At 69.4% G+C, this 43,260-nt stretch carries 38 protein-coding genes and 2 pseudogenes (1 of these 40 cut by a window edge); 12 read left to right on the plus strand and 28 right to left on the minus strand.

Features of this window, described 5'->3' with window-relative positions; genetic code table 11:
• Positions 1-1,730 carry the 5' portion of a SpoIIE family protein phosphatase gene (locus ACF088_RS33680; RefSeq protein ID WP_392379677.1) on the minus strand. It extends 454 nt beyond the left edge of the window, so only the first 1,730 of its 2,184 coding nucleotides appear in the window; the start codon lies at positions 1,728-1,730; its stop codon lies beyond the left edge, outside the window.
• 427 nt (positions 1,731-2,157) lie between these two features.
• On the opposite strand from ACF088_RS33680, the gene ACF088_RS33685 reads away from it, so the two are divergent.
• Together ACF088_RS33685 and ACF088_RS33690 are read left to right on the plus strand one after the other, a co-directional pair.
• Entirely contained in the window at positions 2,158-2,934 is a 777-nt protein-coding gene (locus ACF088_RS33685) for a GNAT family N-acetyltransferase (protein ID WP_392379678.1), read from the plus strand.
• A gap of 158 nt (positions 2,935-3,092) precedes the next feature.
• The gene (locus ACF088_RS33690) at positions 3,093-5,057 is read left to right on the plus strand and encodes an amino acid transporter (RefSeq protein ID WP_392379679.1); all 1,965 of its coding nucleotides are present in this window, start codon (positions 3,093-3,095) and stop codon (positions 5,055-5,057) included.
• Positions 5,058-5,100: 43 nt separating this feature from the next.
• Here the strand turns inward: ACF088_RS33690 and ACF088_RS33695 are convergent, their stop codons facing one another.
• The 3 genes from ACF088_RS33695 to ACF088_RS33705 are packed head-to-tail and all read right to left on the minus strand — an operon-like array spanning position 5,101 to position 8,533.
• A complete protein-coding gene (locus tag ACF088_RS33695; protein ID WP_392379680.1) occupies positions 5,101-5,976 on the minus strand; it encodes a geranyl diphosphate 2-C-methyltransferase in 876 nt (291 codons plus the stop codon).
• A gap of 37 nt (positions 5,977-6,013) precedes the next feature.
• Positions 6,014-7,072: a family 2 encapsulin nanocompartment cargo protein terpene cyclase gene (locus ACF088_RS33700; RefSeq protein ID WP_392379681.1), complete on the minus strand. Its 1,059-nt coding sequence runs from the start codon at positions 7,070-7,072 to the stop codon at positions 6,014-6,016.
• An 18-nt stretch (positions 7,073-7,090) separates the two neighbouring features.
• Positions 7,091-8,533, minus strand: a complete 1,443-nt coding sequence (locus ACF088_RS33705) for a family 2B encapsulin nanocompartment shell protein (RefSeq protein WP_392379682.1) — start codon at positions 8,531-8,533, stop codon at positions 7,091-7,093.
• Positions 8,534-8,976: 443 nt separating this feature from the next.
• Here ACF088_RS33705 and ACF088_RS33710 point away from each other — a divergent pair, with 443 nt between their 5' ends.
• Positions 8,977-9,846: an SDR family oxidoreductase gene (locus ACF088_RS33710; protein WP_392379683.1), complete on the plus strand. Its 870-nt coding sequence runs from the start codon at positions 8,977-8,979 to the stop codon at positions 9,844-9,846.
• On the opposite strand, the gene ACF088_RS33715 is transcribed toward ACF088_RS33710, so the two are convergent.
• Together ACF088_RS33715 and ACF088_RS33720 are read right to left on the minus strand one after the other, a co-directional pair.
• A complete protein-coding gene (locus tag ACF088_RS33715; protein WP_392379684.1) occupies positions 9,843-10,652 on the minus strand; it encodes a (2Fe-2S)-binding protein in 810 nt (269 codons plus the stop codon). The genes ACF088_RS33710 and ACF088_RS33715 overlap by 4 nt on opposite strands.
• 150 nt (positions 10,653-10,802) lie before the next feature.
• Positions 10,803-11,654, minus strand: a complete 852-nt coding sequence (locus ACF088_RS33720; protein WP_392379685.1) for a LysR family transcriptional regulator — start codon at positions 11,652-11,654, stop codon at positions 10,803-10,805.
• Positions 11,655-11,823: 169 nt separating this feature from the next.
• Here ACF088_RS33720 and ACF088_RS33725 point away from each other — a divergent pair.
• Positions 11,824-12,615 (plus strand): annotated as a pseudogene (locus ACF088_RS33725) (DMT family transporter); the annotation flags it as partial.
• Positions 12,616-13,111: 496 nt separating this feature from the next.
• Here ACF088_RS33725 and ACF088_RS33730 read toward each other — a convergent pair.
• The 3 genes from ACF088_RS33730 to ACF088_RS33740 form a co-directional block, all read right to left on the minus strand.
• Positions 13,112-15,394, minus strand: coding sequence for a hypothetical protein (locus ACF088_RS33730; RefSeq protein ID WP_392379686.1), 2,283 nt, complete (start codon positions 15,392-15,394; stop codon positions 13,112-13,114).
• A 119-nt stretch (positions 15,395-15,513) separates the two neighbouring features.
• Complete coding sequence (locus ACF088_RS33735; protein WP_392379687.1) at positions 15,514-16,293, minus strand: DUF3800 domain-containing protein; 780 nt, start codon at positions 16,291-16,293, stop codon at positions 15,514-15,516.
• A 182-nt stretch (positions 16,294-16,475) separates the two neighbouring features.
• Complete coding sequence (locus tag ACF088_RS33740) at positions 16,476-16,814, minus strand: hypothetical protein (protein WP_392379688.1); 339 nt, start codon at positions 16,812-16,814, stop codon at positions 16,476-16,478.
• Between the two features lie 338 nt (positions 16,815-17,152).
• Here ACF088_RS33740 and ACF088_RS33745 point away from each other — a divergent pair, with 338 nt between their 5' ends.
• Together ACF088_RS33745 and ACF088_RS33750 are read left to right on the plus strand one after the other, a co-directional pair.
• Positions 17,153-17,722, plus strand: coding sequence for a hypothetical protein (locus tag ACF088_RS33745; RefSeq protein WP_392379689.1), 570 nt, complete (start codon positions 17,153-17,155; stop codon positions 17,720-17,722).
• A gap of 511 nt (positions 17,723-18,233) precedes the next feature.
• Positions 18,234-19,385, plus strand: a complete 1,152-nt coding sequence (locus ACF088_RS33750) for a CapA family protein (RefSeq protein WP_392379690.1) — start codon at positions 18,234-18,236, stop codon at positions 19,383-19,385.
• 105 nt (positions 19,386-19,490) lie between these two features.
• Here ACF088_RS33750 and ACF088_RS33755 read toward each other — a convergent pair whose 3' ends face one another.
• The 16 genes from ACF088_RS33755 to ACF088_RS33830 all read right to left on the minus strand — a co-directional run bounded on the left by ACF088_RS33755 (position 19,491) and on the right by ACF088_RS33830 (position 34,542).
• The gene (locus ACF088_RS33755; RefSeq protein WP_392379691.1) at positions 19,491-21,194 is read right to left on the minus strand and encodes a cholesterol oxidase substrate-binding domain-containing protein; all 1,704 of its coding nucleotides are present in this window, start codon (positions 21,192-21,194) and stop codon (positions 19,491-19,493) included.
• A gap of 249 nt (positions 21,195-21,443) precedes the next feature.
• A complete protein-coding gene (locus ACF088_RS33760; protein WP_392379692.1) occupies positions 21,444-21,614 on the minus strand; it encodes a hydrophobic protein in 171 nt (56 codons plus the stop codon).
• Between the two features lie 250 nt (positions 21,615-21,864).
• Positions 21,865-22,281 (minus strand): gas vesicle protein K, encoded by a 417-nt coding sequence (locus ACF088_RS33765; protein WP_392379693.1) that lies wholly within the window; start codon positions 22,279-22,281, stop codon positions 21,865-21,867.
• A gap of 101 nt (positions 22,282-22,382) precedes the next feature.
• Positions 22,383-22,577: a gas vesicle protein gene (locus tag ACF088_RS33770; protein WP_392379719.1), complete on the minus strand. Its 195-nt coding sequence runs from the start codon at positions 22,575-22,577 to the stop codon at positions 22,383-22,385.
• A gap of 134 nt (positions 22,578-22,711) precedes the next feature.
• On the minus strand, positions 22,712-23,635 hold the full coding sequence (locus ACF088_RS33775; protein WP_392379694.1) for a GvpL/GvpF family gas vesicle protein: 924 nt from the start codon (positions 23,633-23,635) through the stop codon (positions 22,712-22,714).
• Positions 23,632-24,057 carry a gas vesicle protein gene (locus tag ACF088_RS33780; RefSeq protein WP_392379695.1) on the minus strand — a complete coding sequence of 142 codons (426 nt, stop codon included), beginning with the start codon at positions 24,055-24,057 and terminating at the stop codon, positions 23,632-23,634. The genes ACF088_RS33775 and ACF088_RS33780 overlap by 4 nt, the downstream gene beginning before the upstream one ends.
• A 30-nt stretch (positions 24,058-24,087) precedes the next feature.
• Complete coding sequence (locus tag ACF088_RS33785) at positions 24,088-25,254, minus strand: SRPBCC family protein (protein ID WP_392379696.1); 1,167 nt, start codon at positions 25,252-25,254, stop codon at positions 24,088-24,090.
• Positions 25,247-25,960 carry a hypothetical protein gene (locus tag ACF088_RS33790; protein WP_392379697.1) on the minus strand — a complete coding sequence of 238 codons (714 nt, stop codon included), beginning with the start codon at positions 25,958-25,960 and terminating at the stop codon, positions 25,247-25,249. Before ACF088_RS33790 ends, ACF088_RS33785 begins: the two co-directional genes overlap by 8 nt.
• Positions 25,961-25,990: 30 nt before the next feature.
• Positions 25,991-26,248, minus strand: coding sequence for a gas vesicle protein GvpG (locus tag ACF088_RS33795; RefSeq protein WP_392379698.1), 258 nt, complete (start codon positions 26,246-26,248; stop codon positions 25,991-25,993).
• A 20-nt stretch (positions 26,249-26,268) separates the two neighbouring features.
• Positions 26,269-26,982, minus strand: coding sequence for a GvpL/GvpF family gas vesicle protein (locus ACF088_RS33800; protein WP_392379699.1), 714 nt, complete (start codon positions 26,980-26,982; stop codon positions 26,269-26,271).
• A 2-nt stretch (positions 26,983-26,984) separates the two neighbouring features.
• Entirely contained in the window at positions 26,985-27,434 is a 450-nt protein-coding gene (locus tag ACF088_RS33805; protein ID WP_392379700.1) for a gas vesicle structural protein GvpA, read from the minus strand.
• A 76-nt stretch (positions 27,435-27,510) separates the two neighbouring features.
• Positions 27,511-27,822, minus strand: coding sequence for a gas vesicle protein (locus ACF088_RS33810; RefSeq protein ID WP_392379701.1), 312 nt, complete (start codon positions 27,820-27,822; stop codon positions 27,511-27,513).
• A gap of 617 nt (positions 27,823-28,439) precedes the next feature.
• A complete protein-coding gene (gene grpE, locus ACF088_RS33815) occupies positions 28,440-29,198 on the minus strand; it encodes a nucleotide exchange factor GrpE (RefSeq protein ID WP_392379702.1) in 759 nt (252 codons plus the stop codon).
• Positions 29,195-31,108, minus strand: a complete 1,914-nt coding sequence (gene dnaK / locus ACF088_RS33820) for a molecular chaperone DnaK (RefSeq protein ID WP_392379703.1) — start codon at positions 31,106-31,108, stop codon at positions 29,195-29,197. The genes grpE and dnaK overlap by 4 nt, the downstream gene beginning before the upstream one ends.
• A gap of 876 nt (positions 31,109-31,984) precedes the next feature.
• Positions 31,985-33,049, minus strand: coding sequence for a type III polyketide synthase (locus ACF088_RS33825; RefSeq protein WP_392379704.1), 1,065 nt, complete (start codon positions 33,047-33,049; stop codon positions 31,985-31,987).
• A 284-nt stretch (positions 33,050-33,333) separates the two neighbouring features.
• Positions 33,334-34,542 (minus strand): cytochrome P450, encoded by a 1,209-nt coding sequence (locus tag ACF088_RS33830; protein WP_392379705.1) that lies wholly within the window; start codon positions 34,540-34,542, stop codon positions 33,334-33,336.
• A 392-nt stretch (positions 34,543-34,934) separates the two neighbouring features.
• On the opposite strand from ACF088_RS33830, the gene ACF088_RS33835 reads away from it, so the two are divergent.
• The 5 genes from ACF088_RS33835 (at position 34,935) to ACF088_RS33855 (ending at position 41,074) form a co-directional block, all read left to right on the plus strand.
• Entirely contained in the window at positions 34,935-35,540 is a 606-nt protein-coding gene (locus tag ACF088_RS33835; protein ID WP_392379706.1) for a helix-turn-helix domain-containing protein, read from the plus strand.
• A gap of 346 nt (positions 35,541-35,886) precedes the next feature.
• A complete protein-coding gene (locus tag ACF088_RS33840; RefSeq protein WP_392379707.1) occupies positions 35,887-37,044 on the plus strand; it encodes an EfeM/EfeO family lipoprotein in 1,158 nt (385 codons plus the stop codon).
• A gap of 25 nt (positions 37,045-37,069) precedes the next feature.
• Complete coding sequence (gene efeB / locus ACF088_RS33845) at positions 37,070-38,323, plus strand: iron uptake transporter deferrochelatase/peroxidase subunit (protein WP_392379720.1); 1,254 nt, start codon at positions 37,070-37,072, stop codon at positions 38,321-38,323.
• A 169-nt stretch (positions 38,324-38,492) separates the two neighbouring features.
• Positions 38,493-40,337, plus strand: coding sequence for a phospholipase C (locus ACF088_RS33850; protein WP_392379708.1), 1,845 nt, complete (start codon positions 38,493-38,495; stop codon positions 40,335-40,337).
• Positions 40,338-40,711: 374 nt separating this feature from the next.
• On the plus strand, positions 40,712-41,074 hold the full coding sequence (locus ACF088_RS33855; protein ID WP_392379709.1) for a hypothetical protein: 363 nt from the start codon (positions 40,712-40,714) through the stop codon (positions 41,072-41,074).
• Positions 41,075-41,182: 108 nt separating this feature from the next.
• Here ACF088_RS33855 and ACF088_RS33860 read toward each other — a convergent pair whose 3' ends face one another.
• The gene (locus ACF088_RS33860) at positions 41,183-41,587 is read right to left on the minus strand and encodes a VOC family protein (RefSeq protein WP_392379710.1); all 405 of its coding nucleotides are present in this window, start codon (positions 41,585-41,587) and stop codon (positions 41,183-41,185) included.
• 292 nt (positions 41,588-41,879) lie between these two features.
• On the opposite strand from ACF088_RS33860, the gene ACF088_RS33865 reads away from it, so the two are divergent.
• Entirely contained in the window at positions 41,880-42,257 is a 378-nt protein-coding gene (locus ACF088_RS33865; protein ID WP_392379711.1) for a hypothetical protein, read from the plus strand.
• A 260-nt stretch (positions 42,258-42,517) separates the two neighbouring features.
• Here the strand turns inward: ACF088_RS33865 and ACF088_RS33870 are convergent, their stop codons facing one another.
• Together ACF088_RS33870 and ACF088_RS33875 are read right to left on the minus strand one after the other, a co-directional pair.
• Positions 42,518-42,838 carry an SCO5918 family protein gene (locus tag ACF088_RS33870; protein WP_392379712.1) on the minus strand — a complete coding sequence of 107 codons (321 nt, stop codon included), beginning with the start codon at positions 42,836-42,838 and terminating at the stop codon, positions 42,518-42,520.
• 54 nt (positions 42,839-42,892) lie between these two features.
• Positions 42,893-43,260 (minus strand): annotated as a pseudogene (locus ACF088_RS33875) (ATP-dependent helicase); the annotation flags it as partial.

Below are 43,260 nucleotides of genomic sequence, written 5' to 3' on the forward strand. Positions count from 1 at the left end.
GCGGCGACCACGTCCGCCGGATCGTGCAGCAGACGCGCTGCGGCGCGTGCGGTGTGACGGACCATGCCGGTGGTGGTGGCGGCCGACGCGCCGCGCCCGCAGACATCGCCGATCATGAACGCCCAGCGGTCGTCGGGGAGCGGAAAGACGTCGTAGAAGTCACCACCGACCTCCAGTCCTTCGCCGGCGGGGTGGTAGTACGCCGCCAGATCGGCGCCGGGAATCGCGGGCAGTTGGGGAGGCAACAACCCGGCCTGCAGATCGCGGGCGAGCTGGACGCGGTCGCTGAACTGGTGGGCGTTGTCGGCACTGGAAGCGGCCCGGCGGGCCAGCTCCTCGGCAAGGGCGATGGCGTGGCCGTCCAGGGGCCGTCCGGTGGCCAGGAGGGTCAGTACGCCGAAGGTGCGGCCGAGGGTGGCCAGCGGGACGCTGACGTAACCGGTGACGCCGGGCAGCACGGGGCGGTCGCCGGGCGAGGCCGCCGGGTGGTGTGCCTCCGTGGCGCCGGAGGCCAGGACACGGGCCACCGCCCGGTCGACCTGCTCGCCGAGCGCCGGGGAGGCGAGGAGGTCTTCGTCGGCCCGGGTGGCGGCGGCCACGGCGATCCGCCGGGTCCGGCCGTCCTCCAGCACGTGGACGCTGCACAGCGGGGCCAGGGTCGGTACGGTCAGCCGTGCCAAGCACTGCAGGCAGTCCGCGTAGTGCGGCTCGCGGGTGATGGCTGTGCTGGCGTCCAGGACGAAGGCAAGGTCCTCGCGGGCCTCTTTCTCCCGCTCCTGGGCGGCGCGGCTTGCTTCCTTGGCCTGGTGGCGTTCGATGGCCAGCGCGGCGATACGAGCGAACGCGGCGCTGAGGGACACGTCCTTCTCCTCGGGGGCCTTGGGAGCCCGGTGGTACATCGCAAAGGTGCCCAGCAGCCGGTCGTCCGTCCCCAGGATCGGGGTGGACCAGCACGCCGCGACCCCGGCCCGCGCCGCCACCTCCTGATAGCCCTCCCACCGGTGATCGGTGGTGATATCGGTGACGGTCACCGGCACCCGCAGATACGCGGCCGTGCCGCACGAGCCCACGTTCGGACCGATGGCGATCCCGTCGATCGCCTCGTTGTAGAAGGCGGGCAGGCTGGGGCCGGTGCCGTGCCGCAGATGCCGGGCGTCGGGATCGGCCAGCAGCACCGAGACGATCAATTCCGGCGACAGCTCCTCGATCGCCCGGGCCATGCCGGTCAGAATGCTGCCGAGCGGGGCGTCGCGTGCGATCTGCTCCAGCAGGATGTGCTGTTCGGCCGCGAGGAGCTGGGCGTGGTGGTAGACGGTGGTCTCCACCGCGATCACGATCACCCCGTCGATCTCGCCCACCGCGTCCCGGCGGGGCTCGTAGGTGAAGTCGAAGAACCCCTCCCGCTCCTTCCCCGGCGCACCGAGCACCAGCCGCGCGCCGCGGGCCCGGAACGCGGTGCCGGTGCGGTACACCGCATCGAGCCGGTCGAGCACGCCCTGCGGCGCCAGCTCCGGAATCAGCTCGCCGAGCGGCGCGCCGGTATGCGTACGGTCGCCGCCGAAAGCCTCGAAGAACGCCGGATTCGCCGCCTCCAGCAGATGGGAGGGGCCGCCCAGCGCAACGAAGATCACCGGAGCCTGATCGAACAGGTCCTCATACTCCTCGGTCCGCCGGGACGGGGACCTGGAATGAGTGGTGACCGCGCCGAGGCGATCCGGCTGTAGGGACATGACAGGCCGCCCTCTCTCGCACGCATCGACCGCGGCGCCCGTCCACCTCCACTCTGGCACACCACTGCGAGGAATCCAGGCCGCAGCCGGAAGGGTCACCGAGCGGATCCTCCCGGCGACACGCTGCACTCCGCTTTCTTCCTGTCGTCCTTCCTGCCGTTGCCGTACGCCTCGGGATCCCGACGGGGCCGTTCGGCGTACCCGGCGCCCTTCCCGAGAGAGGCTGCGCCCTCTTCGCCCCCTCCTCTCCTATGGTCCTGGTGGCCGGTCCCGCCTCCGCCGAGGCCATCGGAGCGCCCGGCCGCTCGCCGAGCCCGGCGCCCTCGTACGCCGGCGCCACCACCCCGCCACCGGCCGCCGCCGGCCGCCCCGGCGCAACGCCGCCGGCCGCGCCCCCGAGCCCCCCCCGAGGCCCCCGAGGTACCCAGTGATCGAACTCGCCCCGGACCAACTTCCCCCGCTCACCGACTGGTTCCCGGCCGGCGCCCCCGGGGCGGCCGCGTTGCCCGAACACGTACGGGCCTTCGGAACCGGCCGCTGGTGGGCCGACCGGGCCACCGCTCCGCGCGCCCTGGCCGTGGCCTGCGCGGGCCACGTCCTGCTCCGTGGCGACCCGGGCGCCCTGGCCCCCGATGCCCTCGCCGTCTTCGGCGCGCACTATGTGCAGGCCCCCGCACGCTTCCTGCCCGCTCTGGGCAACGCCTTCGACCTGGTCGTGCCGTGGGAGCGGATGCTGTATCTGCACCAGGTGCCCGTACCCGTGCCGCGCATCCCGGACGGGGTGACGGTGCGTCGGCTGGCCCCCGAGGATGCCCCGGCGCTGGCCGCCCTCACCCCGGACGCGGCGTGGCTCCACGCCGGCTGGGGTGGCCCGGCCCCGCTCGCCGCCGCCGGGCTCGGCTGGGCCGCCTTCCGGAAGGAGGACATCCTCGCCGTTGCCTGTACGTACTTCCACGGCACCCGGTACGAGGACCTCGCCTGTTTCACCGTTCCCGGACACCGCCGTCAGCGCCTGGCCCTGGCCTGTGTGACCGCCCTGTGCCGGGACGTCGCCGCCCGCGGCCACATCCCGAGCTGGACCTGCTCCCGCGACCACCGTCCCAGCCGGCTCCTCGCCTGGACCGCGGGATTCCGCCTGGCGCGTGAATATCTGCATCACCTCACCGGAAAACCGGCGCACCGAGGAGCCGGGCTTCCCGCCTGAACGGCCGGCTGCCGTCCCCGGGCCCCGGGGACACGCACGCGCCACAACACGAACGCGCCACACCGCTGAACACCACGGCGACGACGTCCCCTCTACGTACGCTGACGTGGCCGCCCCGTCGATGGCCGGCCCCCTTCGCGGTACGACAGGAGCACACGATGGCCGCCTCCGCCGGTTCTCCTCCCCGGGCCGCAGCACGGCACCGCCTGCGCGCATGGATGCTGGAGGGCCTGGCCGACATGGCCAAGCACCACCCCGGGCCGCACGCGGGCCCCCAGAGCGCCCATCGCGGGCAGCGCTGGTGGCGGGTGATGTGCCTGACGGGAGTGGACTACTTCTCGACACTCGGCTATCAGCCGGGCATCGCCGCCCTGGCCGCGGGCGTGCTGTCCCCGGTCGCCACCCTCGTCCTCGTCCTGGTGACGCTGGCCGGCGCGCTGCCGGTGTACCGGCGGGTGGCCAGGGAGAGCCCGCACGGCCAGGGCTCGATCGCGATGCTGGAGCGGCTGCTGTCCTTCTGGCAGGGCAAGCTGTTCGTGCTGACCCTGCTGGGTTTCGCCGCCACCGACTTCCTGATCACCATCACCCTGTCGGCGGCCGACGCCGCCACCCATCTGGTGGAGAACCCGCACCTCACCAGCGCCCTGCAGAACGGCCGGCTGGTCATCACGCTGATCCTGGTCGCGCTGCTGGGCGCGGTGTTCCTCAAGGGCTTTCTGGAGGCCATCGGGGTGGCGATCGTCCTCGTGGGCCTCTACCTGGGGCTCAACGTGGTCGTGGTCGTCGCCGGAGTGTGGCATGTGGCCACCGCGGCGCATGTCGTCACCGACTGGTCCCATGCACTGACCACCGAGCACGGCAGCGTCCTGGCGATGGTCGGCGTGGCCCTGCTGGTCTTCCCGAAGCTGGCGCTGGGCCTGTCCGGGTTCGAGACCGGCGTGGCCGTCATGCCTCATATCGAGGGCGACCCCGACGACACCGAGGAGCGCCCCACGGGGCGCATCCGGGGCGCGAAGAAGCTGCTCACCACCGCCGCCGTGATCATGAGCGTCTTCCTCATCATCACCAGCTTCATCACGACCCTGCTCATCCCCGCGGACGCATTCCGGCCCGGCGGGCCGGCCAACGGACGCGCCCTGGCCTATCTGGCCCACGAATATCTGGGCTCCGTCTTCGGCACGGTCTACGACATCTCCACCATCGCCATCCTCTGGTTCGCCGGTGCCTCGGCGATGGCCGGCCTGTTGAACCTCATGCCGCAGTACCTGCCGCGCTACGGCATGGCGCCCCACTGGGCGCGGGCGGTCCGCCCGATGGTGCTGGTCTTCACCCTGGTCGCCTTCCTGGTGACCTGGCTCTTCGACGCCGATGTGGACGCCCAGGGCGGCGCCTATGCCACCGGCGTCCTGGTCCTGATCAGCTCCGCCGCGATCGCGGTGACCATCACCGCACGGCGCGCCCGCGAGCGGGGCTGGACGATCGGCTTCGCCGTGATCTCCGTGGTGTTCCTGTACACCACCGTGGCGAATGTCGTCGAGCGCCCCGACGGGGTGAAGATCGGTGCCTGCTTCATCGCCGGGATCATCCTGCTGTCGTTCCTCTCCCGCCTCGCCCGCGCCTTCGAGCTGCGGGTGACCAGCGTCGTGCTCGACGAGAAGGCCGAACGGTTCGTCCGTGACGCCGCCCACCGCAAGATCCGCTTCATCGCCAACGAGCCCGACGCGCGCGATCTGTCCGAGTACCGCGACAAGCTCCAGCAGATCCGCACCGACAACGACCTGCCGGTCGACGACGACTTCATCTTCGTCGAGGTCACCGTCGGCGACCCGTCCGAGTTCGAGAGCGAACTACGGGTACGCGGCGAGGTCATGCACGGCCGCTTCCGGGTGCTCGCCCTCGACAGCTCCACCATCTCCAACGCGCTGGCCGCGCTGCTGCTGCACGTACGCGACGCCACCGGAGCGCGGCCGCACATCTACTTCGAGTGGACCGAGGGCAACCCCTTCGCCCAGTTCCTTCGCTTCTTCCTCTTCGGTCAGGGCGAAGTAGCCCCCGTCACCCGTGAAGTCCTGCGCGAGGCCGAACCCGACCGCGACCGGCGCCCCCGCGTCCACGTCGGCTGAACGAGTCCGGCCGCAGCGTACGCAGGGGCACGGCCCCGCAATCTCACACCCGGTCGGCGGCGATCAGCAGGTACTGGAAGCTGCCGTTGCGGTAGGCGTTGAGGAAGGTCTCCTCGATGCCCGTGACCAAGTGGTCGGCCTTTCGGCGCAGTTCCCAGTACGGAAGCGCGGCCTGCGTCAGGTCCTGGACGTGCACGGGGACGAGCCTGTTGCGGGCCATGGCGCGGAAGTACGCCGACCGGGGGTGGATGTCACAGATGTAGTGGGCGTTGATGAGGGACACCTCGCGGGAGGCGCGCCCATAGGCGTCGTTGTAGCAGCCGGTGATCGTGACATACCGTCCCCCGCGCCGCAGCAGCCGTGCGTGCTCCGCGAACAGCAGGTCCAGCTCGACGTACATGGTCGACTCGTTGTTCCAGGACGCCGCGTATGCGCCGCCGGTGAAGCCGGTGTCGAGCATGTTGCGGTGGTGGTACCGCACCTTGTCGTCGACGCCCCGCTTGCGGGCCTGTGCATTGGCGAAGTCGGCCTGTTTGGCGGAGATCGTGGCCCCGTCGGCGTGGCAGCCGTAGCGCAGATGCGCCACCACGCTGCCGCCGCCGCGCCCGCACCCGGCGTCGAAGACACGGTCGGTGGGGGAGAGATCGCCGAGGTGGGAGGCGAGGAGTTCGGCCTGGGCGTGTTCCAGCCGGTGCAGTTCGCCGGTGACCCGCTCGCGGCGGCAGTCCGGGTCCTGCTCGTCCAGTACCGACCAGTCGGCGTCCCCGATGCCGTAGTGGTGGTGGTACAGGTCGTCGATCTTACCGAGTTCGAGGTTGACCGGGTTCTCCTCGGCGTTCCAGTAGTCCGCGACGCGGGACTGGTACGTGGACTGGGTCGGCACCGGTGTACGGGCGGTGTCGGCATGAGCGATGGTCAACGGTGACTCCTTGCGAGGATGCGCGGGATCGGTCGGTCTACCAGTAGTGGGGCAGCTGATAGCGGTCGGTGTTGGTGGCGTGCCACTCGTGGTTGCCGGAGACCCAGGCGGCCAGGCCCCGGACGTACTTGTCGAGGAGGGGCGAGAGAGCGGCCAGCGGGGCCGACTCCGTCTCGAACGCCTCCATGATCTGGTTGTGGATCTCGACGCTCTTCAGGTAGGCGGCCTTCAGACCGCGTTTGTCGTTGGCGGCCACCACCTGTGGCAGGTTCAGGTGCGTCGGGTCACTCGCCAGTTCCTTGGTGAAGGAGTACAGGTCGTTGACGATGGTCGTGGCGTTGCAGGCCAGAGCCGTGACCCGCTGGACCTCGGGGCGGGCATAGAGGGCTTCGGGCAGTTCGTAGCCGTCCACGGCGTCGACGATGGACAGGCAGGGGCGGAAGTTGTTGAACTGCCGCATGACCAGGTACTCCCAGACCTGCGGTACGTGCCGTGTCTCCGCCCAGGAGGCCTCGGCCAGATAGCCGAGGTGCAGCCGGGCGATGTCATGGACGAACCGGTCCGTCTGGCTGGGAGTGGCGAGCGCCGAGTAGTCCTTCAGGGCCCAGTGGTACGAGCGCAGGGGCCCGTCCGCCTGCACGCCGCGGCGCCACTCCTCCTCCAGTCCGGGGGTGCCGTGGAAGGGGTCGAGGGCCGACTGGGCGACGATCAGCCGGCCGCCCAGACCGCGGCGCGCGGCTCCGCGGCCTTCATCCTCCTCGCAGTAGCAGCTGTCGACGATGTTCTCCGCCAGCAGCAGCTCACCCGCGACGGTGAGACGGTCGAGATCGGCCGCGCCGGGATGCTGCAGGACGACGGCCCGGCCGACCTGGAACTGTGCGAAGTCCCCGGTCCACTGCGCGGGGAAGAGATCCAGCCGGCGGGCCCAGGCCTCCAGCCTGCGGTCGATCTCCTTGGCCTTGTCCGGGTCGGCGGGGGCGGCGGGCCGGTACCTCAGCCCGGGTACGGCCCCGCCGCGTCGGGCCCGCACGGTGCGGGCGAGGTTCGGCGGGCCGGGCAGCGAAAACCCGGCGGCGGTGTCGGGGGGCGTGCTCATGGTGCGTACTCCACCTGGTCAGTCGGTGCTCCGGCCGATCTGGACGTTCTCCAGGACGCCGGCTGCGTCGGGCACGAGGATGGCCATCGAGTAGTAGGCGGTGACCAGGTATTTGATGATGGCGGCGTCGTCGACGCCCATGAAGCGGACGTTCAGACCGGGCTGGAACTCCTCGGGGATGCCGGTCTGGTGCAGGCCGACGACCCCCTGGTCCGCCTCGCCGGTACGCAGCGCAATGATGCTGCTGGTGTGTGCGTCGCTGATCGGGATCTTGCCGCACGGGAAAATCGGAACGCCGCGCCAGGCGGGGACCTCGTGCCCGTCGACGTTCGCCGTGCCCGGCACCAGACCGCGTTTGTTGCACTGCCGGAAGAAGGCGGCAATCGCCTTCGGGTGGGCCAGGAACAGTCGCGTCTTGCGGCGCATGGACAGCAGCTCGTCCATGTCGTCGGGGGTGGGCGGGCCGGTGTAGGTGCTGATGCGCTGGCCGTAGTCGGCGTTGTGCAGCAGTCCGAACTCCCGGTTGTTGACCATCTCCCATTCCTGGCGCTCGCGGATCTCCTCTACGGTGAGCCGGAGTTGCTGCTGTGTCTGGTCCATGGGCTCGTTGTAGAGATCGGCGACCCGGCTGTGCACCCGGAGCACGGTCTGGGTCAGGGAGAGTTCGTGTTCGCGCGGGGCGAGGTCGTAGTCGACGAAGCCGCCGGACAGCGTGGGCTCACCGACGTGCCCCGCCGCTACCGGCACCTCCGCCTCACCCCTGCGGTTCGCGGGACGCTGCTGCCGCTCCGCGTACGCCGTCAGGTGTGCGGCCAGCGACGGCACCCGGTCGGTCAGCTCCCGGATCACGTCCCAGGGCAGCACCATCAGCACGCCGGCTGTTTCGGCCCGCACCGAGCTCAGCCACAGCGGGTCGGGCCGGCCGATCGCCTCGTCCCCCAGCTGGTCGCCGTCCGTGACGACGCCGATGACCTCCTCCTCGCCGTACTTGCCGGCCGTGTAGCGGGCGAACCGGCCGTGGACGACGAGATACGCCTCGGTGGCGGGCTGCCCTGCCTCGAAGAGGACCTGGCCGGCCCGGACTTCACGGACGCGGAAGCGGCCGGCGAGCTCGTTGAGCACTTCGACATCGTCATAACCGCGCAGGGCGGGCAGCTCCGTGAGCGTCCGGGGGATCACCTTGATGTCGTCCGCGCCGTTCTGCTCGAACTGGACACGGCCCCGGCCGACACGGAGCTGCAGACGCCGGTTGACCCGGTAGGTGCCGCCCTTGACGTCCACCCACGGCAGCATCTTCAGGAGCCATCGCGAGGTGATGGCCTGCATCTGGGGCTCGGACTTGGTGGTGGTCGCCAGTTGGCGCGCGGCCCGGGTACTGAGGCTGGTGAGCGCGCTGTCTGCGGGTGGTTCGAGAGCGGGCTCTTCGGCAGCGGAACCGGTGACGCTGTCCGGTACGGACACATTCCCTCCCGGGACGTGAACAGAAGTGAGCAAAGCGGCCGGTGGTGAACAAAGTGGCCGTGCGTCACCAAGCCAAACAGACCGGAGATCATCTCGGTACAGCGTGAAAGGGGGCGGCCTCGCACTCAGGAGGCGCAAACCCCGGAACGAAGCGAACAGCGCCCGGCCGTGCCTCCGCACGCCCTCCGGCCACTGCATGATCCAGGAATGCGGTCGCCGGGACCGTTACCCGCATCGCTCGTCCGCAGGGTTTTCGTGTGGCGATCCGAGCCGAACGGCGCACCTGGGCGGTTGCGTTCGGGTCGCTGATGGGCTGGAGGAAGATGCCTGCGAGATGGCGTCGGGCAAGCCAATGGGGAGGGGCTTCGGGGACCTGACTGTGCGGTGCTGCGCCCGGACAACCGGTGCCCGAGTGGAGTTGGGCTGCCCTACCGTAGGGGGCCATGAAGGTATTGATCATCGGCGGCAGCGGGTTCCTGGGGACGGAACTTGTGCGCCAGGCCACGGCTGCGGGCTGGGAGACGGCCGCAACGTACTGCTCCCGCCCCGGAACCATCCCCGGAGCCTCGTGGCACCGGCTCGACCTCCGTGCCACCGGGCACGTCGACGAGGTGCTGGCCGCGGTTGCCCCCAGTGCCGTCATCAACGCAACCAGCGGAAACAGCGACTGGGCGGTCACCGCCGAGGGCTCGATCCGCCTGGCGATGGCCGCGACGAAACGCGGTTGCCGCCTGGTCCACGTCTCCAGCGACGCCGTGTTCTCCGGTTCCCGGATTCACTATGACGAGACCTGCCTGCCCGACCCGATCACCCCGTACGGCGCGGCAAAGGCCGCCGCCGAGACAGCCGTGCGGCTCCTGGCGCCGGCCGCCGCGGTCGCCCGCACTTCATTGATCATCGGGCACGGCACATCCGTGCACGAGCGCATGGTCCATGCCCTGGCTGCCGATGCACACGACGGTGTCCTGTTCACCGACGACATCCGCTGTCCGGTGCATGTCGAAGATCTGGCCTCCGCTCTGCGGCAACTCGCCTTGTCCGACCAGGCCGGGATGTTCCACCTCGCCGGAGCGGACGCCCTCAGCCGTTACGAACTCGGCGTTCTCATCGCTCAACGCGACGGACTCGACGCAACCCGGCTGCCTGCCGGGCGTCGAGCCGACAGTCTTGTGCCCGGGGCGCTCGACGTCCGCCTCGACAGCAGTGCCACACAGAGGTGCGTCCCCACACGGCTGCGTGGGGTCCGGGAGTTCCTCCAGGCCCGGTCGCACGAGAGTCGGGTGCCGCCGGCCGATGGGCGGGACAGCCCTTAAGGTCGCGCAAGGACGCAGTCACCGCAGAGGGCTCCCGAGGCACCCGGAGCGGCCCGGTAGATCAAACAGCAACTCCGCCGCCGGAAGCGCCCGTTGTGTGCGTCCAGGGTGTGGGCGTCCTGGAGCTGCGGCCGGCTCAGGAACAGCAGCGCCGCTGTGCGTGCGGGGCGCGCCAGGGCCGGTGCCGCGGACGCCATGCCCGCGGCCGCGCCGTTCACGGCCGATGCCACATTGCCCCACAGAATGCGCGGGGAGACCGAGAAGGATGCTGTGGCGTGGGCCAGTTCGCGGATCGGTCCGTCGAGCATGGTCTCTACGGCATCGGCATCGGCATCGGCATCGGCATTGGTCTCGGCGTCGGCGTCGGCGCGGACACGGGGAAGGGCGCCCGAGTCGGAGTGATCCGTGGCGACTGAGGCCACTGTCTCCCCTGGCAGCGACAGTGCGAACGCGCCGCCGAGGCCGGAGTGCCACCGCAGATCGTCCAGGGTGGGCGGTCGTGACGACAGGCCGTGCAGAGCGGCCAGGCCGAGCACCGGCGAGATGACCCGCGCCACCAGACCCAGATGCGCCACGGACGCGGCCACGCGCAGTTCGACGGCCTCGGCCGGTCTGCCGCTGCGGGCGGCAAGCGAGGCACGCACCGCGGTGACGCGCTCCCGCAGGACGCCGCTCTCCTCCTGTGCCACCTCGCTCAACGTGCGCCAGGGGGACGTGAGTTCCGATGCCGCGGGGTGCGTCTCGAAGGCGAAGAAAGGCCCGAGGGCCGCGATCTGTTCCTGCCACGCGGCAGTGGGTTCCGTCATGGCTACCTGTCCGGTTTCGAGGAGGCGGGAGAGCAGGGAGGGGAGGCGGGGAGGCAGGGAGGGGAGGAAGGGCGGGGAGGAAGGGCCGGTAGGAGAGGAGGAGGAGCCGGTTGCGCAGCACGTGGCGCTGCCGGGACAGCGCACAGCCCTTCACTTCCCCCGTTGGTAGAGGTCGGTCAGCAGGGCGACGGCAGCGTGGGTCGCCGGATGCGGGTCTTGGCGTCGCCAGATGAGGTGGACCGCGACGGGGGTGGCGTCGCGCAGCCGCCGGAAGACGATCCCGTCGCGCCGGTACTGGTTGACGGTGCTCTCGGGGGTGATGCCCACGCTGCGGCCGGCGGCGATCAGCGCGAGCCAGTCGTCGATGTCCTGGGTGTATTCCACGACGGGACGCGCCGATGCGGGCCACAGATCGGCCGTGGTGGTGCCGGTGCGCCGGTCGATGAGGAGGGTGCGTTCGCGGATGTCGGCCAGGGCGATGGAGCGGCGGCTGACCCAGGGGTCGTCGTCGGCCATGGCGCAGTAGCGGCGTTCCCGGCCGACGACGGCACTGGCGAAGCGCACGTCATCGAAGGCGGTACGCACCACGGCCAGGTCGCACAGGCCCTCCGCCAGGCCGCCGGTGGGGGAGTTGGTGCGGATCAGATGCAGCTCGACGTCGGGGTAGCGGGCGGCCCAACGACGCTGGTACTCGGCGGTGTGCCGGCCCATGGCCGACCAGGCATGGCCGATGCGCAGCCGGGTGTGGCCGGTGGTGGCTTCACGGATGAGGTTGTCGGCCTCGGCGAGTACCTTCCGGGCGCGCGCCAGCACCTGGACGCCGGCGGTGGTGGGGATGACGTTCCTGCTGGTGCGGTGCAACAGCCGTACCCCCAGGGCGTCTTCGAGCGAACTGAGCGTGCGGGACACCGCCGCCTGGGAGATGCCGAGATCGATGGCGGCATCGGTGAAACCACCGGCGTCGACGATCGCCACCAAACAGCGCAGATGTCGCAGTTCCATTGTCCAGATCCATAACCATGGCGCATCGATGAGTACGTGCATGCATTTTACGTATGGATGTGTCCGGCCGGATGCTCGGTGCATGGGAAAGAGCACTGAAGGCCGGTGGCACCCCGAGGCCGCTCGTGGGGGACCGGCGGCGCACCCGGGCCGGGCGGCGGGGGTGGCGATGATGTTCGGCAGCGGGCTGTCCAACCAGATCGGTGCCGCGACCGGAGCGCTGGCGTTTCCGGTGATCGGGCCGGCGGGCGTGGTGGCCGTACGGCAGTGGGTGGCCGGACTCGTCCTGCTGGCGGTGGGGCGGCCGCGGCTGCGCGCGTTCACCTGGCGGCAGTGGTGGCCGGTGCTGTGCCTGGCGGCGGTGTTCGCCACGATGAACCTGTCCCTCTACACGGCGATCGACCGCATCGGTCTGGGCCTCGCGGTGACCCTGGAGTTCCTCGGGCCGCTGGCCGTGGCACTGGCGGCCTCCCGCCGCCTGGCGGACCTGCTGTGCGCCCTCGTCGCCGGGGGCGCGGTCGTCCTGCTGACCCGCCCGCAGCCGGCCACCGACTACGCGGGCATCGCGCTGGGCCTGCTCGCCGCCGTGTGCTGGGCGTCCTACATCCTGCTCAACCGGCTCGTCGGTGCCCGGCTGCCGGGTGTCGAAGGCTCGGCCGCGGCCGCCGGCGTCTCCGCCCTGCTGTACCTACCCGTCGGAATCACCGTGCTCGCCCACCACCATCCGAGCGCGAGCGCCGTGGGGTACGCGGCCGCCGCGGGCCTCCTCTCCTCGGCCGTCCCGTTCCTCGCCGACCTGCTCGCGCTGCGCCGGGTCCCCGCCCGCTTCTTCGGGGTCTTCATGAGTGTCAACCCCGTCCTTGCGGCACTGGTCGGCCTCGTCGTCCTGGACCAGACCCTGCAAGGGATCGACTGGCTGGCCATCGCGGCCATCGTCACGGCCAACACCCTCAGCATCCTGTCCGCCGGCTCCCGCACCGTGGTCCCGTCTGCCGACCGCACCACGGTCCCGTCTGCCGACCGCGGCGCGGTGCTCCCGGCCGGGGCGGTTGCACCCGCCGGGGTGGCGGCTGCCCCCAGCCCGGCGGGTGCCTTCACCGCGGAGACCCCCGCCGCCGCGGCGCCCGGCCGCCGGACCGAACCGGTCCCGTGCCGCGAAGCCTGCTGAGCGGCGCTACCCGTACCCCCTCCACGCCTCCCTCCCTCTACACAGCCCCGTGCCACTACCGCCACATAGCCACTACCGCCACACAGTCATTGCCGCCACACGGCCACACGGCCACGCACCTGCGCAGGGCAGAGCTGCGGATCGCAGTCCGCTGCCCGGCAGGAGCGGAGCTTGCCCGGTTCGGAGGGCGGATTCGGTTCCCGTCACCCGCCCGATAGTTGAGGCCCAGGTCAGCGACCTGGGCCTGTTCATCCACCGGCCGTTGTCCTGAACGGACGCACCGTCCCCGTCAGCTCTCGTCGTCGTCCTCTGCGTCCACGTCAGCGGTGGCAGCCTCCCCGTGGACGTTGCGCCGTAGATTCTCCAGGTCGGTCTGTAGCTCAAGCAACGACTGACGCAGGTCACCGAACTCGGTGAGCTCGACGACTGGTGGCCAGCTACCGGCCGTGCCATCAATCTCCGTCAAACCATCCAGGGCGACCCTGGCACTCGACAGGCTGCCGCGCAGGGTGCGCCGGTACTCGGCGGCCCGCCGGCCGCCCGGGGCACCGTCGCCGGGGTCGCTGGAAGAGGGTCCCCACGGCTTCGGTACGGGCAAGGTGCTCTCGTCGTCCGGGGACTCCCCGTCCACCTCGCACGCCAAGTCCTCCGTGGCAGCCGGGGCGGGGGCGGGCGACTGGCGGGCCACGTGCTCCGCATAGGCCACGCGGGCCCGCTCCTGGTCGGCGGCCCACACCACGTCCCATTCACACAACGGCACGGGGACGCCGTTCTCGTCCCGGGCAACCTTGTCCGGCTGTTCCAAGTCCACCTTGAGGTGCACATAGGCCGGGCCTTCGCCGTCCTTCCGGTTCCGGCGGACGAACTGCCGTACGGACTGCATGTTCTCCGGCAGCGCGCCGGCCCGGAACCGGTTGGCGGTCAGGGCCAGGGTCCACAGGCCCAGCTCATTGTCCTGGGCCGAGAGATCCTCGATGACCAGGTGGACATCGGACCGGAAGGGTACGCCGCCCTTCTCCTTGGGCGCCATCAGGGACGAGCCGACGTTCCGGGTGAGGAGTTTGTCGGCGATCAGCGCGATGCCGCCGGCCACGGCCAGCGTGCAGCGGGCACCGGCGTCGCCCGCCAAGGCGGGTTCCACCAGGCTGGTGAAGTCGTCGGTGAAAACCGGCTCCCACTCCCTGAGCACCTCGCGGGTGAGCACACCGCCGTTGCTCCATGCGTTGCGGGCCTGCTTGGAAACGGCCTTCTTGGCGCTGCGCCACGGCAGATCGATGATCGGGCCCAGGAGCTCGGCGAAGCCTTTGGCGCCCATCCGCGAGCCGCCCTTGATGGTCTTGGCCTGCTCCTTGAGCCCCTCGTACAGCTCAGGCCGGGTCAGGGCATGGACCAGCTGGATGCCGCGCCACAGGGCAGTGCCCGGGAGGCGGTCGTCGCCGTACTCCCGGGGCAGATCCTCCGGTACGGTCCGGCCCACGGCCAAGCCGTAGATGACCTGGAGGCTCTCCTTGGCCACCGGCACGTCACCGAGCTGGATGATGCGCTTGAGGGCACGGGTGGCCACCTCCACGTTCTGGGCTGCGGAGTCCCACGCCTTGAACTCGACGTGCACGCTGGCCAGGATCGAGCGCATGGCGTCGTCGAAGACGTCTTCGGGTGCCAGCAGGTGGCCCGGGTGTCCCTCGGCACCGACTGCTACCTGGGCGGGGACCACATAGGTCTGCGCGATGTGGACTCCGCGGTCGTCCGGCTCCGCCCCGGCCATGGCGCCGTGGAACTCGTCGGCGAGGGTCCTCCGCCAGTTCTCACGAGTCGTCGCCAGCCGCTCGACGAGTGGCCGGCCGTCTGCAGTGGGAGCGCCCGAAGCCTTCCCGAAAAGCGACTCCACCATGAGATCGGCGGCGTCCTCGGCCTCGGCGTCCGGACCGGCGAGCACGCTCCAAGCGCTGGCCAAGCGTGTGATGCCGTCCCGCACGACAAGGGCGTGGAAGGACTCCGTGCCGTCCTCGAAGGTGAACTCCACCGGGTGTGTGATCAGAGGGCGGGTCACCTTCCGGCCCAGGACGGAGACTGCGTAGCTGTTGAGAGCCAGGGTGCTGTGTACGGTCTGCCGGACGTGATCCTTCAGATGCTGGAGGTCTTCGTACCGGTAGCGCACCACGGCACACGGCTCGCCGCCTTCGGTGGTGCCCACCACCTGCGGGTCGGGGATGTCCATCACCTCCATCCCCGTGCGGGGTTGGATGCCGGGCAGCAGTTCGCTGAGCCAGACACGGGTGTTGAACGTCCGGAGAGTGGCGCCTTCGACATTCTCCTCCAGCAAGAGGCCGGCAGGCTCCTGCGCGGTGGGCTGCAGCATGACCGCTACGCCTTCGGGGCTGGTCAACGCCCGCGCCATGGCCTGCAAGGCGCCGACGGGCAGCGAGGCGAGAGGGTTGGCGACGCCGGCGGTGACGACCCTGGCTCGGGCAGAGTCATCGGGTTCTGAGGGCAGGGCGCGTTCAACACTGGAGACCGCGACCTTCTCGCCTTTCCAGTCGAGCATCACGGACTGGGAAGCGGAACTGGACATGCATCCTCCGGGAATGAGCTGTGGATTGTGTGGAAGAATTGGCTTGCGGTCCTGGCCCGGATTCCCGGAGCACCAGGTCCGACCCGGGCCCCGGCTTCACCGCAGGGGCCCGGATCATTTCAGTGCAGCCGCCCGAGATTCGTCAGCGCACCGGCCTCGGGAAAGAGGCGTGGGTACCAGTCCCACATGAAGGCCCGACGGGGATGCCGGACCAGGGACTGGTAGGCAGCGTGCGCAACGAAATCGGCCGCCTGCAGCAGCGGGATCCGGCCGGCCGGGACGAGCAGGGGATCCCCGAGAACATGTCGTCGGTCGGTGGGCAGCCGACGATGAGCGGCCCGCAGCGCCCGCTCCGTGCCGTTTCCGTCCACGATGAACTGGCACGAACTGCCTGCTTCCGCATGCCGGTTATTGACGGTCTCCACCAGGTCCGCGTACAAGTCCTCGCGGGTCGCCCCGCGACGGTAAACAGACCCGACGGCGAGCTTGGGCACCTGGGTCAGCACCTTCAGACCCTGAAGCACGATGCTCGCAGCCTCGCTCTTCTGTAGCGCGGTGGGAGCAGTTCCGGCCTCCGGGTGTAGCAGCCGCCCCCGCCCGGCGACCAGGTCAACGGCATGAAGCGGATAGCCGAGCGCGTAGCTGAAATGCGGGCTGACCTGCAGCCTTTCCATGAAGGTGGCCCACGCGGCGTCAGCCTCCCGCCATCCTTCGACCCACGGGACCCGAATAAATCCGAACAAGGAAATTTCGGAGTTTCCGGAATCATCCAGAAAGTAGATGCTGTCCGGCAAGGCCACGCGGGTCGGCGGGGGTAAGCCGGTAGAGGCGTTCTCCTGGTGGGGTGGGGCGACGATCCCGACAGGGCGGGACGCGAGGCATTGTTCATCGTGGGTCATATGCGGAACTCCGTTGCGCCAGAGACTCTTAGATGAAGAGGAGCCCCTGGTGAAACGTCGGGACCAGTGCATCGCCAGCGACTGCGTGCACCGTTGACAGTAGAGCTCTTTGACTCGCCGATGCGACAAGTATGCCTAGAGGGACAGGCTTTGGCGGCTTCGATCGAAATCTGTCAGGTTCTCTATGTCAAATGACGCCTTGCTTCCGGGAATCGTTCAAAAAGGTTGGGGAGTGCAGGGGTTCCCATCTTTTCCATCATCGCAACCGAGGAGGCGATGGTCACGGCTTCGCCGAGCGGGCTGCCCTTCTGGATGACGAAGATGTACTCATTCTCGGACGTAGGAAGCCGTCGCGGCAGGGTCATCAGCCCGAGCGCATCCAGGGCCTCCGTGATCTGCTCGCAGAGTTCGGCACTGAGTCGAACCCGGTCCGGCGCCGCGTAGCGCTTGATGAATCGCATCGAAAGCCGCTTGATGCCGTGATCCACCTCGACGGCGTGGGCCACAATAGTGAAATCCATAACTAGGTAGTTAACTGAGTTATGCCATCACGGTCAACAGGCCTACCAGAAGCGGGTGTTGGCTCCTCCAGCCCGGATCAGCCGAACACGCTGCGAAGGAATCGCGGCGTGGAGTTGCAGGTGGCCCCTGGGGTGCGTTCAGGTGATCGCCCTGGGTGCGTTAGGGAAATGCGCCCTTCGTTCCCTGCGACTCGCAGCAGCCGTTGCGGGCCGGCCTGATTCCCGTGATGCGGGACGACGCTCCCGACCCCAGGGAGTTCGCTCGTCGCCCGTGGCCGTCGCGGACAATGGGGGCTACGGCGATACCGCCGAACGCGGTGCCACAACGGGGAGTTGACATGCGGAGTACGAACGGCGGAGCCGCCCTCGGCATAGCCGTGCTGGTCGTCGGGCTGGCGGTGCGACAGCAGCTACGTACCCGCCGGGTACGGCGTTTCGGCTCGCTGCTGACCCCGGCGGTCTTCGCTGTCCTGGGCGTCTCGGGGATCGCCTTCGGTGTCGCCTCGGTCGCCGAGCACCATCCGCTGACCGCGTTCCCCGTCGCCCTCCTGGTGGTGAGCCTGGTCGTCGCGGCGGGCTTCGGCGCGGCCAGAGCGCGGACCGTACGCGTCTGGCGCGGGCCCCGGGGCGAGGTACTGCGCAAGGGGACGGCGGCCACTACCGGGCTGTGGCTGATCTCGGCGGGCGTGCACTTCGGGCTGGGCCTGTGGATCGATCACGCGGCCGGGGCCGGGGTGCTGGGGGTCGTGTCGCTGTACGCCTACCTGGCGATCGGTCTGGGGACGCAGAACCTCCTGGTGCGCGGCCGGGCCGCCGCACTGTGCCGGCCTGACGCGGCCGATCGGCTCGACTCCGACCGGTACCGCCGGCAGCGGTATGCCTCACCCCATGCGGATGGTGGCTCCTGACGGATCGTGCGCGCCACCGTCCTCGTCGTCCTTGTCGCCGCAGTCGCCGCAGTCGCCGCAGTCGCCGCAGTCGCTGCAGTCGCCGCAGTCTCCGCGCTTGCCGCACCGCCGACCGCACTCGCCCCTCGACCGCCGCCGAAGCCGCAGCCGGCACTCCGCCGCCCCCTCGTCTCCGCCCTCGGGGGGGGGAAGGACCGACGGGGCTACCCCGTCACCGAGAAGGAAGTGCGGGTCACTGTCGTCGCCCACTCCACCTATGCGGCGGCCGGCATTCCCACCTGCTTCTGGGGCGCCTTCCGCATGTCCCATGTCATCGGCGGCCGTGACCACTGGGGCGATTTCGAGGTCGACTGCCTCGCCACCGACTGTGGCATCTTTGCAGGTCAGGAGGGCGCCGGCCGACGTAAGCACCCTGATTTGCCCGTCTCGATTTGCTCGTCTCGGGGGCGTCGCGGTGCACAGTGGGCCCACGCGACGGGAAACCGTCGCCGACTGGTTCTAACCTGGGGGAATGGGCGGTGACTTGCTCACCCTGTTTTTCTGCGGCGATGTCATGCTCGGCCGTGGCGTCGACCAGATCCTTCCGCACCCGGGTGACCCGGCGCTGCGGGAGGGCTACGTCCGGGACGCCCGGGACTATGTCGAGCTGGCGGAGGCGGCGAACGGCCCCATTGACCGTCCGGTCGACTTCTCCTGGCCATGGGGGGAGGCCCTGAGGGTGCTCGATGACGCCGCGCCCGCCGCCCGGGTGCTCAACTTGGAAACCAGCATCACCCGGAGCGCTGACTTCGCCCGCGGCAAGGAAATCCACTACCGGATGAGCCCCGCGAACCTTCCGTGCCTCGCCGCTGCCCGCCCCGATGTCTGTGTATTGGCCAACAATCACGTCCTGGACTTCGGTCACCAAGGACTGGCGGACACCCTCGACGCTCTGGTGGGGGCGGGACTGCGGACGGCCGGGGCGGGAGCGGACGCCGACGCGGCGGGCCGCCCGGCGAGCGTCCTTCTCGAAGGCGGCCGCCGGCTCCTGGTCTTCTCCTTCGGAATGCCGTCCAGCGGTATCCCCTGGCCATGGGCTGCGGCCCGGGACCGCGCCGGGGTCGCCTTCGTGGCCAGGCCCTCGTCTGCCGCCGCGACCGCGATCACCGACCGGATACGACAGAGGAAGCGGCCGGGCGACCTCGCGGTGGTCTCCGTCCACTGGGGCGCCAACTGGGGCTACCACGTACCCCGTGACGAGACCGCGTTCGCGCGCACCCTGGTCGACGGCGGCGTGGATCTCGTCCACGGGCACTCCTCCCATCACCCCCGCGCCCTGGAGGTGTACCGGGGAAAGCTCGTGATCCACGGTTGCGGGGACTTCATCGATGACTACGAGGGCATCACCGGCTACGAGCAGTACCGGGACGACCTGCGGCTGCTCTACCTCGTCTCGCTCGACGCGGACACCGGCGGACTCCACGATGTGCGGATCACCCCGCTGCAGGCCCGGCGCATGCGGCTGCGGCACGCCTCACGCCAGGACTCCCGGTGGCTGCGCGAGGTGCTCGACCGGATCAGTTCCGGCTTCCGCCCCTGCGTCGCCTCCGCCCCGGAGGGCACGCTCACGCTCCGTCCCGCACAGGGGAGCGGCCGCGGCTCCGCCGGCCGTCCTCGGCGATAGGGCCATGGCGGCCGGCGAAGCCGGACGGGCGCGAAGTGGCATGGCGCGCCCGGGGGGGGACAGGTGCTGCCCAGGGGTAGGCGCCGGTCAGGGGACAGATGCCGCTCAGGGCAGCAGCGTGTCGAGGAAGGCGTTCGAGAACACCCGTGCCGGGTCATAGGAGTTCAGGATGTCCCGGGCGGTGCGCCAGTCCTCGAACGCGGCCGGGACGGTGCCGCCCACTGCGGAAGGGTCCGTCCACGGCCCGCTGTCCGTATAGGCCCAGCCCTTGGACCACTCGGGACGTACGGACGCATATGAGCCGGTGTAGGTCTGCCAGATCCACTGCTCCAGTTCGCGGAAGAAGGGCGCCGCGCCGGGTGTACCGGGATAGGTGGCGAAGTCGAGCCACACCACGGTGTCCCACTCCGGGTGGTCCGCATGCGCCCGCGCCGGGGACAAAAGGGGGCCGTCCAGCGGGTCCGTACCGGTGATACGCAGCTCGATCGGGCCGTTGACCGGGTAGGAGCCGCGGGTTTGATGAGCCGTCAGCACACTGTGGTAGCGGGTGTAGAAGTCCCCCACCACCCGCTGCACATTCGCCCGGGAGGTCAGTACCGCCCACCCCGCTTCGACGATCCGCAGCGTCGTCGGTTCGACGTACAGCAGGCTGTTCTTCGACCAGCCCCAGACGTCCCAGGTGCCGGTGACGATCAGCCCGGATCCGACGATGGACATGGCGAGCTTGGTGAAGGCAGGCGTCTTGTCGCCCCCGCCCGCGGCGATCTCCCCGAGCAGCCCCGACATCTCCTCGGTGACACGGTTGGCGAAGGTGTAGGCGTACGGGGTGTCGATCTGCTTGGCGAGCAGCGGCTTGGTGGGCGCGAGGCTCCACACCTTCAGCCACGGCACATCGGTGAACGGGAACCAGATCGCCTCGATACGGCCGGTGCTTTCCAGGTAGGAACTGATCGTGCGGCCGCCCGTGCCGGGCGGACCGAAGACGGTGCCCACGTTCACATCGAACCAGTTCTGGCAGCGCAGCCGCGTGTTGGCCGCCGCGGTCATCGTCACCTCGGTGAGGAATGCGCGGCCCAGATGGACCAGGAAGGCGCGGATGTCGGGGTCGGAGCGGGTGAAGGTCTTGAGCACATAGCGGCTCTCTGCCGCGCTCCACACCACGGCGGTGAGGGAGGTGACCAGCGAGCTCAGTGTGCCGAAGCCGGAGCCCGCGGGTGGGTGTTCGGCGGCGGTGGGCAGACCCGTGCCGTGGCCGCCGATGGCGAGCACTCCGCCGATGGTGAGGTCGCCGGGCGCGGTGGTGGTGGCGAGGCCGAGCCCCGCCTCCTCCAGGCGGGCGAGGAGGGTGTCGAGAGTCGCACCCGTCTGCGCGGTGACACTCCCCGGGCCGCCGCCGCGCACGCTGACCGCAGTGAGGTGGGAGGTGGTGTCGACGATGACGGTCCGGTTGGTGTCGGCCCCGGCGGGTAACACCAGCGGCGACCAGGTGTGGCCCTTGCCCCGGGCCCGTAGCCGGTAGCCGTGCTGATGGGCCCAGTTGGCGAGGGTGACCACATCGTCGGGGGTACGGGCCGTGGCCGTCCATACGCCCTCGACGACGATCTCCAACGACCAGTTCCGGAAGGCCTGCTGGGAGAGCGGGATGCCCGCAGGAAAGCCGGGCGGAGGGGCGAGGGTGGCCGCGGCGCTGCCCACGGGGATGCGATGAGCGGGCTGCAGCCGGGCTGCCGCGGCCAGCCCCGCGGCGGCGGCCCCGGTCAGCAGCGTGCGGCGGGTGAAGGAGGCTCTTCGAGCGCTGTCGTCGGACATGGCTGTCCCTCCGGCGCGCGGCGCGCCGGCCCCGCTGCACCGCGCACGGATCGTAGGGGTGAGACCGTACGAGCGCCCCGGTGCGGTGGGGATGTGCCGGAAGAGTAGGGTGACGGGCCATCAGTTGCAATGCCCGTCAGGAAATACCGTTCCCCGGCGGGCCGAAGGGGATCGGCCCGCCGGGGACATCGAGGGATCGGGGACGGGACCCGGGGAACATCGAGGGATCCGGGACCGGGGCCCGGGGATCTACCAGCGGTACCAGCGGCCGCGCCGGCCGCCGGCGCCGGCCGTCCGCATCAGGAAGCCGAGCAGCCAGAACGCCAGCACGACCACGGCGACGATCCACAGTGCCTTCAACGCGAATCCCGCGCCGAAGAGAAGCAACGCGAGCAGCAGAACCAGAAGCAGCGGAACCATTTCCCAGCACCTCCGTATCGGTAGGACGCGAGAGCGCGTAGGGAGAAACCATGGGAACGAGAGGAAAGCTGGTGCGCTCTGCGGCCCTTTCCTGCCGTCTTGCCGCTCAAAGCGCGTGGAAACATGGCGTGGTACATGTGAAGCGCGTGGAAACATGGCGTGATGCACGTGATACACGTGATGCACGCGATACACGTGATGCACGTGATAGCTGAAGGCCCCGGGCCGTTGGTGGTGTTGACCGAAACACTCAGCCGACGTCGTGAGGAGGCAGCAGGGAGCCCAGGGGCCCGAGGTCGAGATTGAGGTCGGCCATCGTGAGACCGTAGCGTTCACAGAGTTCCGTCATACGGTCCTGGAGAATCATGAGCGTCATCCCGACTCGCTCTTCTTGCTCCTCGCTCAGATCGCCTTGGTCGACACGGTGCAATGCGGTGCGCTCCATGAGCTGCCGCAAGAGTTCCACAATGGTCAGCACCAATTTGATGAGATCGCGTTCGACCGTCTCCGGGTCGGTTTTCAGCCGTTGGGCGATGCCGCTGTCCTGTCCCTGTCGGCGTTCCCCGGACCCGGCCGGCACCAGGTCGAAGGCCCGTGCCGCCGCCTGCGCCACCTCCGCGAAGGCAGGCTTCACGGGCGCGGCCGGGTCAATCGGTTGATCCGTCATGGCGTATCACTCGTCATGTGGGAATTTCTCCTCGGGGTAGGTTCGGGATGCGAACTGGCAGGCTGGGCATCGGATTTCATGGAGTTCGTCAACGCGTACCTTCACCACGGTGCCGGGCTGTCGGGCGTGATCGAGCGGATCACCGCTCGCAGGTTGATATGGACCAGATCCACATCGGCAATGGACAGCACCACATCTCCGGTAAGGACCGCGCCGCCGTTCAGGAGACGGTCCAGGAGATCGACCAGAGCGATCTGCCGCCCGGCAAGAGATTCTTCCTCGGAGCGGTCCGTCACATGCGAGCCATCCGTGCGCGAGGCATCCGCGCGCGAGCCATCCGCGCGCGAGCCATCCGCGCGCGAGCCATCTGTGCGCGAGTCATCCGTGCGCGAGTCATCCGTGAATGTGGCCTCATGAAGGTCGTTTCCCTTCACGGATTCGTGCTTTCCGCGGGCGGTGTCGCGAAGGAGTACGGGGCCCACGGACCGGTGATCTCGACGCGTACGCCGGGGACGCCATCGGCCAGACCCTTCAGGGCCCGGTGGAATTCCCCGATGCGGTCCGTGGGGACCAGGTACGCCTCGTTGGCGATGTTCTCGCCTGTACCGGACGCCAGTTCACCTTGCTGCGGGCGGTGCGCGACCACGTCCCTAGCCATGTCGGCCACCCGGGCCCGCACGTCGGCGGCGACGGCTCCCGCCGCGCGGTGGGCATCACGATGCGTACGCCGTTGGGCCCGCCGCTGCTGCAGGTAGGCCCGGCCGGGGCTGACCCCGGACGCAGCGGAGGCCGGACCGTCGGATGCGGGAGATCCGGCCGTGGCCGCTGCTCGTGCGTCCGCGTACACCTTCACCCCCACTTCGGCATGGCCTTCGAGCCGGGAGAGCAGCGCGTCGAACTCGGCACCGCGCCCCTCCAGCATCGCCCGCACCCGGGCATCGTCCAGATACACCGTGGCCAGGCGCATCGGCAGCACCATGGTGCCGGCATAGGCGGCCTCGACGACGGCGTGGTGCGTCCGCGCGATGGTCTCCAGCTCCGTGAGGTCCTCCAACTGCGCCTTCATGCCCTCCGCGCTGAATGCGTCGGCCGGAACGGAGGAGACGAGGGCGGTCAGGCGGCCGGCGGTGACCGTCCGGAGGGGGCCGTCCCGCAGTCCGGTCAGCTGAGGAGCCGACGTTTCGAGGGCGGTGCCCGCGCGGCCGATGGCGTAGACGTACGAGATCCGGGAGCGGTCGGATTCTTGCTGCTCAGCGGGCCGGTCAGCGGGCCGGTCAGCGGACCGATCAGCGGGCCGGCCGAGGGGGAACGACGAGGCGGCAGTCTCCTCGGCTCCTTGTGTGGGGCGGTTCACTGCTCCTCCTTGCGGTCTGCCGGGTGCACGCCGGAGCCCTGGGGGGAGCCGATGGCCGCGCGCAGTTCGGCGAGTTCGGCGCGCAGTTGTTGGTTCTCCGCGGCCAGCGGGTCACCTCCGGCGGTCGGCGTGCGCCCGTCGGGGACCTGCTGCGGCGTGCGGGCGCGGGACGAAAGGGAGGGGTCGTGTTCCCACCAGTCGATGCCCATTTCCTTGGCCTTGTCGACGGAGGCGACGAGCAGCCGGAGCTTGATGGTCAGCAGCTCGATGTCGAGCAGATTGATCTGGATGTCGCCCGCGATGACGACGCCCTTGTCGAGGACGCGCTCCAGGATGTCGGCCAGGTTGGCGGAAGCCCCCTGCCGGCCGTACGGGGACGGACCGGAGGAAGGCCCCATACGGCCGGCCAGTGAATCGGACATGATCAGCCTCGTCTGTGCGGTCGGGACGGGTCAGCGGGCAACGGCGGCGCGGCGGCCCCGGCGGGGTGCCGGCGGCTCGTCGTCGTCCTCGTCGTACGGGTCCCGCGGGTCCCGTTCGCCCGCCGGGTCGTCGTCCTCGTCGAGGGATTCCGTGAGGTCGTCGTCCTCGTCGAGCGGTTCCCCGTGGTCGTCGTCCTCGTCGACGGGCTCTTCGAGATCGTCTTCGTCGTCCTCGGCCTCGCCGTCCGCTGCGAGATCGTCGTGGTCGTCCAGGTCGTGGTCTGCTACGTCTTGGTCGTCCACGCCCTCGTCCACGCCCTCGTCCTCGGCGTCCTCGGCGTCTTCCCGGTCCTCCTCCTCCGCCGCGATGGCGTCATCGTGCTCGACCACGACCTCGCCGTCCTGGATCTCACCGCGCCAGCCATCCGTGGCCTCACCGCGCAGCATGATGAATTTGCGGTAGAGCTTGAGGTCCAGCCGGGCCCGGCGGCCCTGGGCGCGCCAGATGTTGCCGGTCTTCTCGAACAGGCCTTTGGGGAAGTACTCAAGGACCAGCAGCACCCGCGTCAGGTTGTCGGTGAGGCGGTGGAAGGTCACCACACCCTTGACCGTGCCCTTCGCACCTTCGGTGGTCCAGCTGATCCGCTCGTCCGGCACCTGCTCGGTGACATTGGCCCGCCAACTGCGGGTGGACTTGGCGACCTTCACCTTCCAGTTGCTGCTGGTGTCATCGGACTTCTCGACGCTGACGACGCCCTTGGCGAAGGTGCTGAACTCCTGGAATTGCGTCCACTGGTCGTACGCCTCGCGTACGGGAACGCCCACATCGATGTCCTCGACGATCGTCACGCTCTTGGACTTGCCGCCGCCGCCCTTGCGGCCCTTGCCGAACAGGCTTTTCACCTTGTCCTTGACGGTGTCCTTGAGGTGGGAGGCGCCCACGGTCAGCGCCGCCTGCTGCGGAGACTTGCCCTCGCCGAGAGCCTTGCCGCCCTTCGCCAGACTGCTCACCAGGCCACCAGCGCCCTGGCCGGGTTCGGCGAGCTTGCCGACGCTCTCGCCCAGCTTGTGGCCGAGGCTGGTGACGGCGTGTTCCGCCCGTGCCTGGAGGTAGTGCTGCAGCTCCTCCTTGAGCTGGTCGGCCGCCGGGCTCTTGGTCACCTCGTCCTTGATCTTGCTGAAGGTGGACTCAGCCATTGCTGCCCCCACGGTCGGCAACCGTGCGCGCCGCGCCGGAAGCCCTGCTTGAGGCCTTGCTACGGGCACCGGAGGCGGCCTTCCGCCCCGGGGCGGTGGAGGTGCGTGCGCGGGAGGACACGGCCTTTCCCGAAGTCTTGGCTGCGCTCGACGCCGAACGCCGCGCCTGGGAGGGCCGGTCGGTGGCGGTCGACTTCTTGGCCGATGCCGTCTTCGTGGCCGAGTTCCCGGACGGGTTCGCCGAGGACTTGGCCGAGGACTTGGCAGAGGTCTTACGGCGCGGGGCGGGCTTCTCGCCCTCCGCGTCCGCTGCGTCGTCGGTCTCCTCGGCCTCGCCCCGTGGCACGTCCCGTGCCTCGTCCTCGGGTTCCGGGTTCGCATCGTCCACCGCGCGCCCGGCACCGTCCGTCCCGCCCTCGTCGAGGGCCAGGGTCCGCTCGTGCAGGGAGTCGGCGAGGCCGTTCATCCGCTGGTTGAGCGCGGCACCGGCGGCCGACTTCGTGGCGTCCACCAGCTCCTTGCGCACCTGGTCGTGGAGGGGGCCGAGGACCGGGGAGTTGGCCACCAGGGCGCCCAGTTGCCGCGGGTCCAGATTCAGTTTCTTGCCGGCCAGGAACATGCCCAGACCGATGGCCATCTTGGCCTTTTTCGTGCGTCCCAGTAGGTAGCCCCCTATGAGGGCCACACCTATCTTGGCGTTGCTCATCATCTCTCGTACACCTCGTTCTCCCCGTGATCAGGAGTCGGTATGTAGTCGTTGCTGGTTGGCCTCCAGCCACTCCAGCCGGTCCAAGAGCTCGTCCTCGCGGGAGTCGAACTCGTCGATCGTGATGCTTCCGTCCAGCAACTGCTGTTCCAGCGCGGCCAGTTCCTCCCGGACCGGCTCCGGGTCGTAGTACTCGCGCTCCGCGGTGAGCAGCACTTGGTCCAGGACCCAGACCGTGCCCCGCACCGGGGCGATCGGCAGCGTCAGGATCTGTGTGATGAGGCCCATGACGGATCTCCGCCCGCCCGTCAGACGAAGCTGTACGGCGGCAACGGGCCGTGCAGAGCGAAGGTGTAGGCGTCACCGCGCTGCTCGCCCTCCGCATGGACCGCCTCGGCGAAGGCCGCTGCCTTCTCCCGTTCCACGAGGAACGACACGTTGAGGAAGTGGCGCTTCGTCGGTTCGACGTTCGCGGTGCGCACCGCAGCCGGAGCGAGCCGGGCCACGATGTCCGTACGGGCGCGGTCGTGGCGGGCCTCGACCTCCTGCGAAATCAGCTCGCCCAGGGCCATCTTGCCGTCGTAGGCGTCCGGGTTCTGCCGGGTACGGTCGTTGAGCTGCCGTACCTCGGCGGACTCCCGCACGATCTCCCGCAGCAGATCGTCCTCGTCGCGTGCGACCTTGAGGTGGTACTCGCGGCAGCCGTCGATCTCCTTGAGGCGCCGGGTGTAGGTGTCGCGGTGTTCCTCCAGGGCGGAGACCACCTGCGCGTCGTCCGGGCCGACCAGCCCGAAGCGCATCGGGAGGGCGGCACCGTCGGCAAGCAGACGTTCCTGGACGCTCTGGTGGGCCGCCACATCGCGGCGTTTGGCCCGCAACCCGTCCGGCGCGTCGCTGACGACCGCGCACAGGTCCTTTGTCTTGACGGTGCGCAGCCGTGCCGCGGGGTCACCGACACCGGTGACGTCGGACAGCTGCAAGGGGTGCTCCGCACCGGTGATGGCGTAGAGGTAGGTCGCCATGGTCAGTCCTCCCGACGGCGGGCCGTACGACGGCTGCTGGAGCTGGAGGATTTACGCGCCGGTCGCTCTTCCGCGGCCTCCTCCTCGGAACCCTCCTGGCCCTTGTGCAGGGAGTCGGTGAATGCCTCGACTGCGCCTGTCAGTGCGCCCTTCGACTTTCCCTTGGCGCCGCTCTCGGTTGCCTCACCGACCAGATCGGTGAGCTGGCTCGGTGCCTTGCGGCCCGATTCCAGGTCCAGACGGTTGCACGCCTCGGCAAAGCGCAGATAAGTGTCCACGCTTGCGACGACGACGCGTACGTCAATCTTGAGAATTTCGATGCCGACGAGGGAGACCCGCACAAAGGCGTCAATGACAAGCCCTCGGTCGAGAATCAGCTCAAGAACATCGTATAGATTTCCCGAACCGCCGCCGCTGCTGGTCGATGCGTTGGATTGCTGAATGGCTGTCACGGTCGATCGTCCCTTCCAGTTGACTGGAGCGGGTCATGGGGCCGTCACGTCATGACCGGGCCGAGCGGTGGCCGCATCATCTGTCGATCTGGCCGCGCCCGTATCGGCGAGTGCGCTCGTATCCCAGGAGTTGGCCTTGTGCGTCGAGGTGAACGTGGTAGGAAGCCATGACGCTCGCGGTGTCCGGGACCCTTTCGATCTCCACCACTTCCACATCCGCCGACCAACCGTCATCGGTGGCCTTGAGCGCTGAAACCGAACCGGGCTCACATTGCAGCATCTGGGCAAGTTGCCCCGAAGCGTGGCGCATTGCTGTGGGGGCGGCAATCCGTTCAGGTCCGCCGTTGTGTGTTTCTTCCTTGCGGTCCGTGTTTTCCTCGGTCGCCATGATCCCGCCTGTCGTGCGTCGTAGGGTTTCTGTCGAAGTACGGTGGATGGTGGATGTCTGTGGCGATGGAGGACCGGGTGCCCCCGCGCCTCGAACATATGCGTAGCCGCCCAGAGAGGGCAGAATTCCGCCCTGGGGATGGCATGCTCCGTCGATCAACTCGTCGCTCACTCCACGCCCCCCGACGCGACCGGACCGGAACCCTCGGATGTCTGATCCGGTTGCTGGTTCGCTTTTCCGTCGCCTGCTCTGGCCTGCGAGGGAGAGGGGAGGCGGGGGCGGATCGCCACCCGAATTCCCGTGATGCGGAAGGGAAATTCAGGGGTGCACGGGCCCGGCACGGACCGCGGCGGCGGGCCGGGAGATCCGGCCCGCCGCCGCGGTCAGGAAAATCGGGCCTGCAGCAGCACCACGCGACCGCGGTCCTCTCGTGCTGCGGCAAACGCTTTGCGTGATGGCGCCATCACGCCATCACGCCATCACGCCATGGCGCCATGACGGAAGACCGGTCTTTCCGCCGTGGCGGCACGGCGGAAAGACCGGTGGGGGAGGTCCGGTGTGGTCCGGTGGGTCGGTCCGGGCCCGTGGTCAGGTCCGATGGTCCGGACCGGAGGGTGCTACGCCCCGGCAGGCGGTTTGCCGGCCACGGTCACCTGCGCCGGACGCAACAGGCGGTCGCCCACCCGGTAGCCCTGGCGGAGGACCGCGGTGCAGGTGGTGTCTTCCAGTTGGTCGTCGGGGGTGTAGGTGACGGCCTCATGGATCAGCGGGTCGAAGGGGGCGCCCGCCGTACCGAAGGGCTGGAGGCCCAGCGCCCCCAGTTCGGTGTGCAGAGCCTCGGCGATGCGCTGGAAACCACCGGTCACCTCGCCCTGCTCCCCGGCCTCGGCCAGGGCGTCGAGTACGGGCAGCAGCCGGCTGAGCACATTGGCCACGGCGATCTCGCCGACCGCCAGGCGGTCGCGGTGGACCCGCTTGCGGTAGTTGTCGTACTCGGCCTTCAGCCGCTGCAGATCGGCCGTACGCTCCTGGAGCTCGGCGCGCAGCACCGCTTCCTGCGCCGTCGGCCGCGCGCCGGTCCCGTCCTGGCGAGATGGCCGATCGGTGTCCCGGTCGCGGCCCGATGACCTACCAGGCTTGCCGGAGCCGGAGCCGGAGCCGGAGCCGGAGCCGGGGGCGGGGGTGTGGTCAGGGCCGTGGTCGGGTGGCCCGGGGTCCCGGCCGTCCCCGGACGGCCTCCCCGCGCCGTCCTGCGCGGTCCGCTCCTCGGCCTGGGTGGCGCCGGGCGGGACCGGTCCGGATGTTTCCTCCTGCCCGTGGCCCACGAGGGCCAGCGGCGGCTGAGGGAGGTCACGGATGTGGGTCGGACGGTTCATCGTGCACTTCCCTCCTGCTTGTCGTCATCGACGATCTCCGCGTCGACGACATCGTCCTGGTCGCCGGCTGCGCCCGATCCGCTCTCGCCGGAGCCACCTGCCGCCTCGGAGCCCTGGGCGGATCCCTGGGCCTGAGCCTGCGACTGGGCGTCGGCGTACATGGCCTGGCCCAGCTTCTGGGAGACGGTCGCGAGCTTCTCGGAGGCGGTACGGAGCTCCGAGGTGTCGTCGCCGTCGGCCGACTCGGCGGCCTTCAGCTTCTCCTTGACCTCGCCGATCGCGGTCTCGACCTCGGTCTTGATCTCCCCGGGGACCTTCTCCTCGTTGTCCTTGAGGAACTTCTCGGTCTGGTAGACCAGTTGCTCGGCCTGATTGCGCGTCTCCGCGGTTTCCCGCCGCCGGCGGTCCTCCTCGGCGTGGTGCTCGGCGTCGCGGACCATCCGGTCGATGTCGTCCTTCGGCAGCGAGGAGCCGCCGGTGACGGTCATCTTCTGCTCCTTGCCCGTGCCCAGGTCCTTGGCCGTGACGTGCATGATGCCGTTGGCGTCGATGTCGAAGGAGACCTCGATCTGCGGGACCCCGCGCGGGGCCGGGGGCAGACCGGTCAGCTGGAACATCCCGAGCTTCTTGTTGTACGCCGCGATCTCGCGCTCGCCCTGGTAGACCTGGATCTGCACGGACGGCTGGTTGTCCTCGGCCGTGGTGAAGATCTCGGACCGCTTGGTCGGGATCGTGGTGTTGCGTTCGAGGAGCTTGGTCATGATGCCGCCCTTGGTCTCGATACCGAGGGACAGCGGGGTGACGTCCAGCAGGAGGACGTCCTTGACCTCACCCTTGAGGACACCGGCCTGGAGAGCGGCGCCGACGGCGACGACCTCGTCGGGGTTGACGCCCTTGTGTGGATCCTTGCCGGTCAGCTCCTTGACCAGTTCGGTCACCGCGGGCATGCGGGTCGAGCCGCCGACCAGGATCACATGATTGATGTCGGAGACCTTGATCCCGGCGTCCCGCACCGCATTGTGGAACGGGGTCTTGCAGCGTTCGAGGAGATCGGCGGTGAGCTGCTCGAACTGCGAGCGGGTGAGCTTCTCGTCCAGGTGCAGGGGCCCGTCGGCCGACGCGCTCAGATAGGGGAGATTGATCGTGGTCTCGGTCGCTGCGGAGAGTTCGATCTTGGCCTTCTCGGCGGCCTCCCGCAGTCGCTGGGTGGCCATCTTGTCCTTGGACAGGTCGATGCCGTAGGCGTTCTTGAACTGCTTGGTGAGGTGATCGACGATCCGCTGGTCCCAGTCGTCGCCGCCCAGGTGGGTGTCGCCGTTCGTGGCCTTCACCTCGACGACGCCGTCGCCGATGTCCAGCAGCGAGACGTCGAAGGTGCCGCCACCGAGGTCGAAGACCAGAATGGTCTGGTCGTTCTCCTTGTCGAGGCCGTAGGCCAGCGCCGCGGCGGTCGGCTCATTGACGATCCGCAGCACCTTCAGGCCCGCGATCTCACCGGCCTCCTTCGTCGCGGTGCGCTGGGCGTCATTGAAGTACGCCGGAACGGTGACCACCGCATCCGTCACGTCCTCGCCCAGGTATTCCTCGGCGTCGCGCTTGAGCTTCTGCAGCACCCGTGCGGAGATTTCCTGCGCGGTGTACCGCTTGCCGTCGATGTCGCCACTGTCCGGAAAACGCCACTGCGCCTCGCCCATGTGGCGCTTGACCGACCGCGCGGTGCGGTCGACGTTGGTCACGGCCTGCCGCTTGGCGATCTCACCCACCAGCACATCGCCGCCCTTGGCGAACCCGACCACCGACGGGGTGGTCCGGGCCCCCTCGGCATTGGTGATGACGACGGGCTCACCGGCCTCCAGCACACTGACCACCGAGTTCGTCGTACCAAGGTCAATACCCACTGCACGTGCCATGGTCTTCTCCTCGTCTTGCGGCCGACTCCCGGAGCCGGCGCCACCCGGCACCGGGACCCGACGCCCGCAGGCCCCTGGCGGAAGCCGGACCGGAACGCCCCGGTCGCGAACGCCCGGGTCGCCCCGAGGCTTCCCCGGCAGGCCCTCTCACCTGCTGATATGGACGGCGAGCCGGCACCTCGTCCGTATGGAACCTGCATAAAACGTGTAGGCGCATCTCTCAAGATATTCCCATTCAGGGCATATACACGGTATGCGCGATTTGCTGCCATGCTCCCGCTGGCTGCCGCAGTCGGGTGGCTCCGGTGGCGGCGGTCGACCGGCCGACCGGGGCATGCCTGACGGCCGGGATGCGCTTGATGGCAGGTGCATGCCCGACGACCGGTACGTGCCCGACGACCGGTACATGCCCGACGCCGGTACATGCCCGACTGCCGGGATGTGCCCGACCGGCCCGAGGGAAAGAGCGCGTGATGTGATGGTCATGCTCATGCCCCCATGTCTCCCATGCCCCTCAGGGGCCGGGGTGGCGCCGGTCGCCGCGCCGCTCCAGGGGGAGTCGGAGTGGGAGTGAGCCGACGCGGCAGTGGTCCTGTGGCTCCGTGTCCCCTCCCGCCAATCCGACGGACGCCGACGAGGGCGACACTGCGCTTCGTCCTGACCGAAACCGGCGAGGGCGACACGGGCGACACTGCGCTTCGTCCCGGCCGAAACCGACCGCCGCCCAACGCGCGGCAGGAAAACCGGCGTTGAACGGCGGAACGGATACGCGTAGCCCTCTCGGTGCGCGCCGCGCCCGATGCCCGCTCCACCCGGTGCGCCTGCTCCACCCGGTGCGCCCGGCGGCTCACCTGCCGGGCGCACCGAGCGGTCGGGTCATGCCGCCGGCACGGGGGCGGAAGTCCAGGTGCCCAGAGCCATCTCGGCCGTGATACCGGGGCCGAATCCGGCCAGCAGACCGCGCTGGCCGTCGAGGGCCGATGCTTCGTCGAACATGCGCGCCAGGGCGTCGAGTACCACCGCGCTGGCGATGTTGCCGTACTCGGTCAGCGTCGCGCGGCTGAAGCGGAACGCCTCGGGAGGAACGTCGAGGAAGCGGCACAGGTCGTCCAGGATGCGCGGACCGCCCGCGTGGACGATGTAGAAGTCCAGGTCGCCCGCGTCCCATTGGTGCTGTTCCGCGACGGCGCGCAGAGCGGGGGCGAGCGGCTCCATGGTCCCGGGTACGCGCTTGTCCAACTGGAAGTGGAAACCGGTGGACCGAATCGCGTAGGAGATCCAGTCCTCGGTGTTCGGGATCAGGTACGAGCTGTTGCGCTCCAGCCGGACACCGGTGCCACCGCTCCCGCGGACCACGGCGGCGGCGACCGCGTCACCGAAAAGGCCGTTCGACAGCAGCGACCCCACACCCAGGTCCGTGGGCTGGTAGCACAGCGAGCAGAACTCACACGCGACGATGAGCACGTTGGCGTCGGGGTACGCCGTGCAGAAGTCGTGTGCCCGGTTGACCGCCGCGCCGCCGGCCGCGCAGCCGAGTTGGGCTATCGGCATCTGCCGTGTCTCCGACCTGAAGCCCAGGGTGTTGATGAGCCAGGCGGTCAGGGCCGGCATCATGAAGCCGGTGCAGGAGACGTAGACGATGAGGTCGATCTGCTGTGGCTCCAGCTCGGCCTGGTCGAGTGCCTTGCGGACCACGGCGGGGACGCGGGCCTTGGACTCCTCCTCGTAGACCGCGCTACGGGCGTCGAGTCCCGGATGCTTGAGTACCTTGTCGATCGGCTGGACCAGATGCCTCTTGAGCACGCCGGTGTTCTCGATCAGCCGCAGGATCAGTCTCAGCTGCGTGTGGTCCTTGTGCAGCCGTTGCGCGAGTTCGAGGGTGTCGTCTTGGGTGATGACGTATTCAGGGACCGCAATTGCTGGTTTGCACAGAACCGCCATGGGATGCACTCCTTGCAGACTGTGGCCCCCCTCAGGGATTCCCTGCGCTGAATTCGAGTCGTTTTTCTTTTCGGCCGGTGGTATCCGTCGCGGTAACTCGCCCTTTCAGAGCGGGCAAAGGAACCATGGTCGGATCCGGCGGTCCGAAATTGACGACCCCGGTAGGGAAATGAGCGGGCCAGCCGTCGAAGAATGAACTCTCCCCGTGCTGGTGGATTGATCTTTCCGAGTAGTAACCGTACGCCAGGCGGGTGGGATCTGCATTTTGCGGCCGTGGCCCACAGTTACCAAGTGACCGGTAGCTCCAGCGGATAGCGCCAGATCGAGGTGGTGTTCCAGCGGACTTCCTCGGCCGGCTTCGCCAGCCGGAGTTCCGGGAAGCGGTCGAGCAGGGTTTTGAGGGCGACTTCCAGCTCCGTGACCGCGAGCGGGGCACCCAGGCAGTGATGTCCGCCCCAGCCGAACGTCATGTGCGAGGTCCGGCCCTCGCGTTCCAGGTCCAGTTCGTCGGCCCGCTCGAACTTCCGGCCGTCCCGGTTGGCCGTCAGATAGGAGACGTGCACGATGTCCCCGGCCCGGATCTTCACGCCGCTCAGCTCCACGTCCTCGGTGGCGACGCGGGGGATGCCGACGCCCTTGCGGAAGGGGATGAACCGCAGCATTTCTTCGATCGCCTGCGGCAGCATCTCGGGACGGGAGCGCAGCATCGCGAGCTCCTTGGGCCGAGTGAGCAGCGTGTAGGCGAGGTTGCCGATCTCGTAGGTGGTGGTGTCCTGGCCGGTGATGAGCAGGACCATGGCCATCACGGTGAGTTCCTGGTCGTTGAGGATCTCATCCCCGTCACGGGCGGTGGCCAGCGCGCTGATCAGGTCGTCTCCCGGGTGCTGACGCCGCTTCGCCGTGAGCGTCGTGAAGTAGGCCCGCATATCGGCCTTGGCCCGGACGGCGTTGTCCCGGTTTTCGACGGTGACGTTCATCATGGTCCGGGCGTGTGCGCGCAGCTGTCCCTGGTCGCGCTCGGGGATGTCGAGGACCTCGCAGATCGTCGTCAGGGGCAGGGGGGACGCCAGGCTCTCCATCAGGTCGGCGGGCGACCCCTGCGCGGCCATCCGGTCCAGTAGTTCGTCCACGACGTGCTGGGTGCGGGCCCGCATGCGTTCCACGTGACGCGGAGCGAACGCCTTGGAGACCAGGCTCCGCAAGCGGCTGCTGGCGGGCGGGTCCATCACGTTGATCGCCTCGTCCTGGACGATCGGCTCAGGCGTCATACGGGGGAAGTCCCGGCCGATGACGGCGCTCCGGCTGAAGCGCCGGTCGGTTGTCACCGTGCGTACGTCGTCGTAGCCGGTGACGAGCCATGCCTCGCCCTCCCCGTGGGGCAGCCGGATGCGGGCGACCGGTTCTTCGGTCTGCAGGCGCTTGAGCGTCGGATCGAATTCCAGGCCCTCCGCATAATCGAACGGGCAGTTCCAGACGTGAGGTCCGGGTTCCATGGTGAGCTCCCGACGTGAGAAGGGACGAGTGAATTCACCGCCTGCGAAGAAAGACCGGGCGCACGCATGCGGTCGTATCGGGCCGCCGGCCAGAAAGACGCCGATTCATCCCGGTCAGCGAAAAGCGGAGATGCGGGGGCGGCTTTTGCTTCCTGTTCTGGCAAGGGGCTGGCGGAGGCCTTTGCCCTGCTGTTCCACAGTGACTTACGGACAGTGGTGGGTGGTCGGTGTGGTGCGCCAATCGGGTGATCTCTCCAGCTCTTCCCCGGTGCGGTCCGGTGTGTATCGGTGTGCAGCGGCGCGGAAAGCCGGTCGAGGCCGGGGCGGAGCCGGTGCGGTGTGCCCTCCTCGCCGACTTGACAAAAGTTGTTGCCGGGACGGCAAATGGAGTCATGGCGGACGATGACATTCCCGGTGTGCTGAACGCGGTCGGCCCGCGACTACGGGCGCTGCGGCGAGAGCGCGGAGCCACTCTGGCGCAGCTGAGCGAGGTCACCGGCATCTCGCTCAGCACCCTTTCGCGTCTGGAGTCCGGGCAGCGCAAGCCGACCCTCGAACTCCTGCTTCCGCTGGCCAAGGCCCACGGAGTGCAGCTGGACGAGCTGGTCGGGGCGCCGGCCACCGGCGACCCCCGGGTCCATCCGCGTCCTTTCACCCGCAACGGACAGACCTTTGTGCCGCTGACCCGTCACCTCGGTGGTCTGCACGCCTTCAAACACATCCTCCCCGCCAAGAAAACGACCGGCACACGGCCTGAGCTGCGCACCCACGAGGGCTACGAGTGGCTCTACGTCCTTTCCGGCCGGCTGTGGCTGGCTCTCGGTGAGCACGACCTCGTCCTCACCTCCGGCGAGGCCGCCGAATTCGACACCCACACCCCGCACGGCTTCGCCAATGCCGGTCCGCACCCCGTGGAGTTCCTCAGCCTCTTCGGGGCACAGGGCGAGCGGATGCACGTCCGCGCCGCCCCGCCGGCGCCGCACCCCGGCTCTGCCTGACCGACCCGGCCCACCCGCCTTCCCCGCATGCTCCGGCAGTCCCGTAGGGAGGCTCAAGGCCAGGTATCGGGTACCCGGCCCAAGGGGTGCTTCGGGAACGGCAACGGTCCGATGAACCACCGGGAAACTCTTGGCATCTCTTCCGGGGAAAGCGCGTTCGGGTGCGCCGCGCTGTCTAGCATGTGCAGCGTTGTCGTCGGCCCTGGCGGAATGCTCCGGGCCACGGCCCTTTCCTGATCCTGCGCACGTACGTGATCGCGTGGTGTGAACGACCCCCGGGAGGCTCGGAGTGCCGCGAACCGGTCCCGGGAAGCTGTGGTCCCCTCGTGTCCGGTGGAGCGGGGGTGTGCTCCTGGCCGGCGGGCTGCTGGCGGCGCTGGTGCTGCCCGGTGGCCCGGAGGACGCCGCGGGGCAGGGGCCGGCCGCGACGGACGGGCTGCGGCACACCACCGTCGAGGTGTCACCGGGCGGTTGCGGCCGGGGATGGGGCACCCCCCGCCCCGGTACCCAGGTCTTCGATCTGCACAACACCTCCGCCGCCGCGGCCGAGGTGTATCTCAAGTCCCCGCGCAGCGGCGCGGTTTACGGTGAGGTGGAGGGCATCGGCCCAGGAACCACGCGGCACCTGCGGGTCCGGCTGGGCCGGGGCTCGTACGCCTTCATGTGCCTGCCGGACGACGCCGACGCGGTCACCGGGCCCACGGTCCGTATCGACGGTGGCGGTCGGGCCGGCCCGGCGGCGGCCCCGGTCACCGAGCACGACCTGATCCCCCCGGCGCTGGACTACCAGAAGTGGGTCGCGGGCGGCCTGGACCATCTCGTCGGCCGGACCGGGACCCTGCGCGCCGCCCTTGCGCGCAGGGATCTGGCGGGGGCCCGGGACGCCTGGCTGCCCGCGCACCTCGCCTACGAACGGCTGGGCGCGGCATACGGGGCCTTCGGCGACGCGGACCAGCAGATCAACGGCACGAGCGCCGGTCTGCCGGACGGCGACCGTGACCCGGCGTTCACCGGGTTCCACCGCATCGAATACGGGCTGTGGCACGGGCAGTCCGCCGACTCCTTGCGCGCACCGGCCGCCGCTCTCGACGACGCCGTGCGCAAGCTGCGGGACGACTGGGCGCAGACGCGGATGGAACCGGCGGACCTCGGCCTGCGGGCACACGAGATCCTGGAGAACACACTGCAGTCCGAGCTGACCGGACGGACCGACTACGGCAGCGGCAGCACTCTCGCCACCGCCCGCGCCCACCTCGACGGAACCCGGGCCGTCCTCACCCGGCTGCGCCCCCTACTGGTGACCAGATACCCCGGCCTGTCGCACGTGGAAGGCGAGTTGAGCCGGGCGCAGCGGCTGCTCGACGGCCTCCGGGAGGACGGCCGGTGGCCGGCGCTGAACCATCTGGGGCGGAGCCGGCGGGAGCGGATCGACGCGGTGTTCGGAGACCTGGTGGAACGGCTGGCGTCGGTGGCGACGCTGTGCGATGCGCGGAGAACGGTATGAAGGACATGAGCACGGTATGAAGGACATGAGCGGTGTCGGCCGACGGGGATTCCTCCGGGGAGCGGCGCTCGCCGGGGCCGGACTCGCGGCCGGTGGTGCCGCGTCTGCCGACGACGGCCCGCAGCAGGCCGGCGCACCGGCCCTGATGACCGGCCCGGGGCCGATTGGCGGGGCCGCACCACGGGTTCCCTTCCACGGCCCGCGCCAGGCCTCGGTGCTCGCGCCGCCCCGCCGGGTCACGGCGTACACCGCGTTCGATGTGACCGCGCAAAACCGCCGGGACCTGGCCGAGCTGATGCGGACCGTCACCGCACGTGCCCGGTTCCTGAGCGGCGGCGGGATACCGGCGTCGGTCGGTATCACCGGTCCGCCCACCGACTCGGGCCTCCTGGGGCCCCAGGTCCCCGCGGACGGGCTGTCGGTGACCCTCGCCGTGGGCGCGTCGCTGTTCGACGACCGGTTCGGGCTGCACGGGCGCGCGCCGCACCGGCTGACCACCATGCCCTCCTTCCCCGACGACGACCTGCAGTCCGACTGGTGCCACGGCGACCTGAGCCTCCAGCTGTGCGCGGACGACACGGACACCGTGCTGCACGCCCTGCGTGACATCGCCCGGCACACCCGGGGCGGTATGCAGGTGCGCTGGCGCCTCGACGGTTTCACCAGCCCGCCCCGGCCGTCCGGGACGCCGCGCAACCTCATGGGCTTCAAGGACGGCACGGCCAACCCCGATGCCCGCGTCGCCCGGGAGATGGACCGGCTGGTGTGGGTCGGGGCGCGGGACGGTGAGCCGGACTGGGCGGTCGGTGGCAGCTACCAGGTGGTGCGCCTGATCCGCATGCTGGTGGAGTTCTGGGACCGGGTGTCGCTGACCGAACAGGAGCGCATGTTCGGCCGCTCCCGTGAGGCCGGGGCCCCGCTGGACGGCGACCGGGAACACGACGCCCCCGACTATCCCAGCGACCCCAAGGGCGAGGTGATCCCCCTGGACAGCCATATCCGGCTGGCCAATCCACGCACCCCGTCCACCACCGGGCAGCGGATCCTGCGCCGGGCCTACAACTACGACAGAGGCGTGGACAGCAACGGCAACCTCGATATGGGTCTGCTGTTCTGCTGCTACCAGCGCGACCTCGCCGGGCAGTTCGAGACCGTACAACGAAGGCTGGCCGGCGAGCCGTTGACGGACTACATCACGCCCTTCGGGGGCGGCTACTTCTTCGCGCTGCCGGGCGTGCGCGACGAGACGGACTGGTACGGCCGTGCCCTGCTGGCCTGATCGGCGGACGCCGTGGGCCCCGAAGGTCAATACCCGGTCAAGGTTTGACCTGGCATACCTGACTCACTGTTCACTCCAGCGTCATGATGGCTCTGCCGGACCGCCGTCCGCCCGGCAGAGCATCCCGCCGTACAGCACCATCACGTCCCGGCCCGGAGGGTGAACCAGCATGGCCAGTAGGGGAAGACGAGCAACGATACGGCGCCTGGGGGCCCTCACGGGTGCCGCGGCCCTCGCAGTCCTGGGGGCGGGTGCGCCCGCATGGGCCGCCGGGCCACACCACCCCGACTCCGCCCGTACGGCCACCCCCGTCAAGCACGTGGTCGTGCTCTTCGACGAGAACATCTCGTTCGACCACTACTTCGCGACCTATCCGAAGGCCGCCAACACCGACGGCACCAAGTTCACCCCCTCCCCGCACACGCCCCGGGACATCGACAACCTGCGCACCGCCGGGTTGCTGGAGCACAACCCCAACCAGTACGCGCCCAAGCGGCTCACGCCACAGCAGGCCATGACCTGCGACCAGACCCACGACTACGGGCCCGAGCAGTACGCGTACAACGGCGGTAAGGCCGACCGGTTCGTCCAGAACACCGACTCCGGCAAGTGTTCCGGCGGTCTCTTCGGCGAGCCCGGTCTGGGGATGGACTACTACGACGGCAACACCGTCACCGGCCTGTGGAACTACGCCCAGCACTACTCCCTCAACGACCGCTCCTTCAGCTCGGTCTACGGCCCCTCCACACCGGGCGCCCTCAACCTGGTCTCCGGCCAGACCCACGGCGTCGTCTCCATGGACCCCGCCTCCGGCACCGAAAACCCGCGGCAGACCGCCACCCCCGACGCGTACGCCGTACAGTCTCCCGACGCACGGGGCGTCGGCACGATGATCAACGACCCGGACCCGGCGTACGACGACTGCTCCAACAAGGACCACACCAGCAAGAATGCGCTCGCCGCCATGAAGGGGCGCAACATCGGTGACGTCCTCAACTCCCGTCATGTCAGCTGGGGCTGGTTCCAGGGCGGCTTCCGGCCCAGTACCGGGTGGGACGGCCGGCCGGGCCACTACGCCAAGTGTGGCGGGACCACGCACACCAATGTCGGGGGAGCGGCGGTCGTCGACTACAGCCCGCACCACGCGCCGTTCGAGTACTACAAGTCGACCTCCAACCCGCACCACCTGCCGCCGAAGAGCGTCGACGAGGTCGGCCACGCCGGACGGGCCAACCACAACTACGACCTGAGCGACTTCGACGCCGTACTCAAGGCGGGCAAACTGCCGGCCGTGAGCTTCCTCAAGGCCCCCGAGTACCAGGATGCACACGCGTCCTACTCCGACCCGGTCGACGAACAGCACTTCCTCGTCGACCGGATCAACCGCATCCAGCAGTCGCCGCAGTGGAAGGACACCGCCATCGTCGTCGCCTATGACGACTCCGACGGCTGGTACGACCACGCCTTCGTCAAGCCGCGCAACGGCTCCAAGGACACCTCCACCGGCTCCAACGGCAAGCCCACCGACAGCCCCGCCTGTCAGGCGGGTCCCGCGGCCGCCGGCGGCTATGCGGACCGCTGCGGCCCCGGCACCCGGCAGCCGCTGCTGGTCATCTCCCCGTACAGCAGGGTCAACAAGATCGACCACACCCGGACCGAGCAGACCTCGATCATCAAGTTCATCGAGAACAACTGGCACACCGGCCGGATCGGTGATGCCTCCTTCGACACCCGGGCCGGCTCCCTGAACGGCATGTTCGACTTCCGGCACCCCAACAACAAGCAGGTGCTGCTCCACGCGGACGGCTCGGTCAAGTCCGTCGGCCCGATCCGGCATGTCGCACCGGTCGCCACGACCATCGACCCGGGCCCCTCGCTGCAGAACCTGGCCTCGGCCGGCGAACCGTCCGGTTTCCCCGTGCTCCCGGTGGGGGTCGGCGCGGCCGTGGTCGCGGCAGGCGCCACCGGCACCTTCCTGGTACTGCGCCGCCGCAAGGAGCAGCGGACCGTCTGAGGGGTGCGGACGAGTTGCCTCGGCCTGATGCGTGAGGACGAGGGAGCCCGGCAACGAGGGCCGCAGGACGGGGGTCACCGTCCTGCGGCCGGTCTGTTGCCACGAGGCACCGACCGGGCGTGCCTGCACGGGCGGCGGGTGACCTGATGGCTACACAGCGTTCTTCCCGTGGCTGAGATGCGGATGATCCGGTCGGCCCGCAGGCTGGACGTGGGGGAACCTTCGGCACGTGGGTCGAAGCGGGATGGGCGCGGCACATGAGCCGGAGGACTGCAGGATGCGAGGGCTTGCCGCCCGTGCGCAGGCCTTTCGGCCACTGCGCGGGGGGCGCAGTCCGGCGCCGCCCGTCGGTGACGCCGACCAAGGGAGCAGACATGACGAAGCACCGCAAGTCGCACCCGAGGATGGGTGAGGGGCCCAGTACGCACAAGGGCACCGAGCAGCACGGCTGGTCGCCCGATGTCGACCAGACCGAGCAGCAGAAGAACGAGAGTGCACACAGGTCGTTCCACCCCGAGCGCCATGCGCCCGAGCGGGACAGCAGCAAGGAGACGTCCGGGCAGGAGAAGGTGCCGCCGGCGAGCGAAGTGAAGAGCGAGACGCGCAGCGGTGAGAAGCGCGCGGCCGAGACCGATGAGAAGGGCATGCGGGACATGGGCCCGAAGGGGCCTTCGCGCCGGCCCAGCGGCGGCAGGGACGCCGAAGCGCATACGGGGGTCGACCCGCAGAATCCTTGAGGGCCACGGCACCGTCCTCGACGCGTTCTGCGTAGACCCTTCCGTGCCTACCGCGCGGGCCGGGACCCTGGGCAAGGGTCCCGGCCCGCGGCCCGTTGACGGCGCGCCTCAGTTCGCCTGCCCCAGGGCGTGCCCTTCGCTCGCGGCGAGAACAAAGGGGTGGCCCGCGGGGTCCGCATAGCGGCGGGCGTCGTAGGGCCCGCCGTTCTCCCGGGTCTGCAGGGGTCGTGCTCCCAGGCTGACCGCCTCGCGCTCCGCCTCGTCCATGTTGTCCTGCGGGACGAGGAAGTGCAGATGCGCCTGTTGTGAGTCATCGGGCCGGGGCCAACTCGGCGGCGCCGCACCCCGGTCCCGCCGTATCGCGAGATGGACGGTGCCGCCTTCGACGACTTCGATGTAGTCCGGGCTGGTCCCGATCCGCACTTCTCCGCCGAGGAATTGTGCGTAGAAATCCGCCAGCGCCGCGGGCTCCGCGCAATCCAGTACCAGGACGCTGGTCTTGGCTATGGCCATCCGCTTCCCTTCCTGTCGACGGGCACCCCGCCCGCCCCTTCGGACCGTTACCCCGTGAAGGCTCCGGCACTCCGGGGAAAGGGCGAGGGGCTCTCGCGGCCGCCGGGACCCACGGCTGCAGCCGTCACGTCCGGGCGGGCGGCAGGAGCCGTAGGGGAGCCGTACGAGAGCAGTCCGGGTGCCGCCCGGGCTCCTTCGCAGAGCCGTACGAGTGTCAGGAGAGCAGCGCGGGGCGACTGCCTGCCGCCGGGTGTGCTGCCAAGGGCCGGTCGCCGCAGTAAAGTCTGCTCCCATGTCGAAGCCCGACGAGCTGCTCGTCGACATCGCCACCATGGTGGAGTCGGAGCAGAGCAATCAGATGTCTCTGACCGTTGTGGTCCAAGGTGCCGTCCTCACAGGGCGGTTGGCACCCGAGGACGTGTGGCGGCAACGCGTGGCCGAGGTCCTTGAGGAGTCGGAACGGCTGGGGCCGTTCTCCTCGCTCTTCTCCTCAGCCGGTACGCACTCCCGCTCGCCCCACCGGAGCGGTCCGCCCACGCATCTGCACTTTCATGTGGCGAGGATCCTGCAGGGAAGCCTCGGCCTGCCCGAGACCGGCGGGATGTACCGCGTCGCGATCGAGGATGTGGGCGCCTGGACGGTAGGCGACTTCCGCTACTCCGACCGCTGATCGCTGACGAATCGCCAGGCGGCATGACGCCATGAGCCATGACGCTGACCCATGACACTGTGACGCCATCACGACAGGTCGGTGACTCCCGAGTCAGCCATGCCGGTGGATCAGTCATGCCGGTGGATCAGTCATGCCGGTGGGTCAGTCATGCCGGTGGGTCAGTCATGCCGGTGGGTCAGTCATGCCGGTGGGTCGGTCAGGAACAGGGGCTCGCGCCGACCGGCGCGGCCGGAGGGAGCCCCTGTTCCTGACCGGTGTCAGCTTTCCGGATTCCAGTCAGGAGATGCCGGCGCCGGCGCCTGGAGCAGGTCCGACGCCTCCTCGAGCGGGGTGCGGGCGGCCGGGGCCGCGGAGCGACAGGTGAAGCCGAGGCGGGTCAGTGCCCGGGTCACCTCTCCGGCGGAGAAGTCACGGCGGTCCTGCCGGGTGATGATCTCCCCGACCTGCTTGACGGGGTAGTGACGGGTGCCGATCTGCACGGACTCACCCGTGATGGGTTCGGGCTTGATGCCCTTCATCGCATCCTGAACCTCGGTCTTGATCAAGTCGAAGGGGAAGCGGGCGATGACGACGCGCATAGTGCCTCTACAGGGTCGAGGAGAAGCCGGAAACGGGCGGGCGGAGCTGGATGGTCACGAGGTCTTGCCGCCGGACCGCTGCCGCGGGGACGCACCGGTTGCGGTCCGGGGCGATCCGGTGGACCTACGGGCCTGGGCGGAGCGGCTACGGCGGCCGCGCGTGGAGGAGCCGCTCCGCTTGGGACGCTCGACGACCGGTGCGGCGATGGTGACGGGAACCCCGGAGGGGGCCTGGGCGCCGGTGATGCGGCTCAGCTCGGCCTCGCCGGAGCGGACCTGGGTGGACTGCGGGGTGATGCCCGCATCGGCCATCAGGCGGTCCATTTCGCGGCGCTGGTTGGGCAGGACGAGGGTGACGACGCTGCCGGACTCGCCGGCCCGGGCGGTACGACCGCCGCGGTGCAGGTAGTCCTTGTGGTCCG

The sequence above is a fragment of the Streptomyces sp. NPDC015125 genome (assembly GCF_043080045.1).
GTDB lineage: Bacteria > Actinomycetota > Actinomycetes > Streptomycetales > Streptomycetaceae > Streptomyces.

Bases quoted from the DNA above. Each gene is read 5' to 3' on its own strand.
- ACF088_RS33740 (WP_392379688.1), bottom strand. From the start codon at position 16,814: ATGGATTTCACTATTGTGGCCCACGCCGTCGAGGTGGATCACGGCATC.
- ACF088_RS33750 (WP_392379690.1), top strand. From the start codon at position 18,234: ATGGGCGGTGACTTGCTCACCCTGTTTTTCTGCGGCGATGTCATGCTC.
- ACF088_RS33870 (WP_392379712.1), bottom strand. From the start codon at position 42,838: ATGCGCGTCGTCATCGCCCGCTTCCCCTTCGACTTGATCAAGACCGAG.
- ACF088_RS33855 (WP_392379709.1), top strand. From the start codon at position 40,712: ATGACGAAGCACCGCAAGTCGCACCCGAGGATGGGTGAGGGGCCCAGT.
- ACF088_RS33860 (WP_392379710.1), bottom strand. From the start codon at position 41,587: ATGGCCATAGCCAAGACCAGCGTCCTGGTACTGGATTGCGCGGAGCCC.
- ACF088_RS33720 (WP_392379685.1), bottom strand. From the start codon at position 11,654: ATGGAACTGCGACATCTGCGCTGTTTGGTGGCGATCGTCGACGCCGGT.
- ACF088_RS33835 (WP_392379706.1), top strand. From the start codon at position 34,935: ATGGCGGACGATGACATTCCCGGTGTGCTGAACGCGGTCGGCCCGCGA.
- ACF088_RS33830 (WP_392379705.1), bottom strand. From the start codon at position 34,542: ATGGAACCCGGACCTCACGTCTGGAACTGCCCGTTCGATTATGCGGAG.
- ACF088_RS33755 (WP_392379691.1), bottom strand. From the start codon at position 21,194: ATGTCCGACGACAGCGCTCGAAGAGCCTCCTTCACCCGCCGCACGCTG.
- ACF088_RS33735 (WP_392379687.1), bottom strand. From the start codon at position 16,293: ATGACCCACGATGAACAATGCCTCGCGTCCCGCCCTGTCGGGATCGTC.
- dnaK (WP_392379703.1), bottom strand. From the start codon at position 31,108: ATGGCACGTGCAGTGGGTATTGACCTTGGTACGACGAACTCGGTGGTC.
- ACF088_RS33780 (WP_392379695.1), bottom strand. From the start codon at position 24,057: ATGTCCGATTCACTGGCCGGCCGTATGGGGCCTTCCTCCGGTCCGTCC.
- ACF088_RS33760 (WP_392379692.1), bottom strand. From the start codon at position 21,614: ATGGTTCCGCTGCTTCTGGTTCTGCTGCTCGCGTTGCTTCTCTTCGGC.
- ACF088_RS33790 (WP_392379697.1), bottom strand. From the start codon at position 25,960: ATGAGCAACGCCAAGATAGGTGTGGCCCTCATAGGGGGCTACCTACTG.
- ACF088_RS33730 (WP_392379686.1), bottom strand. From the start codon at position 15,394: ATGTCCAGTTCCGCTTCCCAGTCCGTGATGCTCGACTGGAAAGGCGAG.
- ACF088_RS33745 (WP_392379689.1), top strand. From the start codon at position 17,153: ATGCGGAGTACGAACGGCGGAGCCGCCCTCGGCATAGCCGTGCTGGTC.
- ACF088_RS33715 (WP_392379684.1), bottom strand. From the start codon at position 10,652: ATGACGGAACCCACTGCCGCGTGGCAGGAACAGATCGCGGCCCTCGGG.
- grpE (WP_392379702.1), bottom strand. From the start codon at position 29,198: ATGAACCGTCCGACCCACATCCGTGACCTCCCTCAGCCGCCGCTGGCC.
- ACF088_RS33795 (WP_392379698.1), bottom strand. From the start codon at position 26,248: ATGGGCCTCATCACACAGATCCTGACGCTGCCGATCGCCCCGGTGCGG.
- ACF088_RS33865 (WP_392379711.1), top strand. From the start codon at position 41,880: ATGTCGAAGCCCGACGAGCTGCTCGTCGACATCGCCACCATGGTGGAG.
- efeB (WP_392379720.1), top strand. From the start codon at position 37,070: ATGAGCGGTGTCGGCCGACGGGGATTCCTCCGGGGAGCGGCGCTCGCC.
- ACF088_RS33765 (WP_392379693.1), bottom strand. From the start codon at position 22,281: ATGACGGATCAACCGATTGACCCGGCCGCGCCCGTGAAGCCTGCCTTC.
- ACF088_RS33810 (WP_392379701.1), bottom strand. From the start codon at position 27,822: ATGGCGACCGAGGAAAACACGGACCGCAAGGAAGAAACACACAACGGC.
- ACF088_RS33785 (WP_392379696.1), bottom strand. From the start codon at position 25,254: ATGGCTGAGTCCACCTTCAGCAAGATCAAGGACGAGGTGACCAAGAGC.
- ACF088_RS33850 (WP_392379708.1), top strand. From the start codon at position 38,493: ATGGCCAGTAGGGGAAGACGAGCAACGATACGGCGCCTGGGGGCCCTC.
- ACF088_RS33700 (WP_392379681.1), bottom strand. From the start codon at position 7,072: ATGAGCACGCCCCCCGACACCGCCGCCGGGTTTTCGCTGCCCGGCCCG.
- ACF088_RS33710 (WP_392379683.1), top strand. From the start codon at position 8,977: ATGAAGGTATTGATCATCGGCGGCAGCGGGTTCCTGGGGACGGAACTT.
- ACF088_RS33825 (WP_392379704.1), bottom strand. From the start codon at position 33,049: ATGGCGGTTCTGTGCAAACCAGCAATTGCGGTCCCTGAATACGTCATC.
- ACF088_RS33800 (WP_392379699.1), bottom strand. From the start codon at position 26,982: ATGGCGACCTACCTCTACGCCATCACCGGTGCGGAGCACCCCTTGCAG.
- ACF088_RS33690 (WP_392379679.1), top strand. From the start codon at position 3,093: ATGGCCGCCTCCGCCGGTTCTCCTCCCCGGGCCGCAGCACGGCACCGC.